Here is a 48,990-nt window from a genome sequence, read left to right on the forward strand (position 1 = left end):
GTACGCTCGAATCCGCCGTAGCGGCCGCCCTGCTCCTCGTCCGGTGCCTGGCTGGACGGTCGGCCGCCGCGACGGGGCGACGACTGGTTGCGGCGCGGGGACACCGGCTCTCCTCTAGGACTTGTACAGGTGCCTGCACAGGGACTGGGGACACGTCCAGCGTACGCGGACGCCTCTCGGGTACCCGCACAACGTCACCCTCATGAGTTCTCCGGAAAATCTGCCAATCTCCCTGGCAAGCCGTGCCCTTGGCACTTGTCAGCCGTTAATGCCCGTGGGGGAGTGCCGCGTCGGCGCCAAGAAAGGCAGGAGTGCGATGCGCGTAGGAACTTTTGTACTGGCGGCCCAGTTCCCCGGCCAGGGGCAGGGGGAGGCGCTGCACCGGGCGGTGCGGTCCGCCGAGACGGCCGAGGAGGCCGGGCTCGACTCGGTCTGGCTGGCGGAGCACCACTTCGTGCCGTACGGCACCTGTCCGTCCGCGGTGACGCTCGCGGCGTTACTTCTCGGCCGCACCCGGCGCATCCGCGTCGGCACTGCGGTCAGCGTGCTGCCGACCGCCCACCCGGTCGCCCTCGGAGAGCAGGCGGCCCTGCTGCACCTGACGTCCGGCGGCCGCTTCTCGCTCGGCGTCGGCCGCGGCGGCCCCTGGGTGGACCTGGAGGTCTTCGGCTCGGGCATCGAGGCGTACGAGGAAGGGTTCCCGGAGTCCCTGGACCTGTTGCTGCGCTGGCTGCGCGAGCCCCGCGTCGAGGCCGAGGGGGAACGGTTCGCGTTCCGCGAGGTCGCCGTGGTCCCGCGCCCCGACGAGGCGCTCGACTCTCCCGACGGCCCCGAGGTGGTGGTCGCCTGCACCTCGCCGAACAGCGTGCGGCTCGCGGCCGAGCGCGGCCTTCCGATGCTGCTCGGCATGCACTCCGGGGACGAGGAGAAGGCCGAGATGGTCTCCCTGTGGCGCTCGCACGCGCGGGCCTTTGGCCGCAGCCCGGAGGAGATCCACGCCGCGGCGCACGTCTCGGCCGGAGTGGCCCAGATCGGCGACCGGACGGCGCAGGCTCGGGAGACGCTCCTCAAGGCGATGCCCGGCTGGCTGAAGCAGGGGCTCGACGCCCATGTGACGGTGGACGGCCGCACGCGGTCCATGCGGGACCCGGTCGCGTACACGGAACTGCTGTGCGGGCTGCACCCGGTGGGGACTCCCGGGCAGTGCGCCGACCGGCTCGCGGCGACCTCGGAGCGCACGGGCATCACGCGCTTCGCGCTGCTCGTCGAGGGCTCCGGAGATCTCGCGGCCACCGAGGAGAACGTGCGCAGGCTGGGCGCCGAGGTACTCCCCCGGCTCCGCTGAGTCGCGTAACGGCCGTGCGGCCCGTAGTCCACCGCTCCGTACTTGTGCACCTCCCGCGTACGGAGCGGCAGACCATCCGATTCCGCCGTCAACCGGCCGTCAGCAGTCCCTGAGTTCCGGGGACTGGTTCAACAGCTGGTTGCGGGCCGAGGTGAAGCGGGCCAGCGTGCCGTCCACCGACGGGTCCTGTGGGAACACCGCCACACGGTGACAGTTCTGGAAGGCCAGCCGTACACCGAAGTGCCGCTGCAGCGCGCCACGAATCGCGTCACTCGCGAGCGCACGCAGCAGCTGCCCACGTGCCTGCTCGTCCGGCGGAGGCGTCTGGTTGTCGGCGAAATCTCCGCCGTCGACCTTCAGCTGGGCCACCAGGGAGCTGATCATCTCCCATGCGTAAGGCAGGGAGGTCCGGACGCAGTCGACGAAGTCAGCTTCGTCGACCTCGCCTCGCTCGGCCTGTTCCAACAGTGCCGGTGAGACGTCGAGCGACATGGGTTCTCCTCTCGCACCCCCGCGGGGAGCGGGGGCTGACGGGCAGGTAAGGAGCGCGCGACGACGTACGACCACGAACACGCTGCGTACAGGCGTCGCGACCTCCCGCTTATACGTTAAGCAACGTCCGGGGCCCGCAACAGGGGATCGCAGGCACAGTCGGTTCACAACCGGCCAATAACGAACCCGGTAGTTCCAGGGCGAATCGCGTGGACCACCGGTCGTCGAGTAGCGTTGCCGACCATGCGTCTCGTCATCGCCCGTTGCTCCGTGGACTACGCGGGCAGGCTCACAGCCCATCTCCCGTCGGCTCCCCGCCTGATCCTCGTGAAGGCGGACGGCAGCGTCTCGATCCACGCGGACGACAGGGCCTACAAACCTCTCAACTGGATGTCCCCGCCCTGCACCCTGAAGGAGGGCACGGGCGACGACAGCGGCATCTGGACCGTCATCAACAAAGCGGGCGAGAAACTCATCATCACGATGGAGGAAGTCCTCCACGACTCCTCGCACGAACTGGGTGTGGACCCGGGTCTCATCAAGGACGGCGTGGAAGCGCACCTCCAGGAGCTCCTCGCCGACAGGATCGACACGCTCGGCGAGGGCTACACGCTCATCCGCCGCGAGTACCCGACGGCGATCGGGCCCGTCGACATCCTGTGCCGGGACGGTGACGGCGCGACCGTGGCCATCGAGATCAAGCGGCGCGGCGAGATCGACGGGGTGGAGCAACTCACGCGCTATCTCGAGCTGTTGAACCGCGACCCGCACCTCGCCCCGGTACGCGGCGTCTTCGCCGCCCAGGAGATCAAGCCGCAGGCCCGCGTCCTGGCCACGGACCGCGGTATCGGCTGCACGGTCCTGGACTACGACGCGCTGCGCGGCATCGAGGACGACAAGCTCCGCCTGTTCTGACCTGTCGGGCACGACCGAGGGCCGGGTTCACAGGAACCCGGCCCTCAGTCGTGTGGTGCCTACGTACGGCCGTCAGATCGTCGACGAGGCGTCCGGCCCGCCGGGCGTACCCGGCGCGCTGTCCGCCGGGCTGCTCATCGCGGAGCTGCCGCTCGGCGCCGGACCGCTCGCCGAGTCCGACGTGTCAGGGGGCGACGGCGAGGTGGACGGCGTCCCGGACGACGGCGGCGGGGAGCTCGTCGGGGGCTTGGACGTCGGAGGCTTCGACGTCGGGGGCTTCGACGTGGGCGGCTTGGAGGACGGCGGCTTCGACGTGGTCGGCTTGTCCGTCGGCTTGTCGGAGGGCTTGTCGCTCGGCTTGTCCGACGGCTTGCCGCTCTCGCCGGTCGACGGCCCGGTGCTGGGCGTCGGGTCGTCCGACGTGTTCGGGATGCCGTCCTTGCCCGGGTCGGCGGGCCGCTGCGTGGAGCCCGCGTCGTCGCCGCCCTGGTCCGCCTGGTCGGCGCCGATGCCGCCGCCGTCCTCGCCCTGCGAGGCCGACGGGTTCACGTTGACGCTGTCGGACGGGGTCTCGTTGTTCGACGTGGCGCCGAGCGTCACGACGGTGCCGAGGACGGCCGCGAGGAGCGCTCCGGCGCCCGCGGCCACGAGGTTGCGCCGCGTGCCGGTGATGACGGCAAGACGGGCACCGCCGGGCTTGCCGCCGGGGCCGGTCCCGGCCTGCCGGGAGACCAGCGTGTCGGGTTCCGGGGGCGGCGCGGGCAGCGCGAACGCGGCCAGCACCCCGCCGGGGGGCGACGCCGACTCCTCGTAGCGCGCGGCGGGGACCTCTTCGCCCGCCGCCGTACGCCCGCCGGGGAGCGCGCCGCCGGAGCGGTCCGCGACCAGAGCGAGGGCGCGGCGGCCCGCGATGGTGCCCCGCTTGTCGGCCAGCGCGCCGCGCAGGGCGATGGAGGCCTCCAGCTCGGCGCGGGCCCGGTCGAGCTGCCCGCCGAGCAGCGCGAGGATGCCCAACTCGTGGTGGAAATAGGCCTCTTCCGCCACGTCGCCGGAGAGCCGCGCGGCCTCCTGTCCGGACCGAAGGCACCGCTCCCACACCGTCCAGCTGAGCCCGGCGGCGAACGCGGGCGCGGCCGTACGGGCGAGAAGCACCGCGACGCTGCCCTCCTCGTCCGGCCCGGCCGGCGTCGTGCCGGGGACCAGTACGGTCAGTGCGGCGAGCAGGGCGTCGGCCTCGGCCGCGACCCGCTCGGGCCCGACCGAGGGATGCCCGGCCCACCACGCGTAGTGCTGCGCGGCGGTGTGCGCGTGGCCGCCGGTGTCGTCGGCGTATCCCGCGGTCGCCAGCTGGTCGTACACGCCGGAGGCCAGGCGGTACCGGCCGCCGACCGGTGTGACGAGGGCGCAGCCGACGAGTTCGGCGAGGGCCGCGTCGGCGTGGGTGTCGCCCACGAGGGCGGGCAGGTGGGCCTGGTGCGGTATCTCGCCGCCGAGCGCGACCGCGAACCGCAGGGTGGCGCGGGCCGATTCGCTGAGCCGGGACGCGAGCAGGGCCGCGGGCGCGGCGCCGTCGGCGAGCGAGGGCAGCGGCACGTCGTGGCCGCCCTCGGCATCGAAGGGCGCGTCTACGGGCGGGGCGCCGGGGCCTCCGAAGTAGCCGAACTCGTCGAAGACGTTCGGGTCGGCGCGCAGCTGGTCGCGCTGGCGCAGGAGCGCGCCGGCCTGCACGAAGCGCAGCGGGAGCCCCTCCGACTCGAACCAGAGGTCGCCGGCCCAGTTCGCCTCCTCCTCCGTGAGGACGCGGCCGACGGACCGCTCCAGGAGTTCGAGCCCGCCGCCGCGGCCGAGGCCGCCGAGGAAGACCTCTTCGAGGTGCGAGTCGGCGGACGGCGCCGCGACCTCGGGTGTGGCCGCGACCAGGAAGGCGCACTCGGGCGTCGCTTCGAGGAGCTCGTCGAGCGCGGCGCCGCCGAACTCGAGGTCGTCGAGGACGACGACGGCGCCGATGTCGTGGACGAGTTCGAGGAGCAGGGCCCGGTCGGGCCGGTGCAGCGGCGCGTTGTACACGACCGCGAAGAGGTCGTACAGCAGGTCGTTCGACGAGCGGCGGTGTCCGGAGAGCCGGACGACGCCGTCGGGCGCGACGTCCGCGCAGTCCTCGGCGACGGTGTCGAGCAGCACGGTGCGCCCGGAGCCCGAGGGTCCGGTGAGCCGCACGGAGCGCCCGCGCGCGAGGAGCCGGACGAGGCGCTCACGCTCCTCCTGCCGCTCGAGGAGCGGCAGTCGGGGCAGCGGGGGTCCGGCCGGCAGCGGCGGACGTGCGGCGCGGGCCATGTCGGCGCGCTCCGCCGGTGCGTACTTGACGGGCCGTCCCGGCCGCTCCCCCGGCGGGCACGGCTCGATCTCGCTGCCGTCGACGGGATTGACGGTGAGCAGGAAGTCGCCGGACACGAGCTGCACGGTGCGGGCGAGCCCTTGTGCGGGCTGGCCGAAGTCAGGAGTGAGGGGATCCCTGGGCGGGCGCGGGCGGCTCGCCTGGGTGTCGCTCTCGTCGTCGTGGTGGCCACGGTCCGCGCGGTCGTAGGGATCCCCGCCGTACGGATCGTGCCCGAAGTCTTTCGGTCCCCGGTTCATCGGGTCCATGGTCAAAGCCCCCCAAAAGCGTGGTGTGCCGGTGCCCCTCCCGGCCTGTGCACACTGCGCTGTCGCTTCTGGTCCGGTGCCCGCGAGAGGGTCCGTCAATCCGCGGGCGACCGAACCCTAGACCTGGGTCAGTATCTCCGAACAGCCGGGGTACCGCGCCGTCCGAGACGTCACAGTCTCGTGAGGATTGTGGGTGCTGCATACCGGAACGCCCGATTCACACCCTGGGCAGCGATTCGACCCCGATGCCGCCCTCGATGGCGAGGATCCGGTGCAGCCGCGTCGCCACCAGGAGGCGCTGCATCTGGGGCGGCACGCCCCGCAACACCAGCCTGCGGCCACAGCGTCCTGCCCGCCGGTGGGCGCCCATGATGACGCCGAGACCCGTCGCGTCCCACGAGTCCAGCTCTGACAGATCGAGCAGCAGGTCGCCGACGCCGTCGTCGAGGGCCGTGTGCAGGACCGTACGGGCGTCCGCCGCGCTGCGGACGTCGAGGCGGCCCCCGACGACCAGCCCGGCGTGGTCGCCCCTGATGTACATATGCGCTCCCCGAGAGTGCTTGTGTGCCGTGATTCCAGTGGTCTCTGTGTCGTACGGCGATCTGGGTATGTCACTGCAACTGACTGGCACGGGGGCGCAGAAGTTGCCGTCTGTAAGCGAACCGATACCGAATTCACCCCGTGGGGTTACCCAAGGGGTGACGAGAGATCAGTGCTTATAGAACCCCTGCCCGCTCTTGCGCCCGATGTCACCGGCGTCAACCATCCGGCGCATCAGCTCGGGCGGGGCGAACTTCTCGTCCTGGGACTCGGTGTAGATGTTGCTGGTGGCGTGCAGCAGGATGTCGACGCCCGTGAGGTCGGCGGTGGCGAGCGGCCCCATCGCGTGGCCGAAGCCGAGCTTGCAGGCGATGTCGATGTCCTCGGCGGTGGCGACGCCCGACTCGTACAGCTTGGCGGCCTCGACGACGAGGGCCGAGATGAGCCGCGTGGTCACGAAGCCGGCGACGTCGCGGTTGACGACGATGCAGGTCTTGCCGACCGACTCGGCGAACTCCCGCGTGGTGGCGAGCGTTTCGTCGCTCGTCTTGTAGCCGCGGACCAGCTCGCACAGCTGCATCATCGGGACCGGCGAGAAGAAGTGGGCGCCGACGACGCGCTCCGGGTGCTCCGTGACCGCCGCGATCTTGGTGATCGGGATGGCGGAGGTGTTCGAGGCGAGCACGGCGTCCTCGCGGACGATCTTGTCGAGCGCCCGGAAGATCTCGTGCTTGACCTCGAGCTTCTCGAAGACGGCCTCGACGACGATGTCGGCGTCGGCGACCGCGTCCAGATCGGTGGTCGTGGTGATGCGGGCGAGCGCGGCCTCGGCGTCCTGCGCGGACAGCTTGCCCTTGCTCACGAACTTGTCGTACGAGGCCTTGATGCCGTCGGTGCCACGGGCCAGGGCGGCGTCCGTGACGTCGCGCAGGACGACGTCCCAGCCCGCCTGCGCCGAGACCTGGGCGATTCCGGACCCCATGAGTCCGGCTCCGATGACGGCGAGCTTCCCTGCCACTGTGCGACTCCCCTTACCCGCTGACCGCGTACCACTTGCAACTGACCGCTAACCGCTGTTCACGTATCTCTCCGGCGGACATTAGCGTTCGTGAGGGGTCGTGGGGCCGCGAAGTAATGCGCGTCACGTCTCGAATGACGGACATCACACCGGACGGGCCATCAGGCGTCGCGTGCGGCGTAGTTGAGCACCGGCTCACCCAGGAGACCCTCCATCTCGTCGAGCAGGCCGAGCGCTTCGCGGGACACCTCCCCTGCCGGTCTTGCCTTGATCATCTCGGCGGCGATGCGGGAGAGCAGCGTCGTGTGGATCCAGTTGATCTGTCCGGCCATGAGGGCGGGCAGCGGGTCGCCGTCGTCCGCCCCGGTCTCCTCGCGCAGGGTCGCCTCCAGCAGCGTGAGCGACTCCTGCTGCATGTACCAGAGCCGGGCCCGCAGGCCGGCCGCCCCCTCGATGACCTTCATGAAGCGGTCGTAGCCCTCGATCAGGCCGACCTCGGGCGACACGGCGACGACTTCGCGGCGCAGCTCGCGCAGGACGGCCTCGGCCGCGGACTCGCCCCGGTCGCGGGCGCGCACGAAGCGGGAGAGCCGGGCCACGCTGCCCTTGGCGCGGTCGAGGAACAGGTCTTCCTTGACCTGGAAGTAGTTGTAGACGGTGTTGACGGAGACGTCGGCCGCTGCGGCGACCTCGGCGATCGTCACCTCGTCGAAGCCGCGCTCCAGGAAGAGGCCCGTGGCCACATCGGAGATGTGCTGCCTGGCCAGCCGTTTCTTGCGCTCACGCAGTCCCTCTGCCATGCGGCCAGTCTAGCTTTCGTTGCGCTCACTTGAATTTTGGGGACATTGCAAAATTTCAGTGACTCTGTTTTTCTGGATGCATGGCAGTCATCAGCACATCCGGCCTGGCCCGGACCTTCACCACCCCACGCGGCCCCGTCGAGGCGGTGCGCGGCATCGACCTGACCGTGCGGCCCGGCGAGATCCTCGGCCTCCTCGGCCCGAACGGCGCGGGCAAGACGACGACCCTGCGCATGCTCACGACGCTCCTGCCGCCCACCGGGGGCACCGCCACCGTCGCGGGCTGCGACCTGGCGACCGATCCGGCGGGCGTGCGCCGCGCGGTCGGTTACGTCGCCCAGTCCGGCGGCGTCGACCCGAACATCTCCGTACGGGAGGAACTGGTCACCCAGGGGCGGCTGTACCGGCTGCCCAAGGCGCGGGCGGTGGCGCGCGCCGGCGAGCTGGCCGAGGACCTCGGCCTCACGGAGCTCCTCGACCGCAGGACCGCCGCGCTCTCCGGCGGACAGCGGCGCCGCCTCGACATCGCGATGGGAATCGTGCACCGCCCGAAGGTGCTCTTCCTCGACGAGCCGACGACCGGACTCGACCCGGCCGGCCGCGCCGACCTGTGGGACGTCGTACGGAGACTGCGCGACGAGCACGGCACGACCGTCTTCCTCACCACCCACTACCTCGACGAGGCCGACGCGCTCGCGGACCGGATCGCCGTCGTGGACAAGGGAGTTGTGGCCGCGGAGGGCACGCCGGGCGCACTCAAACTGGCGTACGGCGGCTCGCTCGACGCGACGCTCCAGGACACCTTCCTCGCGATCACCGGGCGCGGCCCGGCGACCGCACCGACGACCCCCGTGACGGTGTGACCGGCATGAAGCCCCTGCTCTCCGACACCGCGCTGATCTTCGGGCGCTATGCCCGCCAGACCCTCAACTCCAAGTTCCAGATGCTCTTCGGCGTCCTGATGCCGCTGCTGTACCTGCTGTTCTTCGGGCCGCTGCTCACCGATGTGCCACTGGGCTCGGCCGGCAGCTCCTGGCAGGTGCTCGTACCCGGGCTACTGCTCCAACTCGCCCTGTTCGGCGGCCTGTTCTCCGGTTTCGCGGTCATCATCGAGAAGAACCACGGCGTGGTGGAGCGCATGCGCGTCACTCCGGTCAGCCGTCTCGCGCTGCTGCTCGGAAGGGTGCTGCGCGACGCCGCGCTCTTCGTCCTCCAGGCGGTCCTCCTCGTCCTCGCCGCACTGGTGATGGGGCTGCGGGCGCCGCTGGCCGGCGTGCTCATCGGGTTCGCGTTCGTCGCGCTCCTGACCGTGGCCCTCGGCTCCATGTCGTACACGGTGGCCATGAAGGTCGACCGGCCGCAGGAGTTCGGCCCGATCGTCAACGCCGTGTCGATGCCGTCGATGCTCCTGTCCGGGCTGATGCTGCCGATGGCGCTCGCGCCCGGCTGGCTCGACGTCCTGTCGCACTTCATGCCGATCCGCTATCCGGTCGACGCGATGCGCGACGCGTACGTCGGCCACTACGCGACGGCGCACATGCTGTACGGGGTCCTGGTCGCCCTCGCCCTGGCGGCGCTCGCCGTGACGGTCGGCACACGTGGCTTCCGCAGGGCTGCCGCGTAACTACGCTGACCCCATGGTCAATCTGACGCGTATCTACACCAGGACCGGCGACCAGGGCACGACCGCCCTCGGTGACATGAGCCGGACCGCCAAGACCGATCTGCGGATCTCCGCCTACGCCGACGCCAACGAGGCCAATGCCGTCATCGGCACGGCGGTCGCGCTCGGCGGGCTCGACGAGGAGGTCGTGAAGGTCCTCGTACGGGTCCAGAACGACCTGTTCGACGTGGGCGCCGACCTGTCGACGCCGGTGGTCGAGGACCCGAAGTACCCGCCGTTGCGCGTCGAGCAGTTCTACGTCGACAAGCTGGAGGCGGACTGCGACCGCTTCAACGAGCAGCTGGAGAAGCTCCGGTCCTTCATCCTGCCCGGGGGCACGCCGGGTGCGGCGCTGCTGCACCAGGCGTGCACCGTGGTCCGCAGGGCCGAGCGCTCCACGTGGGCGGCGCTCGACGTGCACGGCGAGTCGATGAACCCGCTGACGGCGACGTATCTGAACCGCCTCTCCGACCTCCTGTTCATCCTGGCGCGCACGGCGAACAAGGCGGTCGGGGACGTGCTGTGGGTCCCGGGCGGCGAGCGCTGAGGCCCTAACGCTCCACGGCGGGTGCCTTCTTCGGGAACAGCGTGTAGCTCAGCGCGACCACGAGATTGATGCCGATCACGAAGAGCATCTTCTGCTGCCACATCTGCAGCGAACCGATGTTCCCGTCGGCGCCCACGTACCAGATCGCGCCCTGGAGCAAGGCGAGCGCGACGGCGCAGGCGAGGATCCAGCGCGCGGCCGTCCGCCACTCGTGGGCGGCGCGCGCGACCCCGTACCTCGGCGGCTTCACCGGGGGCGGTCCCCCGGCGAACCGGTGGGCGACCCGGGCGTCCACCCACTTGACGGTGGAGTGGCCGAGCCCCACGGAGAAGCCGATGTAGACGGCGGCGAGGCCGTGTTTCCAGTCCGGTTCGGCCCCGTTCTTGAGGTCCATCGCGGTGACGACGAACAGGACGACCTCCAGGAGCGGCTCGCACAGCAGGACGCCGACGCTCGTGCGTGGCATCTTCGCCACGTAGCGCAGGGCGAGTCCCGCGGCGAGAAGCACCCAGAAGCCGATCTCGCAGGCGACGATCAGCGTGACGATCACGGCGGGCTCCTCGGGAGGGGTTCGTGGACTCCTTCCAGCCTCGGGCCGCCGCACCAGGCGATCGTCGTCACCGGTGACGAAACGGGACTGCATCCTTCGATGTACGTCGGCCGCCCGGGCCCGCCCGCCAGGTGCAGGCGCCGCCCCGTCCGGCCGTATTGAATGGGGGGCATGCCCCTGCCCCGCCCGCACCGCGACGACGTCCGTATCGCGGCGATCGGCCTGCTCGGCGGTCTCCTGCTGTGGGCGCTCGGCCTGACCAACAGTCAGGGCTGGCGGGTCCTCGGCGGTGGCTGGCTCCTTGTGCCGCTCTGCGCGATGGCGGGCCTGGAACTGCTGCGCAGGACCGCGCCCCAGACCGCCCTGGTCCTCGGCACGTTCGTCCTGATCGCGGACCAGTTCACGCCGGGCAGCCTCGCGACGACGCTGATGTTCACGGACCTCGTCTACGCGGCCGTCCTGTACGGCACCCCGGCTGCCGCTCGCCGGATCCCGGTGACGACGGCGCTGATCACCATCGCGGTGACCCTGGGGTTCCTCGCCTGGTTCCGCAAGCCGGAGGCGCTCCTGATCGGGGTCGTCAGCGGCCTCGTGTCGTTCGCGCCCGCGGCCACCGGTGTCCTCGTACGCAACCACCGGGAGGCCGCCGAGTCCGCGCGGCTGCGCGCCGAACAGACCGCGCTGCTCGCCGAGATGGACCGCACCCAGGCGGTCGTCGCCGAGCGGGCCCGGATGGCCCGCGAGCTGCACGACATGGTCGCCAACCATCTGTCCGCGATCGCCATCCACTCCACGGCCGCGCTCTCGCTCGACGAGCCGAGGACCACACAGCAGGCGCTCACCGTCATCCGCGAGAACAGCGTGGAGGGCCTCGCCGAGATGCGCCGCCTCATCGGCATCCTGCGGGACGACAGCGGTGACTCCCAGGGCGAGCCCGTCGCCGCGCCCACGCTGGACGGCCTCGGAGCCCTCATCGAGCAGTCCCGCACCAACGGCCTCGACGTCACGCTCGCCGTCGGCGACGGCGTCGGCGGCCTGCCCGCGCCCATCGAGCTCGCCGCGTACCGCATCGTGCAGGAATCCCTCACGAACGCGCTCAAGCACGCGTCGCACGGCCCGGTCACCGTGGCCGTGCACCGCACCGGCGGGGCGCTGACGGTGCGGGTGACCAGCCCGTACGGGGAGGTGGACGGCCCGCGCGCTCCCGGTTCGGGCGCCGGGCTCATCGGGATGCGCGAGCGCACCGCGCTGCTGCGCGGCACGTTCGAGGCCGGTCCCGAGAGCGGACCCGGCAGAAAGATCTGGCAGGTCAGGGCCGAGCTGCCCGTCGACCCGGCTGACGAAGGAGTGTCCCAGTGACCCGAGTGATCCAGGTACTTGTCGCCGAGGACCAGTCCGCCGTGCGGGCGGGGCTGGTCCTGATCCTGGGCAGCGCCCCCGGCATCGAGGTCGTCGGGGAGGCGGCGGACGGCGAGCAGGCGGTGGCGATGGCGCGCGCACTTCGGCCGGATCTCGTCCTCATGGACATCCAGATGCCGCGCCTCGACGGTGTCTCGGCGACTCGTCAGGTGGTCTCCGAGGGACTCGCGGACGTGCTCGTCCTGACGACGTTCGACCTCGACGAGTACGTCTTCGGGGCGCTGCGCGCGGGCGCCGGAGGGTTCCTGCTGAAGAACACCGAGGCGAAGGACCTGATCGAGGGTGTCCGCACGGTCGCGCGCGGTGAGGGTCTGATCGCTCCGGCGGTGACCCGCAAGCTCATCGCGGAGTTCGCGGCGAAGCCCGTACGGCCGGAGCCGGGACCCGCGCCCGCGGGGCTCGACACCCTCACGCGCCGGGAGCGGGAGGTGCTTTCCTGCCTCGGTGACGGCTTGTCGAACGCGGAGATCGCGGTACGTCTGGAGATGGCGGAAGCGACGGTGAAGACGCACGTCAGCAGGCTGCTCGGGAAGCTGGAGCTGCGCAGCAGGGTACAAGCGGCCGTCCTGGCACAGGAGTTGGGGCTGTGAAGGGCCGATCCCTGTAATTGGTTTAGACCTTGACCGTTGGTCCAGACCTTTCTATTCTCACGGCACTGCGGTGAGCGCAGCCATGCACATGACCAGCACGGCAATGCTCACGGGCGGCGCAGGGTTCCACCCCCGTCATGTCCCCCGGATACCACCCGAGGAGCACCCCTTGCGCTTGAGACTCAGACAGAGAGCCGTGGCAGGACTCACCACCCTGCTGCTCCCGGCCGCCGCCCTCGTCGGCCTCGCCACTCCCTCCCACGCGGCCGCCGCCGCGAGCACCGCCACCGCGACCTACGTCAAGACCCAGGACTGGGGCACCGGCTTCGAAGGCAAGTGGACCGTCAAGAACACCGGCACCACGGCCCTCAGTTCATGGACCGTCGAGTGGGACTTCCCCGCCGGCACCAAGGTGACCTCCGCCTGGGACGCCACCGTCACCAACTCCGCCGACCACTGGACCGCCAAGAACCTCACCTGGAACGGGTCGCTCGCCCCCGGCGCCTCGGTCTCCTTCGGGTTCAACGGCTCGGGCCCCGGCGCCCCCTCCGGCTGCAAGCTCAACGGCGCCTCCTGCGACGGCGGTGACGTCCCCGGCGACGCGGCCCCCTCCGCGCCCGGCACCCCGACCGCCTCCTCCGTCACGAACACCTCGGTCAAGCTCGACTGGACCGCGGCCACCGACGACAAGGGCATCAAGAACTACGACGTCCTGCGCGACGGCACCAAGGTCGCGACGGTGACCGGGACTTCGTACTCCGACAGCGGGCTCACCGCGGGCACCGACTACTCGTACACCGTCCAGGCCCGCGACACCGCCGACCAGAGCGGACCCGCCTCCGGCTCGGTCAGGGTGCACACGACCGGCGGCGGCACCGACCCGGGCCCCGGCGGCAAGGTCAAGCTGGGGTACTTCACCGACTGGGGCGTCTACGGGCGCGCCTACTACCCCAAGAACCTGGAGACCTCCGGCTCCGCCGCGAAGGTCACCCACATCAACTACGCCTTCGGCAACGTGCAGAACGGCCAGTGCACCATGGGTGACTCCTACGCGGACACGGACATGGCGTACACCGCGGCCAACTCCGTCTCCGGCGTCGCCGACACCTGGGACCAGCCACTGCGCGGCGCCATCAACCAGCTGCGCCAGCTCAAGGCCAAGCACCCGAACCTGAAGATCCTCTGGTCGTTCGGCGGCTGGACCTGGTCCGGCGGCTTCCCGCAGGCGGCGCAGAACCCGGCAGCTTTCGCCGACTCCTGCTACAAGCTGGTCGAGGACCCGCGCTGGGCCGACGTCTTCGACGGCATCGACATCGACTGGGAGTACCCCAACGCCTGCGGCCTGTCCTGCGACACCTCGGGCCAGGACGCCCTGAAGAAGCTGGCGTCCGCGCTGCGCACCAAGTTCGGCGCCGGCAACCTGGTCACCGCCGCCATCACGGCCGACGCCTCCACCGGCGGCAAGATCGAGAAGAACGACTACGCGGGCGCGTCCCAGTCCTTCGACTGGTACAACGTCATGACCTACGACTTCTTCGGCGCGTTCAACGCCCAGGGCCCGACGGCCCCGCACTCCCCGCTCACCTCGTACCCCGGCATCCCGCAGCAGGGCTTCAACTCCGCTGACGCCATTGCCAAGTTGAAGGCCCAGGGCGTCCCGTCGAGCAAGCTCCTGCTCGGCATCGGCTTCTACGGCCGCGGCTGGACCGGCGTCACACAGAAGGAACCGGGCGGCACTGCGACGGGCCCCGCCGCCGGCACGTACGAACAGGGCATCGAGGACTACAAGGTCCTCAAGACGAAGTGCCCCGCGAACGGAACGGTGGCCGGTACGGCGTACGCGTACTGCGGCTCCGACTGGTGGTCCTACGACACCCCCGCCACCATCAACTCCAAGATGGCCTGGGCCAAGAGCCAGAACCTGGGCGGCGCCTTCTTCTGGGAGTTCAGCGGTGACACCGCGGGCGGCGAGCTGGTGACCGCGATCGACAGCGGCCTGAGGTAACACCGGCCGCACAAGACGGAAGCCGGGTGAACGGGGCCGCCCCCTGTTCACCCCGCTTCTCCATGCAAAGCGAAAGCTCAGGCCATATGAACGCCGCTACGCGACATTCACCCGCTGGCCGGGCGGCGCCGCCTCCAGCCACGCCAGGAAGCCGGTCAGTGCGTCCTCGCTCATCGCCAGCTCGAGACGCGAGCCGCGGTGCGAGCACGCGAGGACGATCGCGTCCGAGAGCAGGGCCAGCTCCTCCTCGCCCTCCGGCGCGCGCCGCCCCGTCACCTCGATCGCCGAGCGCTCCAGGGTGCGGCGCGGCCTGACCGCGTAGGAGAAGACCCGGAACCACTCGATCCGGTCGCCGTTGTAGCGGGCCACGCCGTAGCCCCAGCCCTTGCCGGAGGCGTCGCCCCCCTCGGGCACGTCCCACCGCAGGGAGCAGTCGAAGGTGCCCCCTGAGCGCTGGATCAGCCGGCGCCTCAGGCCGAAGACGAACAACCCCAGCAATACGAATACGACGACCGCGACCACGCACAGCACGAGAACGAGGACCATTCGTACCGACCTCCTCGCCTCATCTGATAACGGGCCCGACAGCGGATCCGATAACGGAACTGCAAAATTGACCAAGGATCGCCTCAGCCGCGACCCGGTCCGGAGAGGTTCTCCGGTCCTGGCCGCGGCTGAGTCATGTCACTCCGCGCTCCCCCATAGCCTAAAGGGCATGGGAGGTACCCCCAGGGTTCAGCGCGTCGCCACCGCACGCAGTCGGACGTCCGCGCGACGCTCGGCGGATGCGTCCGCATCCGCCTGAGCACGCTCGAGCGCCCGCTCCGCACGCTGGACATCGATCTCGTCCGACAGCTCGGCGATCTCGGCGAGCAGGGACAGCTTGTTGTCGGCGAACGAGACGAAACCGCCGTGCACAGCGGCGACAACCGTCCCGCCGTCGCTCGTGCGGATCATCACCGGGCCCGACTCCAGCACACCGAGAAGCGGCTGGTGACCGGGCATGACGCCGATGTCGCCGGACGCGGTGCGCGCGACGACCAGGGTGGCCTCGCCGGACCAGACACTGCGGTCCGCGGCGACGAGCTCGACATGCAGCTCAGCAGCCAAGGTGGGCTCCTCGGGTCACCACCCGGCCGTTGCTGCCGGGTGTTGGGTCAAAGTCTAGTCGGCGTACGGAGAGGGGCGGGACACACCCTGCGGGTATCCCCCGCCCCTCTCCCACGAGTCTGTGCTTCCGAAGAAGCCAGAATCAGGAGACGCCGAGCTCCTTGGCGTTGGCCTTCAGGTCCTCGATGCCACCGCACATGAAGAACGCCTGCTCGGGGAAGTGGTCGTACTCGCCGTCGCAGATCGCGTTGAACGCGGTGATCGACTCCTCGAGCGACACGTCCGAACCGTCCACGCCGGTGAACTGCTTGGCGGCGTGGGTGTTCTGCGACAGGAAGCGCTCGACGCGACGGGCACGGTGGACAACGAGCTTGTCCTCCTCGCCCAGCTCGTCGATACCGAGGATCGCGATGATGTCCTGGAGATCCTTGTACTTCTGCAGGATCGTCTTGACGCGCATCGCGGCGTCGTAGTGGTCCTGCGCGATGTAGCGCGGGTCCAGGATGCGGGACGTGGAGTCCAGCGGGTCCACGGCCGGGTAGATGCCCTTCTCGGAGATCGGACGGGAGAGAACCGTCGTCGCGTCGAGGTGGGCGAACGTGGTGGCCGGGGCCGGGTCGGTCAGGTCGTCCGCGGGGACGTAGATCGCCTGCATCGAGGTGATCGAGTGACCACGGGTCGACGTGATGCGCTCCTGGAGGAGACCCATCTCGTCGGCGAGGGTCGGCTGGTAACCCACCGCGGAGGGCATGCGGCCGAGCAGGGTCGAGACCTCGGAACCGGCCTGCGTGAAGCGGAAGATGTTGTCGATGAAGAACAGCACGTCCTGCTTCTGCACATCGCGGAAGTACTCCGCCATGGTCAGACCGGCCAGGGCGACGCGAAGACGCGTGCCCGGCGGCTCGTCCATCTGGCCGAAGACCAGCGCGGTCTTGTCCAGAACGCCGGCTTCCTCCATCTCGACCATGAGGTCGTTGCCCTCACGGGTGCGCTCGCCGACACCGGCGAAGACGGAGACACCGTCGTGCAGCTTGGCCACACGGACGATCATTTCCTGGATCAGAACGGTCTTGCCGACACCGGCACCACCGAACAGACCGATCTTTCCACCCTTGACGTACGGGGTGAGAAGGTCGACGACCTTCAGGCCGGTCTCGAACATCTCGGTCTTGGACTCGAGCTGGTCGAACGCCGGGGCCTTGCGGTGGATCGTCCAGCGCGGGGCGTCGGCGACCGAGGACGCGTCGTCGTTCAGCACGTCACCGAGGGTGTTGAACACCCGGCCCTTGGTCAGGTCACCGACGGGCACCGAGATGCCGGCGCCGGTGTTCGTCACGGAGGCCTGGCGGACCAGGCCGTCGGTGGGCTGCATCGAGACCGTACGGACCACGCCGTCACCCAGGTGCTGGGCGACCTCGAGGGTCAGCGTCTTCTTCGCGCCCTCGGTGGCCGGGTCGTCGACCTCGACGTGCAGGGCGTTGTAGATCTCCGGCATCGCGTCGACGGGGAACTCCACGTCGACGACCGGGCCGATGACCCGGGCGACGCGGCCCGTGGCAACGGCCGTCTCAACAGTGGTCGTCATTACTTGTCACTCCCCGCGGTCGCGTCGGACAGGGCTGCAGTGCCGCCGACGATCTCGCTGATTTCCTGGGTGATTTCGGCCTGGCGGGCCGCGTTGGCAAGTCGGGAGAGCGAGTTGATCAAGTCTCCCGCGTTGTCGGTCGCCGACTTCATCGCGCGGCGCGTGGCGGCGTGCTTGGAAGCAGCCGACTGGAGCAGCGCGTTGTAGATACGGCTCTCGACGTAGCGCGGCAGCAGGGCGTCGAGGACGTCCTCCGCCGACGGTTCGAAGTCGTACAGCGGAAGGATCTCGCCCTTGGACTTCGACTCCTCCGCCACCTCTTCGAGGCTGAGCGGAAGCAGGCGGCCGTCAATGGCCGACTGCGTCATCATCGAGATGAACTCCGTGTAGACGATGTGGAGTTCATCCACGCCGCCCTCCGCCGAGTCCTTCTCGATCGCCTCGATCAGCGGGCCCGCGACCTTCTTGGCGTCCGCGTACGAGGGCTCGTCGGTGAAGCCCGTCCACTGCTCCGCGATCTTGCGCTCACGGAAGTTGTAGTGGGCGACACCACGGCGGCCGACGATGTAGATCTCGACCTCCTTGCCCTCGGCCTCGAGACGCGCGGTCAGCTTCTCCGCGGCCTTGATGGCGTTCGAGTTGAAGGCGCCGGCCAGTCCGCGGTCGCTCGTGAGGAGCAGCACCGCGGAGCGCGTCGCCGTCTCCGGCTCCGTCGTCAGCGGGTGGTTCGTGTTCGAACCGGTGCCGACAGCCGTGACCGCGCGGGTGAGCTCGGTCGCGTACGGCGTGGAGGCCGTCACCTTGCGCTGCGCCTTGACGACGCGCGAGGCAGCGATCATCTCCATCGCCTTGGTGATCTTCTTGGTCGCGGTGACGGATTTGATGCGACGCTTGTAGACCCGGAGCTGGGCTCCCATGAGTCAGGTCCCTTCCGTCGTCACTTACCGGCGGCGGCCGGAGCGTCCTCGCCGAGAAGCTTCCCGTCCGAGGTCTCGAACTGCTTCTTGAAGTCCGCGATGGCGTCGGCGGCGGCGGTCAGGGTGTCGTCCGACATCTTGCCGCCCTCCTTGATGGAGGTCATCAGGCCCTGCTCCTTGCGGTGCAGGTAGTCGAGCAGCTCGCGCTCGAAGCGCCGGATGTCCACGACCGGGACGTCGTCCATCTTGCCGGTGGTGCCGGCCCAGACGGAGACAACCTGGTCCTCGGTCGCCATCGGCTGGTACTGGGGCTGCTTGAGCAGCTCGACCATGCGCTGACCGCGCTCCAGCTGGGCCTTCGACGCGGCGTCCAGGTCGGAACCGAAGGCGGCGAACGCCTCGAGCTCACGGAACTGGGCGAGGTCCACGCGGAGGCGGCCGGAGACCTGCTTCATCGCCTTGTGCTGCGCGGAACCACCGACTCGGGAGACGGAGATACCGACGTTCAGCGCGGGGCGCTGACCGGCGTTGAACAGGTCCGACTCCAGGAAGCACTGGCCGTCGGTGATGGAGATGACGTTGGTCGGGATGAACGCCGACACGTCGTTCGCCTTGGTCTCGACGATCGGCAGACCGGTCATCGAGCCGGAACCCATCTCGTCCGAGAGCTTCGCGCAGCGCTCGAGGAGGCGGGAGTGCAGGTAGAAGACGTCACCCGGGTAGGCCTCGCGCCCCGGCGGGCGGCGGAGCAGCAGGGACACGGCGCGGTAGGCGTCGGCCTGCTTCGAGAGGTCGTCGAAGATGATGAGGACGTGCTTGCCCTCGTACATCCACTGCTGGCCGATGGCCGAACCGGTGTACGGCGCCAGGTACTTGAAGCCGGCCGGGTCGGACGCCGGGGCGGCGACGATGGTCGTGTACTCCAGCGCGCCGGCCTCTTCCAGGGCGCCACGCACGGAGGCGATGGTCGAGCCCTTCTGGCCGATGGCGACGTAGATGCAGCGGACCTGCTTCTTCGGGTCGCCGGTGCGCCAGTTGTCGCGCTGGTTGATGATCGTGTCGACAGCCAGGGCGGTCTTGCCCGTCTGGCGGTCGCCGATGATCAGCTGACGCTGACCGCGGCCGATCGGGGTCATCGCGTCGACGGCCTTGTAGCCGGTCTCCATCGGCTCGTGCACCGACTTGCGCTGCATGACCGTGGGGGCCTGCAGCTCAAGGGCACGACGCGCGCTGGTCTCGATCTCGCCGAGGCCGTCGATCGGGGTGCCGAGCGGGTCGACGACGCGACCCAGGTAGCCCTCGCCGACGGCGACGGAGAGCACCTCACCGGTGCGCTGCACCGGCTGGCCCTCCTCGATACCGGTGAACTCACCGAGCACGATGGCACCGATCTCGCGCTCCTCGAGGTTGAGGGCGAGGCCGAGGGTGCCGTCCTCGAACTTCAGCAGTTCGTTGGCCATGGCCGAGGGCAGGCCCTCGACCTTCGCGATGCCGTCGCCGGCAAGGGTGACCGTACCGACCTCCTCGCGCGAGGCCGCGTCCGGCTTGTACGCCTGGACAAAGTTCTCCAGCGCGTCCCGGATCTCCTCCGGCCGGATCGTGAGCTCCGCCATCTGGGTTCCCTGCTCTCCTTGTTGGGCCCGAAAGTTTTCTTGGGGGGTCTGGGGTCAGCCCCCAGGAATCCTCTGCACGGCCCAACTAGGGCCGTAGGTACTACTACGTTGTGCGAGTCCGCTAGCCGGCCATACGGCGGCTGGCGTCCTCAATGCGGTCCGCGATGCTTCCGTTGATGAGCTCTTCGCCCACCAGCACGGTGATCCCGCCGAGGACCTCGGGGTCCACGTCCAGGTTCAGGTGCATCTGACGCCCGTAGAGCTTTGCCAGGGCGGCGCCCAGGCGCTGCTTCTGCGCATCGCTCAGCGGAACCGCCGTGGTGACGACGGCGACCATGCGGTCCCGGCGCTCCGCGGCGAGCTTGGACAGGGACTCGAGTCCCATCTCCAGGCTACGTCCACGCGGCTGGGTCACAAGGCGCTCGACGAGACGCTCGGTGGAGGCCGTGGCGCGACCGCCGAGCAGGCTGCGCAGCAGCTCGCTCTTGGCCGTGCCCGTGGCGATACGGTCCGTGAGCGCGGCGCGCAGCTCGGTGCTCGAGGAGACGATCCGGCCGAACCGGAACAGCTCGTCCTCGACGTCGTCCAGCTCGCCGGCCTTCTGCGCCGCGGTCAGCTCGGCGATGTTGGCCAGCTCCTCGACGGAGTCGACCAGGTCGCGCGGAGCGGACCAGCGGGAGCGGACCAGGCCGGCCACCAGGTCGGCGGTCGAACCGCTGACCTGGCCGCTCAGCAGGCGTCCCGCGAGCTCGGCCTTGGCCTCACCGGACTGCGCCGGGTCGGTCAGGACCCGACGCAGCGACACCTCGCGGTCGAGCAGCGCGGTGACCGCGGCAAGCTCTCCGGCGAGCTGTCGGACGTCGACCGTGGTGCTGTCGGTCAGCGCGTCGAGACGCTCACGTGCGGAGGCGAGTGCCTCGCGGCTCGCTCCGTGGGCAGTCATCGAGCAGCCTCGGCCTTCTCCTCGAGGTCATCGAGGAAGCGGTCGATCGTGCGCGACTGCCGGGCGTGGTCCTCAAGCGACTCGCCGACCAGCTTGCCGGCCAGGGTGGTGGCCAGCTGGCCCACGTCCTGACGCAGCGCCTGAGCGGCGGCCTTGCGGTCGGCCTCGATCTGCGAGTGGCCGGCGGCGATGATTTCCTCACGCTGCCGCTGGCCTTCCGCGCGCATCTCGGCGATGAGCGTGGCGCCCTGCTCCTGCGCCTCCTGGCGCAGACGCGCGGCCTCGTGACGAGCCTCGGCCAGCTGAGCCTTGTACTGCTCGAGCACGCTCTGGGCCTCGGTCTGGGCCGACTCAGCCTTCTCGATACCGCCTTCGATCAGCTCGCGGCGCTCTTCCAGCGTCTTGTTGATACGCGGGAGGAGCTTCTTGGCGAAGAAGAAAAAGACGATGGCGAAGGCAAGCGTGCCAATGAGCAGCTCGGGACCCGGCGGGATGAGCGGGTTCTGCTCCTCCTCGGCCGCGAGTGCAACCAGGTTGGCGATCACATCAGTGCCTTTCGTCGAAAAGTGTCAGGTAGCTGGGTTTAGCGACCGAACACGAACGGCATGACGATGCCGATAAGGGCGAGGGCCTCACAGAAGGCGAAGCCGAGGATCTGGTTGGCGCGGATCAGACCGGCGGCCTCGGGCTGACGGGCCAGGGCCTGGGTGCCGTTACCGAAGACGATGCCGACGCCGATGCCGGGGCCGATGGCAGCGAGACCGTAGCCGATGGAACCGAGGGAGCCGGTGACGCCAGCGGCGAGTTCGATGGTCGCGGACATGCCGTTACTTCCTTCTCTTTAACGAACCGGTGGGGGTTGGCCACCGGACGACTGAAATATGACGGGTCGGGACTGGCTCAGTGGTGCTCGGCGAGCGCGCCCTGGATGTACGAGCAGGCAAGGAGCACGAAGACGTACGCCTGGACGGCCTGCACGAAAAGCTCGAAGAGGATCATGACGATGGTCATGACGAACGAGACGCCCGCGGCCGGGATCATGTAGCTGTTCAGCAGGTACCAGGAGGCGACGGTGAACATCACCAGCATCAGGTGACCGGCGAACATGTTCGCGAACAGTCGCACCGCGTGCGTGAACGGCCGGACGAGCAGGTTCGAGAAGAACTCGATGAACGAGACGAGCCACTTGATCGGGCCGAGCGAGTTGTCGTAGCCCGTGATGTTCTTCCAGCCGCCCACGAAGCCGTGGCGCTTGAAGGTCAGCGGCACCCAGATCAGGTAGACGATGACGGCGAGCACGATCGGGTACGCGATGACCGACGACACCGGGAACTGGGCCAGCGGAATCACGGACCACACGTTCATGATCCAGATGAAGAAGAACATCGAGACCATGACGGGGACGTACTTTTCGCCCTCCTTCTTGCCGAGGGTCTCGTAGACGATGTTGCGGCGTACGAAGTCGTACCCCGCCTCACCGATCATCTGGAGCTTCCCCGGAACCACCTTGGCGCGGCCGAAGGCGGCGTAGAAGAGGCTCATGATGACCAGCGTCGTCAACAGGGCAAGCAGCATCACCTTGTTGAACTCGAACCCGCCGACGGTGAAGATCGGCTGGAACAGGAACGAGTGCAGACCGGGAGCCGGAAAGCCGCAGCCGTTGTCGGACAGGATCCGACAGCTCCAGTCAAAGGCGAGCTCAGTCTGGTCAGCACTCACCACGGGCTCCTTCGGCGTGACGCATAGGTACGGCAACCTCGTTGTGTCGTTGCGGCGCGCAGCCGCGGATCGGCACCGGTCTGGTGTTTCGGATGTGGGGGCGGCAGGCAGGCAGTGAGCCTCGCAGTCGAGCAGGCGTCAGCTCAGATGCCCGCGCCCGCAGTGCCGCAGTTGGCACCGGACGATAGCAGTAACGCGAACCCGCACTTATCCCGCCCCTACCCCTCATGAGGACGACCCTGAATTCTCGGGCTTGTCGCTCTTCTCGGAGTCTTTGGCCGAGTCGGGATCGATATAGAAAATCTTGGCCTTCATGTGCGCACGCGCCTGCGCGGCCATCCATACGACGGTGGCGGCGACGAGTGAAGCGGCGAAGGCCTTGGGGTTGAACAGCGTCGTGTCCTTGAAGACGGCGACGAAGATCAGAAGCAGCAGCAGCTGGGCGACGTAGAGCATCAGCCCCATCGCCTGGAAGAGCTGAGGAAGCGATTTTGCCGTCCGCTGGAGGACGACCTGCCCGAGGCCCATGAAGACGATCACGACCACCGTGCCGATGACTGCACCGAGGGCTCCCTTGCCGCCGGCGACCACACCACTGATCACGGCGGCAAGCGCGCCGGCAATGGCTGTGGGCACAACGGCCTGAAGGAGGATCCGTGCGTCGTTGGAGGGCATGGCGGCAGCTCCCTTTACTGGGTGGGGGCAGGGTGTCGTCATGGACGAGCGTAGACCGGGGCCGAGAGGGAACTTCGGGCCAATGGGCCGTCGCACTACGGTCCTTCGGCTCTATCCCCGGGTCTCGTGAACGGTATCACAAACTATTTGATGAGGTCTTTACCTCTGCGGTGTGCTCACTGTCACACGTGAGAGGTAATCCGCGCGTCTGTGCAAAAACACGGCCAACTTGTCTGGTAATGAGGCGTTTTCGTGTCTCGCGTCAGCGCGACGAGTGCGCCTTGCGACGATCCAGGAAGCGCGAACGGGGGCCAATGGCCGTTGCCCCGTTGACTCCTGCCGGCATCGGCGTGCGCGAGCCCTCGCCCTCGGGTGCATCCTCGGCCGCCTCGGCCTCTTCCTGAGCCGCGTACGACGGCGACGTCTCAGGCACCTCGGCCGACGCCCGCGCGGCCCGCCTGCGCCGGTAGCGCGGCGGCACGAAGGCCTCCGCCCAGCGCGGGGCGCGCGGCGTGAAGCGCGGCAGCAGAAGCAGTACGAGACCGACGAAGCTGAGCGCGACGATCGCCAGGACGATCCACATGGACGTCGAGTGGACGGAGTAGGCGACCGCTCCGAAGGCGAACAGCGCCGACCAGAAGTACATGATCAGGACCGCGCGGCTGTGGGAGTGGCCGATCTCCAGGAGCCGGTGGTGCAGGTGACCGCGGTCGGCCGCGAACGGCGACTGGCCCTTCCAGGTGCGGCGCACGATCGCGAGGACGAGGTCCGCGAACGGGATCGCGATGATCGTCAGCGGCATCAGCAGCGGGATGAAGACCGGGATCATCGCGTGGGTGGCGTCACGGGTGCCGCCGAAGTTCAGCTTCATCAGGCTCGGGTCGACCTGGCCGGTGATGGAGATGGCGCCGGCGGACAGGACGAGGCCGATCAGCATCGATCCGGAGTCGCCCATGAAGATCCTGGCGGGGTGCATGTTGTGCGGCAGGAAACCCAGACACATGCCGATCAGGATCGCCGCGAACAGTGTCGCGGGGGCGGCCGCCTCGATGCCGTAGCCGTACCAGAGGCGGTACGAGTACAGGAAGAACGCCGACGCCGCGATGCACACCATGCCGGACGCGAGCCCGTCGAGGCCGTCCACGAAGTTGACCGCGTTGATGCTGATCACGACCAGGGCGACCGTGAGGAGCGTGCCCTGCCACTGCGTCAGCGAGACCGTGCCCACACCCGGGATCGGCAGCCACAGGATCGTAAGACCCTGCATGACCATGACGCCGGCGGCGATCATCTGGCCGCCAAGCTTGATCAGGGCGTCGATCTCGAACTTGTCGTCCAGGACACCGATCAGCCAGATCAGGGCGGCTCCGGAGAGCAACGCCCGTGGCTCGTTCGACATCTCGAAGACGGGACTGAGGTTCGTCAGGTGGTCCGCGACGAGGAGACCCGCGCACAGACCGAAGAACATGGCGATCCCGCCGAGCCGGGGCGTGGGCTCCCGGTGTACGTCGCGGGCGCGGATCTCCGGCATGGCGCCGGCCACGATCGCGAACTTCCGCACCGGGCCGGTCAGCAGGTATGTCACCGCGGCCGTGATGCAGAGCGTCAGCAGGTATTCACGCACGGGCTTCCCCACAGATATCGCTGGCCATCTCAGCCCCACACCCTAGCTTCGCGCGCATGTGGTGAAGGACTGCCGGGTAGCGACGATGGTTGCACGAGTGACGGACCACCCTGGCCCGCCTACCCCTGTCTAGGCCGGATACGGCGGAAATCTTCCGGTGAGATCGCGCACTTCCGCGCGCGCTGTACGCGGATCGACCTCATCTCGCAGCACCCCCGAGAAGAGCACCGCGATGCGCGCCATCTCCGGTTCGCCCATGCCCTGGGTGGTGACGGCGGCGGTGCCGAGGCGCAGGCCGCGCCCGTCCCCGAAGGGCAGCGCGCAGGTGTCGAGGACCATGCCGGCCGAGGCGAGCCGGCCCCGGGCGGTCGGGCCGTCGACGCCCAGAGAGGTGGGGTCGGCGGTCAGCAGATGGGTGTCCGTGCCGCCGGTGGTGATCGCGAGGCCCTCGGCGTCCAGCGCGGCCGCGAGAACCCTCGCGTTGGCGACGACCTGACGGGCGTACGCGGCGAAGGCCGGGGTCGCCGCCTCGCCGAACGCGACGGCCTTGGCGGCGATCGTGTGCATCTGGGCACCGCCCTGCGTGAAGGGGAAGACGGCCCGGTCGATCCGCGCGGCGAGCTCGGCCCCGCACAGGACCATGCCGCCGCGGGGGCCGCGCAGGACCTTGTGCGTGGTGGCGCAGACGACATCGGCGTACGGCACCGGGTTCGGCGCCGCTCCCCCGGCGACCAGGCCGATGGGGTGCGCGGCGTCGGCGATGAGGTAGGCGCCCACGTCGTCGGCGATGTCGCGGAAGGCCGCGTAGTCGATGTGCCGCGGATAGGCGATGGATCCGCAGACGATCGCCTTGGGACGGTGGGCGCGGGCCAGCGCGCGGACCTGGTCGTGGTCGATGAGGCCGGACTCGGGGTCGACTCCGTAGGGCACGAAGTCGAACCAGCGGCCCGAGAAGTTCGCGGGCGACCCATGGGTGAGGTGGCCGCCGTACGAGAGCCCCATCGCGAGGACGGTGTCGCCGGGGCGCAGCAGGGCGGCGTACGCGGCGAGGACCGCGGAGGAGCCGGAGTGGGGCTGCACATTGGCGTGCTCGGCCCCGAAGAGCGCTCTGGCCCGGTCGACGGCGATGCGCTCCGCCATGTCGACGAGCTCGCAGCCGCCGTGGTGGCGGGCGCCGGGGTAGCCCTCGGCGTACTTGTTGGCGAGCGGGGAGCCGAGGGCCGCAAGGACGGCCGGCGACGTGAAGTTCTCGGCTGCGATCAGCTGGAGCGACGTGGCCTGCCGGGCCGCCTCGCCTAGCATGATCTCGGCGATCTCCGGGTCCTGCAGACGCAGCACGTCGAAGCCGGCGTGCGCGTACGTCGCACCGGCGGGGGCTTGTTCAGTGGTGACCGGCATCTTGGGCTCCGGACCTCGCGGGGGTGACCTCAAATCCAATGTAGGCCCGCAATGCCCGCGCCGCCCGGAACTCAGGTACGAGCGGGTACTCCGGCAGTCGCTGTCACTGAGTTCATTTGCACGCCGGAACGCCCGTCAGCGCCGTCACCACGGGCTCCAGCGCTTCGCTGATCTCCTCGCCGACCGAGCGGAAGAAGGGCAGAGGTGCGCCGTACGGGTCGTAGACCTCGTCGGCCTCGGCGTTCGGGGCGAGAAGCCACCCGCGTAGAGCCGCCGCGGCGCGCACCAGGGCGCGTGCGCGCTCCACCACGCCGCCGTCCAGCGGATCGGGCAGCGTGGCCGGATCGATCGCCTGGACGAGGCGTGTGAACTCCTTCAGCGTGAAGGTGCGCAGGCCCGCGCTGTGGCCCATGGAGATGACCTGGGCGCGGTGGTCGCGGGTGGCCGTGAGGACCAGGTCCGCGCGGATCACGTGGTCGTCGAGGAGCTCGCGGCCCACGAAGCCGGAGGCGTCCGCCCCGAAGTCAGCGAGGACCGTCTCGGCGTTGGCCTCCATGGGCGCGCCCTCGTGGCCCCAGGTGCCCGCGCTCTCGACGATCAGACCGCGTACGAGGGGGTCGCCGAGCCGGTCCACCAGGGCATGCCGGGTCAGCCGCTCGGTGATCGGCGAGCGGCACACGTTGCCGGTGCTGACATGGAGGATGCGGAAGGAGTCCCCGTTGCCTATGCCACGCCCCGTCTCAGGGGCTGTCAATTCGCCACCTCGAGGTCGGGTACGACCTTGCGCAGCTCGTCCGCGGTCAGGGCACCCGCGCGCAGGAGCACCGGAACCTTCCCGGTCACGTCGACGATCGAGGACGGGACGATGCCGGGCGTGGGGCCGCCGTCGAGGTAGACGGAGACGGAGTCGCCGAGCATGTCCTGCGCGGCGTCGCAGTCCTCGGGGGCGGGGTGCCCGGTGAGGTTCGCGGAGGACACGGCCATGGGGCCGACCTCGGTGAGCAGCTCGATCGCGACCGGGTGCAGGGGCATGCGCACGGCGACGGTGCCACGGGTGTCGCCGAGGTCCCACGCCAGGGACGGCTGGTGCTTGGCGACGAGCGTGAGGGCGCCCGGCCAGAACGCGTCGACGAGTTCCCACGCCATCTCGGAGAAGTCCGTGACGAGGCCGTGCAGCGTGTTCGGGGAGCCGATGAGGACCGGGGTCGGCATGTTGCGGCCGCGCCCCTTGGCGTCCAGGAGGTCGGCGACCGCCTCGGAGGTGAAGGCGTCGGCGCCGATGCCGTACACGGTGTCGGTGGGCAGCACGACCAGCTCACCGCGGCGGACGGCGGACGCGGCTTCACGCAGACCGGTCGTACGGTCCGACGCGTCGTTGGTGTCGTATCGCCGAGCCATTTAGCGGGCCTCCTCGTACACGAAGTACACGTAGTCCATGCGAGAGATGCGGGAAGTGCTGGTGCTGCCGGGACTGCTGATGCCGCCGGGACTGCTGGTGCTGCGCTGATTCTGTCGCGTCACGGCATCGCCTTGCGGGCGGTCGCGAAGCGCGGGCGGTTGTTCAGGTCGGGGTGGTCGGCGGCGTCGGCCCAGCCCCGTTCCTCGGTGAAGATCCACGGGACCTGGCCGCCCTGGGTGTCGGCGTGCTCGACGACGACGACGCCTCCGGGCCGCAGCAGGCGGTGCGCGGTGCGCTCGATGCCGCGGATCAGGTGGAGCCCGTCCTCGCCTGAGAACAGAGCGAGTTCGGGGTCGTGGTCGCGGGCCTCGGGGGCGACGTACTCCCACTCGGTGAGCGGGATGTACGGCGGGTTGGAGACCACCAGGTCGACCTGGCCGTCGAGCTCCGGGAAAGCCTCCAGGGCGTCTCCCTGGCGCAGGTCGACCCTGGATCCCTCGACGTTCTTGCGCGTCCAGCGCAGGGCGTCCTCGGACAGCTCCACGGCGTGCACACGGGAGCGCGGGACCTCCTGCGCGAGGGCGAGCGCGATGGCGCCCGAGCCCGTGCACAGGTCGACGATGAGCGGCTCGACGACATCCATGGCCCGTACGGCGTCTATGGCCCAGCCGACCACGGACTCCGTCTCGGGCCGCGGCACGAACACGCCCGGCCCCACCTGGAGTTCGAGGTAGCGGAAGTAGGCGCGCCCGGTGATGTGCTGGAGCGGCTCGCGGGCCTCGCGGCGCGCGGTGACCTCCCAGTAACGGGCGTCGAAGTCCGCGTCCTTGACGAGATGCAGCTCGCCCCGCTTCACGCCGTGCACGAAGGCGGCGAGCTCCTCCGCGTCGTTGCGCGGCGAGGGCACGCCCGCGTCGGCGAGGCGCTGGGTGGCCTGGGCGACTTCCGCGAGCAGCACGCTGCGGGGGTTTGGGGGTCGCCCCCCAAGATGTTGCTGCACGCTGGTCCTCCGGGGCTGAGCTGGTCTTTTGGGCGTGGCTTAGGCGGCGGCGAGCTTGGCGGCCGAGTCGGCGTCGACGCAGGCCTGGATCACCGGGTCGAGCTCACCGTCGAGCACCTGGTCCAAGTTGTACGCCTTGAAACCGACGCGGTGGTCCGAGATGCGGTTCTCCGGGAAGTTGTATGTACGGATCTTCTCGGAGCGGTCGACGGTACGGACCTGGCTGCGGCGCGCGTCCGCGGCCTCGGCCTCGGCCTTCTCCACTGCTGCTGCGAGAAGCCTGGAGCGCAGGATACGCATCGCCTGCTCCTTGTTCTGGAGCTGGCTCTTCTCGTTCTGGCAGGAGGCGACCACTCCGGTGGGCAGGTGCGTGATGCGCACCGCGGAGTCCGTCGTGTTGACGGACTGGCCGCCGGGGCCCGACGAGCGGTAGACATCGATGCGGAGGTCGTTCGCGTGGATCTCGACGTCGACGTCCTCGGCCTCGGGCGTCACGAGGACGCCGGCCGCGGAGGTGTGGATGCGGCCCTGCGACTCGGTCGACGGCACACGCTGCACGCGGTGCACGCCGCCCTCGTACTTCAGGCGGGCCCAGACGCCCTGGCCGGGCTCGGTCGCGCCGTTGCCGCCCTTGGTCTTCACGGCGACCTGGACATCCTTGTAGCCGCCCAGTTCGGACTCGGTGGCGTCGATGATCTCGGTCTTCCAGCCGACGCGCTCCGCGTACCGCAGGTACATGCGCAGCAGGTCGCCGGCGAAGAGGGCCGACTCGTCGCCGCCCGCGCCCGCCTTGACCTCGAGGATGACGTCCTTGTCGTCGTTGGGGTCCCGGGGGACCAGCAGGAGCCGCAGCTTCTCGGTGATCTCCGCGCGCTGCTTCTCGAGGTCCTTCACCTCGGCGGCGAAGTCCGGGTCGTCCGCGGCGAGTTCGCGCGCGGTCTCGATGTCGTCACCGGTCTGCTTCCAGGAGCGGTAGGTGGCGACGATCGGGGTCAGCTCGGCGTAGCGCTTGTTGAGCTTGCGCGCGTTCGCCTGGTCGGCGTGGACCGAGGGGTCCGCGAGCTTCTTCTCGAGATCGGCGTGCTCACCGATGAGGTCCTCGACGGCCTCGAACATCTCCGGCTCCTGAAGTGAGGTACAGCGAAAGGGAACGGCCACCGGCCGGCCAGGGAAGACCCCCGGGTCCCCGGCCAACCAAAAACAAGCACGCCGGTCCCGGCCCGCCCCGAAGGGCGGCCGTGGACCGGCGCAAGTGGCTCGCTACTTGTTGGCGGCAGCAGCCTTGCCGAAGCGGGCCTCGAAGCGGGCCACGCGGCCACCGGTGTCGAGGATCTTCTGCTTGCCCGTGTAGAACGGGTGGCACTCCGAGCAGACCTCGGCACGGACGGTGCCGGACGAGATGGTGCTACGGGTGGTGAACGACGCGCCACAGGTGCAGCTGACCTGCGTCTCGACGTACTCGGGGTGGATGTCGCGCTTCAAGGTGTCTCCTATGATCTCGGAGGGCTCCGGGTCGCTTCCGCGGATTGCGGGGGCGTGAACCGGGGCCGACGTACCAGTCTGCCAGGACTGGCCGTATCCCCCAAAACCGGGGTCGGGGCGGAACTATTCCCGAAGGGTCACCGGCACGTGGTGACCGGTGGCCGATGACGGCCGGTGACCGGCTAGTGGCTGGTGACGACGGAGCCCGCGGAGCCCTTGTCACCGGCGGAGTTCTTGATCGCGGAGGCCGGAACGGGCTGGTCCGCCTTGACCGCCGCCCATACCCTCGCACCCGCCTTCTCCAGCGGGAGTACGCGGTTCGGATCGGCGGGGTCGTACTGGACGGGGAGCGTCACCATCTTCATGTCGCCGGCGCCGATGCCCTTGAGGCCGCCCGCGAAGCCCGCCAGTTCCTTGACCGAGTTGAGCTCGGAGTCGGTGGTGACGGCGCTGGTGGCGGTGTCCGCGAGGTCGTAGAGCTTCTTGGGGCTGGTGAAGACGCCGACGTCCTTGATCTGGTTGATCAGCGCCTTCATGAAGGCCTGCTGGAGCTGTATTCGGCCCAGGTCGCTGCCGTCGCCGACGGCGTGCCGGGTACGGACGAGGCCGAGCGCCTGCTCGCCGGTGAGGGTGTGCGTGCCGGCCGCCAGGTGCAGATGGCTCTTGTCGTCGTTGATGGCCTGCTGGGTGGTGATGTCGACGCCGCCGAGGGTGTTGATGAGCTTCTTGAAGCCCGAGAAGTCGACCTCGACGTAGTGGTCCATGCGGATACCGGACATCTTCTCGACCGTCTTGACGGCGCAGGCCGGGCCGCCGACCTCGTACGCCGTGTTGAACATCTGCTGGCTGCCGCCCGCGACCGTGTTCCCGGCGCTGTCGGTGCAGGTCGGCCGTGTCACGAGGGTGTCGCGCGGTATGGAGACCACGCTGGCCTTCTTGTGGCCCTTGTACACGTGGACGACCATCGCGGTGTCGGAGCGGGCGCCGCCGCCGTCCTCGCCGTACTTGGCGTTCGCGCCGGAGCGCGAGTCCGAGCCGAGGACCAGTATGTCCATCGAGCCGTTGTCGACGTTCGTGGGGCGGTCGGTGCCGAGCGCGGCGTTGATGTCGACGCCCTTGATGTTCCCGTTGAGCTTGAAGTACAGGAAGCCGGCGCCCGCGCCGGCCACGACGACGAGTCCCGCCGCGGTGCAGGCCGTGATGACGAGGGCCTTGCTGCGCTTGGCTCGCGGCTTGCGCCGTCGGCCGCCACCTCCGCCGCCGCGGGTGGGGCGGCTCGGATCGGTGGTCGCGGGGCTGCTCTCGTCAGACATGTGCTCCTCAGTCCTCAACTGCTCGTTTGTTCGGTTACCCCCTGTTTGCAGGGTCAGGCTCGATCGGACGTCTCTTCGTCCGTGCCCTCACCGGACGTGGAAACCGGGAAGAAGGGTTGCACAACGCGCTGTGCCCGCCGCGATGGTCGCGACGGGCACAGCGCGTGCTGACGAGAGCCGATCGTCCGGCTCTCACCTGCGGGTTTATCCGAAGACGTTGTACTGCGTGTAGCCGGTCCCGATCTTGATGCGTGTGGCAAAGATCTCCGAGGAGGCGGTCCCTGTGCCCGGGTACAGATAGAGCGTGCCGCCGGGCGTGCGGGCCACGTAGTCGGCCTTGCCGTCGCCGGTCACGTCACCCGGCGCCGCGAACGCGTTGTACCCGTCCCAGGTGCGCACCTGCACGCCGGTCTCGAAGGGCGCGGACGCCTTGCCGGTGCCCTTGAGGAGGTACAGCTTGCCGCCGCTGCCGCGGGCGATCAGGTCGCTCCTGCCGTCACCGGTGAAGTCGCCCTTGCCGCGCAGGGAGTTGAAGACCTGGTAGCCGCTGCCGACGGTGGTGCGGGTGCCGTACGTCCCGTCGCCCTTGCCGGGGTACAGGTAGAGCGTGCCGCCGGAGGTCGCCGAAAGCAGGTCGGGGAACCGGTCGCCGGTGACATCACCGGGCACCACGATGAACTTCCGTGTCGCCCAGTCGCTCGCGATCTTCGTGTCCGTGTACGTCGAGCTGGACGCGGACCGGTGGCGCCAGTAGACGGCCCCGTCGGACCGGCGGCGGATGATGAAGTCCTGGTACCCGTCGCGGTTCATGTCGGCCTGGAGGACCAGGTTGTACGCGCTCCAGGACCCGGTCAGCGTCTTGCGCGTGGCGAACCCGCTGCCCGTGGACTCCTTGACGTACCCCTTGCCACCGGACGCGGCGCGGACGAAGAGGTCGGCCTTGCCGTTGCGGCTGATGTCGGTGTCGTCGATGCGCGGACGGACCTTGGACTGGTACGTGGAGACCTTGGTGAACGCCTCGTACGTGCCGGAGACGTTGCAGACCTGCTTGCCCTGGCTGATGCCCCAGGACACGATGCCGACCACCTTGTCGCCCACGACGAGCGGGCCGCCGGAGTCACCCGGGCACGTGGTCTTGCCCGTGCTGTCGTCGCCGGTGCCGAGCTGTCCGGCGCAGATCATCTTCCCGGCCTGGAAGTACGGGTCGAGGTTCTGGGTGCAGGCGTCGTCGGAGTTCAGCGGCAGGGTGACCTTCTGCAGCTGGGACGCGATGTCGGCGGTGTCCTCGTTCGAGCTGGTGAGGCCCCAGCCGTACACGGTGGCGTTCGTGCCGGCGGCGTACAGCGCGCCGTCTCCCTCTCCGGCCAGCTCCAACGTGGTCTGGGCGACCGGCTTGGCGAGGGTGAGCAGGGCGACGTCGTTCGTGATGGCGTCGGGGTCGTAGCCGTCGCGCACCCAGCTGCGGGTGACGTCGATGTACGTGGCGCCGTTGCCGGCGACGGTGACGCTCTTGCTGGTGCCCACGGCGACTTCGCCGTACTTGCCCCAGTCCTGCCGGTTGCCGTTCTCGTCGTGCAGGCAGTGCGCGGCGGTGAGCACCTTGTTGGGCGCGACCAGGGTGCCGCCGCAGACGAAGTACGAGCCGCCGGCGGGGTCGTTGTAGACGAGCTGCACCATCCAGGAGGCGGCGCTCGTGGTGCCGCCGATGATGCGGGGCGTGACCTTCTTGTCGCCGCTCGGCGACGGGGAGGACGCCGCAGGCTCCGCGGTCTTCGCACCGGGCGGCGGCTGCACGACCCGGCCGGTGTCGGACTCCCCCGCATAAGAGGTGACGGCGAACGCGCCTCCGCCGATCAGCGCGAGCCCGGCCGCGGCGGCCGGCAGCACCTTGCCGAGTCTTCGACGGTGCCGGCCGGAGCCGGATACAGATATGTCCACGCAAGTCCCCCCAGGGAGCGATGAGTTGAACGTTGGATGAAGAGCGTGATCGTACAACCCTCCCCGAACAGCACAAAGGGCCGCCCCCGTCACGGATGTGACGGGGGCGGCCCTTGAGCGGTGCTACCGCAGAGCGAAGCTCTTAGTCGTTGCCGTTGCCCGGCGTCGGCGTCGTCTTCGCGATCTGCATCAGGAACTCGGCGTTCGACTTCGTCTGCTTCATCTTGTCGAGAAGCAGCTCGATGGCCTGCTGCGAGTCGAGCGCGTGCAGCACACGGCGCAGCTTCCAGACGATCGCCAGCTCTTCCGCGTTGAGCAGGATCTCTTCCTTACGGGTGGAGGACGCGTCGACGTCCACCGCCGGGAAGATGCGCTTGTCGGAGAGCTTGCGGTCGAGCTTGAGCTCCATGTTGCCGGTGCCCTTGAACTCCTCGAAGATCACCTCGTCCATGCGCGAGCCGGTGTCGACCAGCGCCGTGGCGAGAATGGTCAGCGAGCCGCCGTCCTCGATGTTGCGCGCCGCACCGAAGAAGCGCTTCGGCGGGTAGAGCGCGGTCGAGTCGACACCACCGGACAGGATGCGGCCGGAGGCCGGCGCCGCCAGGTTGTAGGCACGGCCCAGACGCGTGATCGAGTCGAGCAGGACGACCACGTCGTGACCGAGCTCCACGAGACGCTTGGCGCGCTCGATGGCGAGCTCGGCGACCGTGGTGTGGTCCTCGGCCGGGCGGTCGAAGGTCGAGGAGATGACCTCGCCCTTCACCGACCGCTGCATGTCGGTGACCTCTTCCGGACGCTCGTCGACCAGGACGACCATCAGGTGGCACTCGGGGCTGTTGACGGTGATCGCGTTGGCGACCGCCTGCAGGATCATGGTCTTGCCGGTCTTCGGCGGGGCCACGATCAGGCCTCGCTGGCCCTTACCGATCGGCGACACGAGGTCGATGATGCGGGTGGTCAGGATGCCCGGGTCGGTCTCCAGACGGAGCCGGTCCTGCGGGTAGAGCGGCGTCAGCTTGTTGAACTCCGGCCGCCCGCGCCCGGATTCGGCCGCCATGCCGTTCGCCGAGTCGAGGCGGACGAGCGCGTTGAACTTCTCGCGGCGCTCGCCGTCCTTGGGCTGGCGGACCGCGCCGGTGACGTGGTCACCCTTGCGCAGGCCGTTCTTGCGGACCTGGGCGAGCGACACGTACACGTCGTTCGGACCGGGCAGGTAGCCGGAGGTCCGGATGAACGCGTAGTTGTCGAGGATGTCCAGGATGCCCGCGACGGGGATCAGGACGTCGTCCTCGGAGACCTGCACCTCGTTGCCGAAGCCGGCCTCGTCGCGGCCACGACGGCCACGGCGGTCGCGGTAGCGGCCACGGCGTCCGCGGCGGCCACCCTCATCGTCGAAGCCGTCGTCCTGCGGGCCGTTGTCACGCTGACGGTCCTGGCGCCCGCCGCCCTGCGGCTGACGGTTGCCCCCGCCCTGCTCCTTGCCCTGCTCGTCGCCCTTGCCACGGCGGTCGCCGCGGTCACGGCCACCGCGCTCACCGCGGTCGCCGCCACGGTCACCGCGGTCGCCGCCGCGGTCACGACGGTCACGGCGCTCGCGACGGCCCTCGGCGCCGTTGTCACCGGCATCGCCCTTGGCCTCGCCCTGGGCGTCCGTCTTGGTCTCGGTCTTCGCCTCGGCCGTGACGGTCTCGGGGCTGCCGGCCTCGGAGGTGGCACGGCGGCGGCGGCGCTCGCCGCCCTTTTCGTCGCTCGCCGGCTGACCGGGGATGTCGATCTGCTGCTGAGCGGCGGCCTTCGCGGCCTTGGCGTCTTCGGCCTTGGCCGCCTTGGCGGGGGCCTCGGTGCCGTTCGCCGCGGCCTCGTCGCCGGTGCGCGCCTTGGAGGTGGCGCGGCGCTTCGGCTTGGTCTCGGTGGTGTCGGCGCTCTTCGCGGGAGCGCCTCCCCCGGCCTGCGCCTCCTTGATGACCTCGATCAGCTGGCTCTTGCGCATACGCGCGGTGCCCCTGATACCGAGGCCCGATGCGACCTGCTGGAGCTCGGCCAGCACCATGCCCTCGAGGCCGGTACCGCGGCGCCGCCGGGAGCCCGCAGCGCCGGCAGCAGGCGCATCCGCATCGGCGGAGGGCGCAACAGCGGAGCTGTCGGCGCTCACGCCCATCAGATCGGTGGTGTCGCTCACGAAGGGTCCTTCCCTGGAGCGGACGTCGGCCTGTCTGGCTCGGCGACCGGTTGTGCTGTCCGGCGGTGGTCCTGTCGGTATGGACCGTGCCGGGGCGGTGGTCCGCCAATGCGGCGGAAGAATTCATTAGGTGGCGGCGAGTCCCGAAGCCGCGGGTTCCACTGGAATGTCCGTGTCACCCGGCTCGATCACACCGGTTCCGGAGCATGCTCGAAACGGCTCAGCGCACGGCACCGAGCAATTTGCGGGGCTCCTGGAAGAATGGTTGTCCCGGAGGGGGACACACAGCACCTCGCCATGGTGGGGTCGGGTGCAGACTTGAGGTTAACACTACCGGATCCAACAAATATTCCCCCTCTCGAATTCCGGCAACCGGGTGTCAGTGAGCAAGCGGCAGCACGCTCGCTCCGTCGACATCGAGGTCGAGGCGGTTGGCCGCCCATCCCTCACCGGCCAGCCGGGCGACCTTGTCGGCCGCTTCCTTCTCCACAAGGGCGAGGACCGTGGGGCCCGCCCCTGAGATCACCGCGGGTACGCCGTCGGCCCGCAGCCGCTCCACAAGTGCGAGGCTCTCCGGCATCGCGGGAGCCCGGTACTCCTGGTGGAGCCGGTCCTCGGTGGCGGGCAGCAGCAGCTCGGGGCGCCTCGTGAGGGCCTCTACGAGCAGGGCCGCTCGGCCCGCGTTCACCGCGGCGTCCACATGGGGGACGCTGCGCGGCAGGAGACCGCGTGCGGTCTCGGTGAGTACCGGCTTTCCCGGTACGAAAACCACCGGAACGATGGAACCAGCGGGGTCCATCCTGATCGCCCGGGCCGCGCCGCCGTCCATCCAGGAGAGCGTGAAGCCGCCGAGCAGGCAGGCCGCGACGTTGTCCGGGTGCCCCTCGATCTCGGTCGCGAGCTCAAGAAGGGCCGCGTCGTCGAGCCGGGCGTCGCCGCCTATCGTCACGGCGCGCGCGGCGACGATGCCGGCGCAGATGGCGGCCGACGAGGAGCCGAGGCCGCGGCCGTGCGGGATCCGGTTGGCGCAGACGACCTCGAGGCCGCGCGGCTGTCCGCCGAGCAGGTCGAAGGCGGTGCGCAGGGAACGTACGAGCAGATGGGACTCGTCGCGCGGGAGGGTGTCGGAGCCCTCACCTGCGATGTCGATGTTCAGGCCGGAGTCGGCGACCCGGACGACCACGTCGTCGTAGAGACCCAGCGACAGCCCGAAAGCATCGAAGCCCGGGCCGAGGTTGGCGCTGGAGGCGGGGACGCGCACCCTGACGGCGGCGGCGCGGAAGGCGGGACCGGCCATCGCTCGATGACACTCCTTGAGCTGCGGTTCTTGCGTGATGAACGAGGTGACTGCGGTAGAGATCCGATGATTGCTGCCCGTGTGAGAACCCGAAGGCCGCGAGGGCTACGACAACGCCTGCGGCACCGCGGCATATGCATGTGCGGCGGGGTGGGTTCGGTACAGCCTATCGAAGGAAGGTTCTGTGGCGACATAGGGCGCACAGGAGGCGCACGATGCGTGTCGCAAGCCCCCTGTGCACCCCCTGTGTGGAGTTGACCGGCCCTGTCCGGTTACGCCAGGCCGAGGCGCTCGGCCGCGGTGGCCGCGTCGACCGGGACGGTGACGGGCTGCGGGGCGCCCGCGACGGCCCAGTCGGGGTCCTTGAGTCCGTTGCCCGTGACGGTGCAGACGATCTTCTGCCCCTTGTCGACCTTGCCCTGCTCGGCGGCCTTGAGCAGACCGGCGACGGAGGCGGCCGACGCGGGCTCCACGAAAACACCCTCCTGGGACGCCAACAGCTTGTAGGCGCGCAGGATTTCACGGTCCGTCACTTCGTCGATGAAGCCACCGGACTCGTCACGGGCGGCCAGCGCGAAGTCCCAGGACGCGGGGTTGCCGATGCGAATCGCGGTGGCGATCGTCGACGGGTCCTTGACGATCTCGCCGCGCACGATGGGCGCGGAACCGGACGCCTGGAAGCCCCACATGCGCGGGGTGTGCGTGGCGATGCCGTCCGCCGCGTACTCCTTGTAGCCCTTCCAGTAGGCCGTGATGTTGCCGGCGTTGCCGACGGGAAGGACGTGGATGTCGGGCGCGTCGCCGAGCGCGTCGACGATCTCGAACGAGGCGGTCTTCTGGCCCTCGATACGGAACGGGTTGACCGAATTGACCAGCGCCACCGGGTAGTTCTCGGAGAGGGCGCGGGCCAGGTTCAGGCAGTCGTCGAAGTTGCCGTCGACCTGGAGGATCTTCGAGCCGTAGACCAGCGCCTGGCCCATCTTGCCGAGCGCGATCTTGCCCTGCGGGACGAGCACGGCGCAGACCATGCCGGCGCGCACGGCGTAGGCCGCGGCCGAGGCGGACGTGTTGCCGGTGGACGCGCAGATGACGGCCTGCGCGCCCTCCTCCTTGGCCTTCGTGATCGCCATCGTCATGCCGCGGTCCTTGAAGGACCCGGTCGGGTTGGCGCCCTCGACCTTGAGGTGGACCTCGCAGCCCGTGCGCTCGGAGAGCACCTGGGCGGGCACGAGCGGCGTGCCGCCCTCGCGCAGCGTGACGACCGGCGTGGTGTCGGACACCGGAAGCCGGTCGCGGTACTCCTCGATGATTCCGCGCCACTGGTGGGTCATTGCTCGTTACTCCCCTTCAACACGCATGATGCTGGCGACACCACGCACGGTGTCGAGCTTGCGCAGCGCGTCGACGGTCCCGGTGAGGGCCGCGTCCGCCGCACGGTGGGTGACCACGACGAGGGAGGCCTCGCCGTCCTTGCCCGATTGGCGCACCGTGTCAATGGATACGCCGTGCTCGGCGAAGACCGTCGCGACCTGGGCGAGAACGCCCGGCTTGTCGGCCACGTCGAGGCTGATGTGGTAGCGCGTCACGACCTCGCCCATGGGCGAGACGGGCAGCTGGGTGTAGGCGGAGTCACCGGGTCCGGTGGCCTCGCCGAGCTTGTTGCGGCACACGGCCACGAGGTCGCCGAGCACGGCCGACGCGGTGGGCGCGCCGCCGGCTCCGGGCCCGTAGAACATGAGCTGGCCGGCGGCCTCGGCCTCGACGAACACGGCGTTGTACGCACCGCGCACGGAGGCGAGGGGGTGGTCGAGCGGGATCATCGCGGGGTGCACGCGCGCGGTGACGGACCCGCCGTGCGCCGCCCGCTCACAGATCGCGAGCAGCTTGATGGTGCAGCCCATCTCCTTCGCGGAAGCAAAGTCGGCTGCGGTCACCTCGGTCATGCCCTCGCGGTACACGTCGTCGAGACGGACGCGGGTGTGGAAGGAGATCCCGGCGAGGATGGCGGCCTTGGCGGCGGCGTCGAAGCCCTCGACGTCGGCGGTCGGGTCGGCCTCGGCGTAGCCGAGCGCGGTGGCCTCGTCGAGGGCCTCCTGGTAGCCGGCGCCCGTCGAGTCCATCTTGTCGAGGATGAAGTTCGTGGTGCCGTTGACGATGCCCATCACGCGGTTGATCTTGTCGCCGGCGAGGGACTCGCGCAGCGGCCTGATCAGCGGGATCGCACCGGCGACGGCGGCCTCGTAGTAGAGGTCCTTGCCGTGCTCCTCGGCGGCGGCGTGCAGCGCGGCGCCGTCCTGGGCGATGAGCGCCTTGTTGGCGGAGACGACGGAGGCGCCGTGCTCGAACGCCGTCATGATGAGGCCGCGGGCAGGCTCGATGCCTCCGATGACCTCGACGACGACGTCGATGTCGCCCCGTTTGACCAGCGCGGTCGCGTCCGTCGTCACGAGCGAGGGGTCGATGCCCTCGCGCACCTTCGACGGACGCCGGACGGCGACCCCGGCCAGTTCCACGGGGGCGCCGATCCGGGCCGCGAGGTCGTCGGCGTGCGTCGTCATGATGCGCGCCACCTCTGAGCCGACTACCCCACAGCCAAGGAGCGCCACCTTCAGCGGACGCGTACGCATCATCGACCTACGCCTTTCATTGAACCCAGCTCAGAGAGCTCAGCCTGCTTGATACTGCTTCAGTGGACCAGTCTCACCCACCGGACCGGGGTTTCTGCCCCCGGTCCGAATCCTGAGACGTGTATTTCATTTATCCGACGTCGAGACGCAGGAGATCTTCCTCCGTCTCACGCCGGACGATCACCCGCGCCTCACCGTCGCGCACGGCGACGACGGGCGGGCGAAGTGCGTGGTTGTAGTTGCTGGCCATGGACCGGCAGTACGCACCGGTCGCCGGCACCGCGAGCAGGTCACCGGGCGCGAGGTCGGCGGGCAGGAAGGCGTCCTTGACCACGATGTCGCCACTCTCACAGTGCTTGCCCACCACGCGGACGAGCATCGGCTCGGCGTCGGAGCGCCGCGAGACGAGGGCGACCGTGTACTCGGCGTCGTAGAGGGCGGTGCGGATGTTGTCCGACATGCCGCCGTCCACGGACACGTACGTACGGAGGGTTTCGAGCGGCTTGATGGTGCCGACCTCGTAGAGCGTGAAGGCGGTCGGGCCGACGATGGCGCGGCCCGGCTCGACGGAGATGCGCGGCGTGCGCAGACCGGCCGCCTCGCATTCGCGCGTCACGATCTCGCCGAGCGCCTTGGCGATCTCGTGCGGCTCGCTCGGGTCGTCATCGGAGGTGTACGCGATGCCGAGACCGCCGCCGAGGTCGATCTCGGGCAGCTCGACACCGTGTTCGTCGCGCACCTCGGCCAGCAGCGACACGACGCGCCGCGCGGCGACCTCGAAGCCCGCCATGTCGAAGATCTGCGAGCCGATGTGGCTGTGGATGCCGATGAGCTCGAGACCGTCGAGCTTGAGCGCACGCCGTACGGCCTCGGCGGCCTGCCCACCGGCGAGCGCGATCCCGAACTTCTGGTCCTCGTGCGCGGTGGCGATGAACTCGTGCGTGTGGGCCTCGACACCGACCGTCACGCGGATCTGCACGGGCTGGCGCTTGCCGAGCCGCTCGGCGATGTGCGACACCCGCACGATCTCCTGGAACGAGTCGAGCACGATCCGCCCGACGCCGACCTCGACGGCCCGCTCGATCTCTGCCTCGGACTTGTTGTTGCCGTGGAAGGCGATACGGGCCGGGGGCATCCCGGCGGACAGCGCGGTGGCGAGCTCGCCACCGGAACAGACGTCCAGATTGAGCCCTTCCTCGTCCAGCCAACGCACCACGGCGCGGGAGAGGAAGGCCTTGCCGGCGTAGAAGACGTCGGCGTCGGGGCCGAAGGCATCGCGCCAGGCGCGGCAGCGGGCCCGGAAGTCGTCCTCGTCGAGGAAGTAGGCGGGGGTGCCGAACTCCTCGGCGAGCCGGGCCACTTCGATACCGCCGACGCGGACCGCGCCGTCGCCCTCACGGGTGACGGTTTGCGACCACACCTTCGGGTCGAGGGCGTTGAGATCGGCGGGCGGGGCAGCATAGTGCCCCTCGGTCAGGACATCTGCGTGGCGGGGCCCGGCGGGGTGTGCGGAACGGCTCATGACTGTCTTCTGCGCTCTCTCAGAGATGTTCGGGTGCGTCGATACCGAGCAGGGACAGGCCGCCGGCGAGCACCGCCCCGGCGGCTTCGGCAAGCGCGAGCCGGGCACGGTGGGCGGCCGAGGGTTTCTCCTCCCCCTGCGGAAGCACAGTGTGCTGAAACCCGAGAAACGCGTCGGCCACCACGACGAGGTGCCGGGCAAGCCGGTCGGGGGCATGGTGGGCGGCGGCGAGGCTGAGGGTTTGGGGGTGGGCGGACAGGGCGGTGTGGAGGGGGGCCGCGGCGTTCGCCTGGGCGGGGGTGGCGTCCCCCGAACCGGTCGCCTTGTCGTTGTCGCGTACGTCGCCGGGTTCGGCGGTGAAGCCGAGGGCGGCGGCGTTGCGGGTGAGGGCGCGGGTGCGGGCGTGGGCGTACCGGACGCGGAAGAGGGGGTTGCTCTCGCGCTGGGCGAGATGCTCGTCGCCGATACGGGGCCGGTCGTGCGCGGCGGGCAGGAGCAGGGCCCAGCGGGACGCGTCGCGGCCGAGGACGGCGGGGTCGCAGGGAGCGGGTACGGGCCGCAGATTCACGACGTGCGCGTCCCCCTCCTCAGGCTCGGGCGTCTCACCCTGGACGACACGAGCCTCGGCACCCTGCGTGGTGAGAATCCGCCGAAGCGAATCGGCGACGACCTCGGCCCTGACCTCGTAAGGAACACGAACCTCAAACCGCTGACCTGCGAGAACATCACCGCACCCATATCCGTCACCCCGGGCGAGAATCTGGCGGGCGAGGGCGCCGGGGTCGTCGCCGGCGAGGGTGAGATTGAGGAATCCAGGGCCGGTGACCTCGACGCCGGCGATGCCGGGGCTGTCGGCGAGGCGCCGCGAAAGGAGTTCGGCGACGTGCCGGGGCGGGCGCCCGGCGGGCCCGGCGAGCTGCAGGGCGACGTTCGTGGAGTAGTCCCCGCATCCACCGGGCCGCGGCCGCTCGACCACGACACGTGCCGGCACGGCCACGCTCAGCTCACCGTCGTCGACCGCGCGGCGCACGGCGCGCTGGACGGTACGGGAGAGCTCGACGGGGGTCACGGGACAAGCGTATGGGAGGAAGGGGGTGGGTAAGCGACCCGGTTTACGGGATGGTCCGACATGCGGACACGCTCGGCTCCCCCCTACCTCCTATCCCCGTGTACGCCCCGCGCGCTCGGTCTCCTCCGCACCACAACCGCCCTCGCGCCCCCGCTCGCTCAACTTCCTTACGACCCGGACGAGTTCAGTGGGCTCGAAGGGCTTGGCGAGGAAGGCGTCGACCCCGACGTCGAGTCCGGTGTCGACCTCGTGGTGGGTACAGGCGCTGACGATCACGATGGGGACGCCGCGCGTATGGGCGTCGGAGCGCAGCCGCGCGGCGGTCCGCAGTCCGTCGAGTCGGGGCATCACGACGTCCAGAGTGATCACATCAGGCCGAACCTGATGCACCACATCCAGACATTCGGCACCATCGGCCGCGGTCACGACCTCGAAGCCCTCCAGCTCGAGATTGACCCTGATCAGCTGCCGAATCACCTTGTTGTCGTCCACAACAAGCACTCGGCCGGACGCGCCTGGCACAACTCGAGAGTAGGTCCGCAAGCGCCACGGCGTCCGGGTTTTCCCCACTTCCGCCCCGTACAGGGGACTAGCACCCTCCCGTGGCCCCGTACACAGCCCTCCCGGGACGCCATCTCAACAGCGAAATAACTGTTCATGGGGACCCCGACGGAGCTGGTAGGGTTCTACCCGTCGCCACGCCAGCCGCGGCGAACACGCCCCCGTAGCTCAGGGGATAGAGCAACGGCCTCCGGAGCCGTGTGCGCAGGTTCGAATCCTGCCGGGGGCACCTTGAATTAGGTGCCCAAAGACCCCGCCACCAGCGCTTTCGCTGAGGACGGGGTCTTCGTGTATCTGCGGACGTGTGCAGCTCTGCGCCACCCAAAGCCGCCGTATGTCGGGGTCCGTGGACGACCTGTGGACGGGATCTTGGAGCGTTTCCGCAGGTGGGATCAACTATCCGCGCTTCCCGGCACTCTGGACCCCACGGCCTCCCGTCACAGGAACCGGGCATGTCAGAGGCGTGCGCTTGGATGAGCGAGTGACCGTTCAAGACGTTGCTCGGCAGATGCCCGAGATATCCGTGCTCCGCGAGCACTGCCGTTCCTTGTCTGTGCTGGACGCCATCCTGAGCCCTGAGTGGGAGGACCGGTACTACTCCTTCAACGACCGATGGTCCGAGACGGAGTCGCTGGCCTCCATGCGGAACGGGTCGGGCGACGAGTTCTCGATCGTCTTCTCCCCCGCCGGCGCGTACATTCGCGGGTTCGCGCACGAAGCACCGATGAGCCCCTACACAGAAGACGGGCCCTGGCCGGGGGTGCTCGACGAGGTTCCCGACGTCTTTCGACCGTGCGTCGAGGAGCCGGCGTTCTGCGACGAGGACGGGATGCCCGTCGTCACAGCATGCATGTGGCGAGAGACAGACCATGCCTCTTGGAAGGCAGGAACGATCAACTACCCCGACGAGCAGCCGGACGACCCTGACGGCGCGGGGCACCTTTTCCAACTGCTCGTGGACCGCTCACCGGAAGCGTTCCAGCAGTGGGCCGAGGACTACTACGAACGTCCGGTCGCATTGGAGGCCGTGTCCCATGTCTTCGCTTCCCGTCCTCTGAGCGACTCAGTCGTCAACGCGTTGAACTCAGAGATCACCGTGGCCGATCTCGCCAAGGATCTCGCGGAGATCGGCTACCCACTGAACTAGTGCCGCATCAGGCAACGTTCGCCCTGGTGAGGAACCAAGCCAACACAGCCACGCCGATGGGCAACGCAACAAGGTAGCCGACGAGGATACCGACGCCCGGATCAGCCAGCGCAGGAAAGGCCCAGTTCACTGCTGCAGCCACGAGCAGTCTCACCGTTGCCAGCGCAAGGAGAGCGGCGACAACAGCTAGCCGACGCGGCGGGCCCGCCCCGCGGTACAACTCAACCGCAGGCCCGATCGCGATCAGGCCCGTCACGATGAGGACGAAACCAGTGTCGGGCAGCCACCCGAACGGCCACCCCACCAGAGCGACCAACCCGGAGACAGCAAGGCCGCCCAGTTCCAGCGCGACGGTGGACACTACCGGGTGGTCCCACGAGGGGCGTCGGATCGAGCCGCTCCCACTGTCCTCTTCATCGGCCACGTCGTCAGAGTAGCCATCGGCAGGGCGAACGTTGCCTGATGCGGCACTAGATCCGATGAGAAGTGACAAGGCCCCTGGACTAGTTGCCAGGGGCCTCAGTTGACGAAATCGGTGTCACTCGTACTCGCGCAGCAGGTCCTCAATGCGCCGGTTGGCCACCTCGTGACGACCGTCGAGACACTTCGCGTAGCGGGTGAGCAGGACCTCCACGCTGTTACCGGCACGCTCGGCTACCTCGGTGGGGTCGACGCCGGCGTTGAGCCACGTGGAGAGCGCGGAGTGCCGGAGATCATACGGCCGACTGGCGAGCGGCGAGGCTGCCACCGCGGTGGGGAGCCCGAAGAAGCGGGCTTCCTGCCAGACGCGGTAGTACGTCGAGGAGGACACGACGGCTCCCTTCTCGCTGAAGAAGAGCCGCCCGTCGGTGGCCGTGCCGAAGGTGTCCAGGTGCTCGCGGAGCACGACGATGAGTTGAGGCGGGATCGGTAGGCGCCGGACGTCGTCGGTGGGGCGGTTCTTGAGCCCACGGTCGTCGTGGGTCTCCCCTGTGTCGGTCCACTGCCTACCGACCGAGGGTCGGGTCCGGTGAAGAAGCGCGGAGCCCCAACCGGCGTCCGGCAGGTCGAGGTCTGCCTCAGCAAGGCCGACCGCCTCAGCCGGGCGGAAGCCGCCGAAGTACATGCAGGCGAAGAGGCCGACGAGGCGCCGGCCACGGGCTCGCCGGTAGCCGCCGACGTAGGAGACGGCCGTGAGCAGATTACGTGCCTGTTCAGGGTTGGCGACCATGCGCGGGTCGACCTGATTGGACACCTTGGGCTTCTGCCAGCGGACGGCCGTGATCGGGTTCTCCTGCAGCTCCCCCAGGTCGACCGCGTAGTTGGCCGCGTTGACCAGGGTTCGCCGCTTGCGCCGCACGGTCTCGGCAGCTGCAGCTTCAGGGAGTCGAGGACCTGCCGGGCCACCGCGGCGTCGGCCAGATCTGCCAAGGGCCGGGACGCCTTGGCAACCCAGTGCAGCACGTTCAGAACGTCGTCCGGAACATCCCGAGAGTCGGGGCCAGGCAGGAGGAAGGCCCAGTTCCTCAAGGCACGACGCAGAGCCGCATCGGACGGGCGGCCAGCGCGCTCGTCGAGGAGTGCCAGGGTGACACTGGTCAACGACTCGTTAATGGCGTCCCGGGTGTTCGGGGCGGAGTGCGGCCATTTCATGGCGAGGTAGCGGAGAGCGAAGCTGTACCAGGTGAGACTGGTCTTCTCCTCTTCCAGGGAGGCCGGTAGGCCGGACTCCGAGTCGAATTCCTCCCCCTCACGCATGGCCCGCATGAGCTTCGAACGGTAGTGGTCGGCCAGGGCTTTGGTGCGGAAGGTATCCGAGAAGACGTTGCCCGCCACGTACCAGCGAACTCCGTAGGACGGCGTTTTGGTGTCCCTCTTCCGAACGCTCCAGACCTTGACGTCGAGGGACTTCACGCAGCCTCCTCCAGCTTTCGCAGCCAGGTCTGGAAATCGCTTCGCCGGACCCGCAGCTCTCCGTTCGGAAGCTTGAACGCCACAGGAACAAGTCCCAGTTCGCGCCACCGGTAGAAGGTGCGTCGCGAGATCCCTCCGAGCTCGTCGAGGATCTCCGGCACGGTCATCAGTACGTCCCTCACCTCAGGCTCCTTCCAAAGCGGCGCATTCTTCACGGGCGATTTCACGGTTTTGGGCGATGTCCCGGCGGATGTTGGCGGCGAACCAGGATTCGCCGGGGGTGTGGCCGTGGCCGGCGTAGGCCCAGTGGGCAAGGGTGAGCGTGGTCGCCTCGGGGTCGTCGTCGGGGTCTGGCAGGCCGAGGGCTGCTCGTTGTCGGGCGGCGCGGTAGTCGGCGCGGACCTGCCGTAAGGCGCCGAGGGTGGTGGAGCAACGGCGGGACTCGGTCGAGAAGTGGCCGCGGAAGCCGAGCATGTGGGCCCAGGCCCAGAGCTTGCGATCGGGGTAGAGGCCGTCCGGTGAGGTCTTCGCCGGCGCCGAAGGCGACGAAGGGCCGTACATCGAGCTGGTTGCCCCAGCGGGGGACGCGGGCCGGTTGGTCGCACGGCGGGGATCTCGATCCGGGCACGGGCGGCGGCAGCCTTGAGCGCATCGTCGAGCACGTCGACGGTGCCCAGGCCGGGGCGGAGTGTTCGGTCCGTCGGGTCCGTCGGGTCGGATCACGGCGTGGAAGTAGATGGCTTCGCGCTTTTGGTACTCGGCCACCTTGCCGTAGGAGATCCGCAGTTGCTCTTTCAGCTCTCGTTGGGTGATCCCGACGCGGGCAGCCAGCTCGCGCGGAAGGTAGATCGTCACGTAACGCCACAGGGGCCCGGCGTGGTTGTTCCAGAGCACGGCGCCGGCGTAGTCGTACGTGGCGGGTCGAGCGCAGTGCCGAGTTCCTCTGATAGAGCCGTTCCCGCCGATAGGACGGTACGGCCCTTTCGGGCCCGGCCGGCGGTGAGGTCAAGGTGAGTTCAGAATTCTTCGCAGTGCGGTGGGTCCCCAGAGCAGAGTTGGACTCTCTCGACATCTCGCGGACCACGCGTCGACGCCGCGAAGAGGGGTTCCTTAACGCGGTCCTTCTGATCAGCTGAGCTTCGCCACCACCGCCTTGGCACGCCGCCGCCGTACCCGGGCCACCCTGGCCATGAGTTCGGGCCGGGCCGCTGGTCCCGCCCGGAAAACGACGCGCTCGGGACCGTACCGCTCCAGCACTTAGGAGAGTTGCTCACCAGTAGTCCGCCAGGTCCCCGGCCGGACTACTGGTCAGGTCGCAAAAGGTGATCGCGCGATCGCGTCCGCCAACTCGGGTTCGGCGGATCCAAACTCGCTGAGCGCATGGTCCAACCCGAGTTCGGATGCCTCCCATCAGGAGGACGTGTGGAAGGCCACGAGGCTGCACAGCCGCGGGTCAGCCCCAACGACGGCGCTCAAGTACCGTCCCCTCTCGGTCATGTGCTGTCCGGTGTCCACGGCGGCGCGGGCATACCCGATGTCGTGCGCAATGGCTGCGGCCGCCAACAGCTCGGCGTTCTCGCCCAACGTCGGCGCCAGGTTCAGTGCCTGCGAGTAGACCCGGCGCCAGGTTTCAGTGCCTGCGAACAGACCCACTGAGAGTGAGCCCGCACCGCCGCCGCGGCGGGCTGTCAGCCAACATTGACTCAGCAAGGCCATGTGCCTACTTGGCCAGCTGCATTGTCCAATGCCTCCGAGGCAATCGGGAGTTCAGGAAGGAGAACTGACGAACCGGCCCACCCCGTGTCGCGCCTCGACGTGGCCGGCGGTCTCCAGCTCACGCACGGCACGGCGAACCGAGCCACGCGATACCCCGTACTTCTCGACAAGGGCCGCTTCGCTCTGCGGATCACCGGCTCGCGGCAGGGGAAGTCATTCAGTGACGGCACGGTCGTGTTGCGCAGCCTTCACCGGTTCCACCTCGTGGTTCCACCTCGTCAGACTCCGTCCCGGCATGCTTGCGGTGCCCGTAAGAGGTCAGCGGCCCACACCCAGAGCGCTCTCCATAGGCCACTTTGGACGATTAGACAATCCTCGGCGGGCGGAGCAGCATGGATTTGTTGGGAGGTGTGGAGATCGCGGATCCTTGGGGAATGGCGGCGCCGCCAGTCTGCGGGCGCCCGGGGCGACGGATCCCAAGCGATCACACAGCAATGAGCCCTGATGATATCGCTGCCTTTTCCATGTCCGAAAACAGCCAGCCATCCGTACACATAGCCCTCCTTGGCGGTTTCGACCTCGTGGTCAACGATGTCTCGGTAGCCGTCCCGGTAGGCTCGAAGCGACTCTTGGCATTCATCGCGCTCAATTACCATTACCGCGTCTCTGTCCCCCGGTCCTTGATCGCCGGAAACCTTTGGCCCGAGGTGTCGGAGCAGAAGGCGCACACGAACCTTCGGGCGGCGCTGACACGTCTGCACGGCTTGGGCCGGAAAGCGCTGGACATCTCTCCCACCGAGGTGCGCCTCGCGCGGGAGGTCAGCGTCGACCTGCACCACGCCCGGTCGCTCGCCCAACGCATACTCGACCCCTGCGTTCCGGCCGAGGACCTCGGCCTCAATGCGGCGACCGTCGACCAGCTCTCCGCCGATCTGCTGCCCGGATGGTACGACGAGTGGGTCTTGCTGGAGGCGGAGAAATGGCGCCAGCTCCGACTCCATGCCCTCGAGCAACTGGCCGGAGAATTCATTGATGCCGAGCAGTTCGCCGGAGCGGTGACGGCCGCTCATACAGCCGTGCAGGCAGATCCACTGCGGGAGAGCAGCCAGGTCTCGTTGATCCGCGCCCACCTGGCGGAGGGCAACCTGGCTGAGGCGCTGGACCACTTCGAACGCTACGCGTGGCGCCTCCGCAACGAGTTGGGGCTCCGCCCCACACAGCGGCTGCGCCGGCTCGTCGCCGGACTTCGGCAACCCCCCGGAGGGGGACAGTAGGGGCCGCGAGGATATCCGCGAACTCGCCACTCTCCTGGGTGGCGAGTTCACTTTGCCGAAGCGGTTCGGTGCAGAGACCACTACTACGAGGCCTGGTTGTTCTGGTTGACGCCGGTGTTGCCGGTGGCCTGGTTGTTCTGGTTCCCACCCGCGTTACCGGTGGCCTGGTTGTTCTGGTTCCCACCCGCGTTGCCGGTGGCCTGGTTGTTCTGGTTCCCACCCGCGTTGCCGGTGGCCTGGTTGTTCTGGTTGCCACCCGCGTTACCGGTGGCCTGGTTGTTCTGGTTCCCACCCGCGTTACCGGTGGCCTGGTTGTTCTGGTTCCCACCCGCATTGCCGGTGGCCTGGTTGTTCTGGTTGAAGCCACCGCGGATACCGGTCGCCTGGTTGTTCTGGTTGAAGCCACCGCGGAGGCCGGTCGCCTGGTTGTTCTGGTTGAAGCCGCGGAGGCCGGTCGCCTGG

General features: G+C 69.1%; 48 protein-coding genes, 1 tRNA gene and 2 pseudogenes (1 of these 51 running past the window's edge). 11 read left to right on the top strand and 40 right to left on the bottom strand.

Annotated features, from left to right (window positions below):
• Positions 1-104, bottom strand: partial view of an ATP/GTP-binding protein gene (locus CG723_RS25630; protein ID WP_100595838.1) — the 5' end (the start) only. The gene continues 238 nt to the left of window position 1, outside the view; the window shows 104 of its 342 coding nt (coding positions 1-104); it begins with the start codon at positions 102-104; its stop codon lies beyond the left edge, outside the window.
• A 212-nt stretch (positions 105-316) separates the two neighbouring features.
• Between CG723_RS25630 and CG723_RS25635 the strand changes: the two genes are divergently transcribed.
• A complete protein-coding gene (locus CG723_RS25635) occupies positions 317-1,345 on the top strand; it encodes an LLM class flavin-dependent oxidoreductase (RefSeq protein ID WP_100595839.1) in 1,029 nt (342 codons plus the stop codon).
• A gap of 99 nt (positions 1,346-1,444) precedes the next feature.
• Here CG723_RS25635 and CG723_RS25640 read toward each other — a convergent pair whose 3' ends face one another.
• Positions 1,445-1,837, bottom strand: coding sequence for an SCO5389 family protein (locus CG723_RS25640; protein ID WP_100595840.1), 393 nt, complete (start codon positions 1,835-1,837; stop codon positions 1,445-1,447).
• Positions 1,838-2,080: 243 nt separating this feature from the next.
• Between CG723_RS25640 and nucS the strand changes: the two genes are divergently transcribed.
• The gene (nucS, locus tag CG723_RS25645) at positions 2,081-2,752 is read left to right on the top strand and encodes an endonuclease NucS (protein ID WP_199841896.1); all 672 of its coding nucleotides are present in this window, start codon (positions 2,081-2,083) and stop codon (positions 2,750-2,752) included.
• 72 nt (positions 2,753-2,824) lie between these two features.
• Here nucS and CG723_RS25650 read toward each other — a convergent pair whose 3' ends face one another.
• From CG723_RS25650 to CG723_RS25665, 4 genes are all read right to left on the bottom strand, one after another.
• Complete coding sequence (locus CG723_RS25650; RefSeq protein WP_100595984.1) at positions 2,825-5,395, bottom strand: ATP-binding protein; 2,571 nt, start codon at positions 5,393-5,395, stop codon at positions 2,825-2,827.
• A gap of 217 nt (positions 5,396-5,612) precedes the next feature.
• On the bottom strand, positions 5,613-5,936 hold the full coding sequence (locus tag CG723_RS25655) for an STAS domain-containing protein (RefSeq protein ID WP_100595842.1): 324 nt from the start codon (positions 5,934-5,936) through the stop codon (positions 5,613-5,615).
• 168 nt (positions 5,937-6,104) lie between these two features.
• Complete coding sequence (locus CG723_RS25660) at positions 6,105-6,953, bottom strand: 3-hydroxyacyl-CoA dehydrogenase family protein (RefSeq protein WP_100595843.1); 849 nt, start codon at positions 6,951-6,953, stop codon at positions 6,105-6,107.
• Positions 6,954-7,114: 161 nt separating this feature from the next.
• The gene (locus tag CG723_RS25665; RefSeq protein ID WP_100595844.1) at positions 7,115-7,753 is read right to left on the bottom strand and encodes a TetR/AcrR family transcriptional regulator; all 639 of its coding nucleotides are present in this window, start codon (positions 7,751-7,753) and stop codon (positions 7,115-7,117) included.
• Between the two features lie 80 nt (positions 7,754-7,833).
• Between CG723_RS25665 and CG723_RS25670 the strand changes: the two genes are divergently transcribed.
• From CG723_RS25670 to CG723_RS25680, 3 genes are read left to right on the top strand one after another with little or no spacing between them, the layout of a single operon-like run.
• Positions 7,834-8,616 (top strand): ABC transporter ATP-binding protein, encoded by a 783-nt coding sequence (locus CG723_RS25670; protein WP_100595845.1) that lies wholly within the window; start codon positions 7,834-7,836, stop codon positions 8,614-8,616.
• 5 nt (positions 8,617-8,621) lie between these two features.
• On the top strand, positions 8,622-9,377 hold the full coding sequence (locus CG723_RS25675) for an ABC transporter permease (RefSeq protein ID WP_100595985.1): 756 nt from the start codon (positions 8,622-8,624) through the stop codon (positions 9,375-9,377).
• Between the two features lie 13 nt (positions 9,378-9,390).
• Entirely contained in the window at positions 9,391-9,963 is a 573-nt protein-coding gene (locus CG723_RS25680) for a cob(I)yrinic acid a,c-diamide adenosyltransferase (RefSeq protein ID WP_100595846.1), read from the top strand.
• A gap of 4 nt (positions 9,964-9,967) precedes the next feature.
• Here the strand turns inward: CG723_RS25680 and CG723_RS25685 are convergent, their stop codons facing one another.
• Positions 9,968-10,513 carry a hypothetical protein gene (locus CG723_RS25685; protein WP_100595847.1) on the bottom strand — a complete coding sequence of 182 codons (546 nt, stop codon included), beginning with the start codon at positions 10,511-10,513 and terminating at the stop codon, positions 9,968-9,970.
• A 171-nt stretch (positions 10,514-10,684) separates the two neighbouring features.
• On the opposite strand from CG723_RS25685, the gene CG723_RS25690 reads away from it, so the two are divergent.
• The 3 genes from CG723_RS25690 to CG723_RS25700 all read left to right on the top strand — a co-directional run bounded on the left by CG723_RS25690 (position 10,685) and on the right by CG723_RS25700 (position 14,527).
• On the top strand, positions 10,685-11,872 hold the full coding sequence (locus CG723_RS25690) for a sensor histidine kinase (RefSeq protein ID WP_100595848.1): 1,188 nt from the start codon (positions 10,685-10,687) through the stop codon (positions 11,870-11,872).
• Positions 11,873-11,877: 5 nt separating this feature from the next.
• The gene (locus tag CG723_RS25695) at positions 11,878-12,522 is read left to right on the top strand and encodes a response regulator (protein ID WP_100595986.1); all 645 of its coding nucleotides are present in this window, start codon (positions 11,878-11,880) and stop codon (positions 12,520-12,522) included.
• Between the two features lie 88 nt (positions 12,523-12,610).
• On the top strand, positions 12,611-14,527 hold the full coding sequence (locus CG723_RS25700; protein WP_199841897.1) for a glycoside hydrolase family 18 chitinase: 1,917 nt from the start codon (positions 12,611-12,613) through the stop codon (positions 14,525-14,527).
• Positions 14,528-14,623: 96 nt separating this feature from the next.
• Here the strand turns inward: CG723_RS25700 and CG723_RS25705 are convergent, their stop codons facing one another.
• The 27 genes from CG723_RS25705 to CG723_RS25830 all read right to left on the bottom strand — a co-directional run bounded on the left by CG723_RS25705 (position 14,624) and on the right by CG723_RS25830 (position 42,555).
• Positions 14,624-15,073 (bottom strand): DUF2550 domain-containing protein, encoded by a 450-nt coding sequence (locus CG723_RS25705; RefSeq protein WP_100595849.1) that lies wholly within the window; start codon positions 15,071-15,073, stop codon positions 14,624-14,626.
• A 189-nt stretch (positions 15,074-15,262) separates the two neighbouring features.
• A complete protein-coding gene (locus CG723_RS25710; RefSeq protein WP_100595850.1) occupies positions 15,263-15,637 on the bottom strand; it encodes a F0F1 ATP synthase subunit epsilon in 375 nt (124 codons plus the stop codon).
• Positions 15,638-15,779: 142 nt separating this feature from the next.
• Entirely contained in the window at positions 15,780-17,222 is a 1,443-nt protein-coding gene (atpD, locus tag CG723_RS25715; protein ID WP_100595851.1) for a F0F1 ATP synthase subunit beta, read from the bottom strand.
• Positions 17,222-18,139 carry a F0F1 ATP synthase subunit gamma gene (locus CG723_RS25720; protein WP_100595852.1) on the bottom strand — a complete coding sequence of 306 codons (918 nt, stop codon included), beginning with the start codon at positions 18,137-18,139 and terminating at the stop codon, positions 17,222-17,224. Before CG723_RS25720 ends, atpD begins: the two co-directional genes overlap by 1 nt.
• A gap of 20 nt (positions 18,140-18,159) precedes the next feature.
• Complete coding sequence (atpA, locus tag CG723_RS25725) at positions 18,160-19,752, bottom strand: F0F1 ATP synthase subunit alpha (protein ID WP_100595853.1); 1,593 nt, start codon at positions 19,750-19,752, stop codon at positions 18,160-18,162.
• A gap of 121 nt (positions 19,753-19,873) precedes the next feature.
• Entirely contained in the window at positions 19,874-20,695 is an 822-nt protein-coding gene (locus CG723_RS25730) for a F0F1 ATP synthase subunit delta (RefSeq protein WP_100595854.1), read from the bottom strand.
• Positions 20,692-21,240: a F0F1 ATP synthase subunit B gene (locus CG723_RS25735; protein WP_100595855.1), complete on the bottom strand. Its 549-nt coding sequence runs from the start codon at positions 21,238-21,240 to the stop codon at positions 20,692-20,694. Before CG723_RS25735 ends, CG723_RS25730 begins: the two co-directional genes overlap by 4 nt.
• Before the next feature lie 38 nt (positions 21,241-21,278).
• Positions 21,279-21,518 carry an ATP synthase F0 subunit C gene (atpE, locus tag CG723_RS25740; RefSeq protein WP_100595856.1) on the bottom strand — a complete coding sequence of 80 codons (240 nt, stop codon included), beginning with the start codon at positions 21,516-21,518 and terminating at the stop codon, positions 21,279-21,281.
• Between the two features lie 77 nt (positions 21,519-21,595).
• A complete protein-coding gene (atpB, locus tag CG723_RS25745; protein ID WP_100595988.1) occupies positions 21,596-22,366 on the bottom strand; it encodes a F0F1 ATP synthase subunit A in 771 nt (256 codons plus the stop codon).
• Between the two features lie 273 nt (positions 22,367-22,639).
• The gene (locus tag CG723_RS25750; protein ID WP_100595857.1) at positions 22,640-23,089 is read right to left on the bottom strand and encodes a hypothetical protein; all 450 of its coding nucleotides are present in this window, start codon (positions 23,087-23,089) and stop codon (positions 22,640-22,642) included.
• Between the two features lie 262 nt (positions 23,090-23,351).
• On the bottom strand, positions 23,352-24,713 hold the full coding sequence (locus tag CG723_RS25755) for an MraY family glycosyltransferase (RefSeq protein WP_100595858.1): 1,362 nt from the start codon (positions 24,711-24,713) through the stop codon (positions 23,352-23,354).
• A 129-nt stretch (positions 24,714-24,842) separates the two neighbouring features.
• A complete protein-coding gene (glyA, locus tag CG723_RS25760; RefSeq protein WP_100595859.1) occupies positions 24,843-26,111 on the bottom strand; it encodes a serine hydroxymethyltransferase in 1,269 nt (422 codons plus the stop codon).
• Positions 26,112-26,223: 112 nt separating this feature from the next.
• Positions 26,224-26,865: an arsenate reductase/protein-tyrosine-phosphatase family protein gene (locus tag CG723_RS25765; protein WP_100595860.1), complete on the bottom strand. Its 642-nt coding sequence runs from the start codon at positions 26,863-26,865 to the stop codon at positions 26,224-26,226.
• The gene (locus CG723_RS25770) at positions 26,862-27,509 is read right to left on the bottom strand and encodes an L-threonylcarbamoyladenylate synthase (RefSeq protein ID WP_100595861.1); all 648 of its coding nucleotides are present in this window, start codon (positions 27,507-27,509) and stop codon (positions 26,862-26,864) included. The genes CG723_RS25765 and CG723_RS25770 overlap by 4 nt, the downstream gene beginning before the upstream one ends.
• Positions 27,510-27,632 (bottom strand): hypothetical protein, encoded by a 123-nt coding sequence (locus CG723_RS48705; RefSeq protein ID WP_267893728.1) that lies wholly within the window; start codon positions 27,630-27,632, stop codon positions 27,510-27,512. It lies immediately after the preceding gene.
• Entirely contained in the window at positions 27,629-28,468 is an 840-nt protein-coding gene (prmC, locus tag CG723_RS25775; protein WP_100595862.1) for a peptide chain release factor N(5)-glutamine methyltransferase, read from the bottom strand. The genes CG723_RS48705 and prmC overlap by 4 nt, the downstream gene beginning before the upstream one ends.
• A gap of 81 nt (positions 28,469-28,549) precedes the next feature.
• Positions 28,550-29,626, bottom strand: coding sequence for a peptide chain release factor 1 (prfA, locus tag CG723_RS25780; RefSeq protein ID WP_100595863.1), 1,077 nt, complete (start codon positions 29,624-29,626; stop codon positions 28,550-28,552).
• Between the two features lie 144 nt (positions 29,627-29,770).
• A complete protein-coding gene (gene rpmE, locus CG723_RS25785; protein WP_100595864.1) occupies positions 29,771-29,992 on the bottom strand; it encodes a 50S ribosomal protein L31 in 222 nt (73 codons plus the stop codon).
• A gap of 182 nt (positions 29,993-30,174) precedes the next feature.
• Positions 30,175-31,305: an LCP family protein gene (locus CG723_RS25790; RefSeq protein ID WP_100595865.1), complete on the bottom strand. Its 1,131-nt coding sequence runs from the start codon at positions 31,303-31,305 to the stop codon at positions 30,175-30,177.
• Positions 31,306-31,509: 204 nt separating this feature from the next.
• Positions 31,510-33,243 carry a trypsin-like serine protease gene (locus CG723_RS25795; protein ID WP_234374514.1) on the bottom strand — a complete coding sequence of 578 codons (1,734 nt, stop codon included), beginning with the start codon at positions 33,241-33,243 and terminating at the stop codon, positions 31,510-31,512.
• Between the two features lie 142 nt (positions 33,244-33,385).
• Complete coding sequence (gene rho, locus CG723_RS25800) at positions 33,386-35,422, bottom strand: transcription termination factor Rho (protein WP_100595867.1); 2,037 nt, start codon at positions 35,420-35,422, stop codon at positions 33,386-33,388.
• Positions 35,423-35,801: 379 nt separating this feature from the next.
• Positions 35,802-36,719, bottom strand: a complete 918-nt coding sequence (gene thrB / locus CG723_RS25805; protein WP_100595868.1) for a homoserine kinase — start codon at positions 36,717-36,719, stop codon at positions 35,802-35,804.
• 272 nt (positions 36,720-36,991) lie between these two features.
• Positions 36,992-38,050, bottom strand: a complete 1,059-nt coding sequence (gene thrC, locus CG723_RS25810) for a threonine synthase (RefSeq protein WP_100595869.1) — start codon at positions 38,048-38,050, stop codon at positions 36,992-36,994.
• Between the two features lie 6 nt (positions 38,051-38,056).
• Positions 38,057-39,346 carry a homoserine dehydrogenase gene (locus CG723_RS25815; protein WP_100595989.1) on the bottom strand — a complete coding sequence of 430 codons (1,290 nt, stop codon included), beginning with the start codon at positions 39,344-39,346 and terminating at the stop codon, positions 38,057-38,059.
• Positions 39,347-39,476: 130 nt separating this feature from the next.
• Positions 39,477-40,868 (bottom strand): diaminopimelate decarboxylase, encoded by a 1,392-nt coding sequence (gene lysA / locus CG723_RS25820; protein WP_100595870.1) that lies wholly within the window; start codon positions 40,866-40,868, stop codon positions 39,477-39,479.
• Between the two features lie 19 nt (positions 40,869-40,887).
• Complete coding sequence (gene nrtL / locus CG723_RS25825; protein ID WP_100595871.1) at positions 40,888-41,937, bottom strand: ArgS-related anticodon-binding protein NrtL; 1,050 nt, start codon at positions 41,935-41,937, stop codon at positions 40,888-40,890.
• A gap of 90 nt (positions 41,938-42,027) precedes the next feature.
• Positions 42,028-42,555 carry a response regulator gene (locus CG723_RS25830; RefSeq protein ID WP_442802590.1) on the bottom strand — a complete coding sequence of 176 codons (528 nt, stop codon included), beginning with the start codon at positions 42,553-42,555 and terminating at the stop codon, positions 42,028-42,030.
• Between the two features lie 100 nt (positions 42,556-42,655).
• Here CG723_RS25830 and CG723_RS25835 point away from each other — a divergent pair.
• Together CG723_RS25835 and CG723_RS25840 are read left to right on the top strand one after the other, a co-directional pair.
• Positions 42,656-42,727 (top strand) — tRNA-Arg (locus CG723_RS25835).
• A gap of 279 nt (positions 42,728-43,006) precedes the next feature.
• Positions 43,007-43,645, top strand: a complete 639-nt coding sequence (locus CG723_RS25840) for a hypothetical protein (RefSeq protein WP_234374515.1) — start codon at positions 43,007-43,009, stop codon at positions 43,643-43,645.
• 7 nt (positions 43,646-43,652) lie between these two features.
• Here CG723_RS25840 and CG723_RS25845 read toward each other — a convergent pair whose 3' ends face one another.
• The 6 genes and pseudogenes from CG723_RS25845 to CG723_RS25870 all read right to left on the bottom strand — a co-directional run bounded on the left by CG723_RS25845 (position 43,653) and on the right by CG723_RS25870 (position 47,461).
• Positions 43,653-44,069: a hypothetical protein gene (locus tag CG723_RS25845; RefSeq protein WP_100595873.1), complete on the bottom strand. Its 417-nt coding sequence runs from the start codon at positions 44,067-44,069 to the stop codon at positions 43,653-43,655.
• A gap of 114 nt (positions 44,070-44,183) precedes the next feature.
• Positions 44,184-45,538 (bottom strand): annotated as a pseudogene (locus CG723_RS25850) (tyrosine-type recombinase/integrase).
• Complete coding sequence (locus tag CG723_RS25855; protein ID WP_199841899.1) at positions 45,535-45,705, bottom strand: helix-turn-helix transcriptional regulator; 171 nt, start codon at positions 45,703-45,705, stop codon at positions 45,535-45,537. The pseudogene CG723_RS25850 and the gene CG723_RS25855 overlap by 4 nt, the downstream one beginning before the upstream one ends.
• A 16-nt stretch (positions 45,706-45,721) precedes the next feature.
• Positions 45,722-46,479 (bottom strand): annotated as a pseudogene (locus CG723_RS25860) (replication initiator); the annotation flags it as partial.
• A 469-nt stretch (positions 46,480-46,948) separates the two neighbouring features.
• Positions 46,949-47,191 carry an HD domain-containing protein gene (locus tag CG723_RS25865; protein ID WP_100595875.1) on the bottom strand — a complete coding sequence of 81 codons (243 nt, stop codon included), beginning with the start codon at positions 47,189-47,191 and terminating at the stop codon, positions 46,949-46,951.
• A 114-nt stretch (positions 47,192-47,305) separates the two neighbouring features.
• The gene (locus CG723_RS25870; RefSeq protein WP_100595991.1) at positions 47,306-47,461 is read right to left on the bottom strand and encodes a GntR family transcriptional regulator; all 156 of its coding nucleotides are present in this window, start codon (positions 47,459-47,461) and stop codon (positions 47,306-47,308) included.
• 317 nt (positions 47,462-47,778) lie between these two features.
• Here CG723_RS25870 and CG723_RS25875 point away from each other — a divergent pair, with 317 nt between their 5' ends.
• On the top strand, positions 47,779-48,528 hold the full coding sequence (locus CG723_RS25875) for an AfsR/SARP family transcriptional regulator (protein ID WP_100595992.1): 750 nt from the start codon (positions 47,779-47,781) through the stop codon (positions 48,526-48,528).
• Positions 48,529-48,990: the final 462 nt, after the last annotated feature.

The organism is Streptomyces sp. CB01635 (assembly GCF_002803065.1).
In the GTDB taxonomy this organism is placed as follows: domain Bacteria; phylum Actinomycetota; class Actinomycetes; order Streptomycetales; family Streptomycetaceae; genus Streptomyces.

Excerpts from the sequence above, each read along its gene's own strand:
- CG723_RS25635 (WP_100595839.1), top strand. The coding sequence starts at position 317 with ATGCGCGTAGGAACTTTTGTACTGGCGGCCCAGTTCCCCGGCCAGGGG.
- CG723_RS25640 (WP_100595840.1), bottom strand. The coding sequence starts at position 1,837 with ATGTCGCTCGACGTCTCACCGGCACTGTTGGAACAGGCCGAGCGAGGC.
- nucS (WP_199841896.1), top strand. The coding sequence starts at position 2,081 with ATGCGTCTCGTCATCGCCCGTTGCTCCGTGGACTACGCGGGCAGGCTC.
- CG723_RS25650 (WP_100595984.1), bottom strand. The coding sequence starts at position 5,395 with ATGGACCCGATGAACCGGGGACCGAAAGACTTCGGGCACGATCCGTAC.
- CG723_RS25655 (WP_100595842.1), bottom strand. The coding sequence starts at position 5,936 with ATGTACATCAGGGGCGACCACGCCGGGCTGGTCGTCGGGGGCCGCCTC.
- CG723_RS25665 (WP_100595844.1), bottom strand. The coding sequence starts at position 7,753 with ATGGCAGAGGGACTGCGTGAGCGCAAGAAACGGCTGGCCAGGCAGCAC.
- CG723_RS25670 (WP_100595845.1), top strand. The coding sequence starts at position 7,834 with ATGGCAGTCATCAGCACATCCGGCCTGGCCCGGACCTTCACCACCCCA.
- CG723_RS25675 (WP_100595985.1), top strand. The coding sequence starts at position 8,622 with ATGAAGCCCCTGCTCTCCGACACCGCGCTGATCTTCGGGCGCTATGCC.
- CG723_RS25680 (WP_100595846.1), top strand. The coding sequence starts at position 9,391 with ATGGTCAATCTGACGCGTATCTACACCAGGACCGGCGACCAGGGCACG.
- CG723_RS25690 (WP_100595848.1), top strand. The coding sequence starts at position 10,685 with ATGCCCCTGCCCCGCCCGCACCGCGACGACGTCCGTATCGCGGCGATC.
- CG723_RS25700 (WP_199841897.1), top strand. The coding sequence starts at position 12,611 with ATGACCAGCACGGCAATGCTCACGGGCGGCGCAGGGTTCCACCCCCGT.
- CG723_RS25705 (WP_100595849.1), bottom strand. The coding sequence starts at position 15,073 with ATGGTCCTCGTTCTCGTGCTGTGCGTGGTCGCGGTCGTCGTATTCGTA.
- atpD (WP_100595851.1), bottom strand. The coding sequence starts at position 17,222 with ATGACGACCACTGTTGAGACGGCCGTTGCCACGGGCCGCGTCGCCCGG.
- CG723_RS25720 (WP_100595852.1), bottom strand. The coding sequence starts at position 18,139 with ATGGGAGCCCAGCTCCGGGTCTACAAGCGTCGCATCAAATCCGTCACC.
- atpA (WP_100595853.1), bottom strand. The coding sequence starts at position 19,752 with ATGGCGGAGCTCACGATCCGGCCGGAGGAGATCCGGGACGCGCTGGAG.
- CG723_RS25730 (WP_100595854.1), bottom strand. The coding sequence starts at position 20,695 with ATGACTGCCCACGGAGCGAGCCGCGAGGCACTCGCCTCCGCACGTGAG.
- atpE (WP_100595856.1), bottom strand. The coding sequence starts at position 21,518 with ATGTCCGCGACCATCGAACTCGCCGCTGGCGTCACCGGCTCCCTCGGT.
- CG723_RS25750 (WP_100595857.1), bottom strand. The coding sequence starts at position 23,089 with ATGCCCTCCAACGACGCACGGATCCTCCTTCAGGCCGTTGTGCCCACA.
- glyA (WP_100595859.1), bottom strand. The coding sequence starts at position 26,111 with ATGCCGGTCACCACTGAACAAGCCCCCGCCGGTGCGACGTACGCGCAC.
- CG723_RS25770 (WP_100595861.1), bottom strand. The coding sequence starts at position 27,509 with ATGGCTCGGCGATACGACACCAACGACGCGTCGGACCGTACGACCGGT.
- prfA (WP_100595863.1), bottom strand. The coding sequence starts at position 29,626 with ATGTTCGAGGCCGTCGAGGACCTCATCGGTGAGCACGCCGATCTCGAG.
- CG723_RS25790 (WP_100595865.1), bottom strand. The coding sequence starts at position 31,305 with ATGTCTGACGAGAGCAGCCCCGCGACCACCGATCCGAGCCGCCCCACC.
- thrB (WP_100595868.1), bottom strand. The coding sequence starts at position 36,719 with ATGGCCGGTCCCGCCTTCCGCGCCGCCGCCGTCAGGGTGCGCGTCCCC.
- thrC (WP_100595869.1), bottom strand. The coding sequence starts at position 38,050 with ATGACCCACCAGTGGCGCGGAATCATCGAGGAGTACCGCGACCGGCTT.
- CG723_RS25815 (WP_100595989.1), bottom strand. The coding sequence starts at position 39,346 with ATGCGTACGCGTCCGCTGAAGGTGGCGCTCCTTGGCTGTGGGGTAGTC.
- lysA (WP_100595870.1), bottom strand. The coding sequence starts at position 40,868 with ATGAGCCGTTCCGCACACCCCGCCGGGCCCCGCCACGCAGATGTCCTG.
- CG723_RS25840 (WP_234374515.1), top strand. The coding sequence starts at position 43,007 with ATGCCCGAGATATCCGTGCTCCGCGAGCACTGCCGTTCCTTGTCTGTG.
- CG723_RS25855 (WP_199841899.1), bottom strand. The coding sequence starts at position 45,705 with ATGACCGTGCCGGAGATCCTCGACGAGCTCGGAGGGATCTCGCGACGC.
- CG723_RS25875 (WP_100595992.1), top strand. The coding sequence starts at position 47,779 with ATGTCCGAAAACAGCCAGCCATCCGTACACATAGCCCTCCTTGGCGGT.